This window comes from Pseudomonas sp. TH31 (assembly GCF_016650815.1).
Taxonomy (GTDB): Bacteria; Pseudomonadota; Gammaproteobacteria; order Pseudomonadales; family Pseudomonadaceae; genus Aquipseudomonas.
On sequence record NZ_JAEKEZ010000014.1, the window covers coordinates 115344 to 173014 of the forward strand.

Here is a 57671-nt window from a genome sequence, read left to right on the forward strand (position 1 = left end):
GATCACGCCTGGCAAATGGGCGATCTTGCCCATGTCGCGGATCAGCTGGTTCGGCTCAAGGAAAGCGTTGTTGGTGAAGTAGTGGCATTCGATACGAGCAATCGACAGTGCACGTTGCGGCTCGGAAAAGCGATCAACCACCAGCGGATTCGGACGCAAGGTCGCGGTCCGGCCCTCCCAGGTGGACCAGGCCTTGGCTGCGTGCATCTGGGCGATTTGATCGTTGCCGGTCAGGCGCTTGTGGAAAGCGGTGAGCAAGTCACCGCGCTCGTCCAGCGGGATCGGCGCGATGTAGTCCTGCCAGTAGTCGGGAAACAGACGGCTGGCACCGGCCTGGTAGAACCACTCGATTTCCTGCGGGCGGCAGAGAAAGATCCCGCGCAGGATCAGACCGTGCACACGCTCCGGATGGGTTTGCGCGTAGGCCAGCGCCAGGGTCGAACCCCAGGAGCCGCCGAACAGCACCCATTTTTCGATGTTCAGGTGTTTGCGGATCCGCTCGAGGTCGGCGACCAGATCCCAGGTCGTGTTGTTCTCAAGGTTGGCGTGGGGCGTGGAGCGACCGCAACCGCGCTGGTCGAAGGTGACGATGCGATACAGGTTCGGGTCGAAGTACCGACGGCTTTGGGCATCACACCCGGCACCGGGGCCGCCGTGGATGAACACCACCGGCAAACCTTCCGGTGAACCGCTTTCGTCGACATACAGCGTGTGGGTTTTATCGACGGCCAGATCGTGCCGGGCGTAGGGTTTGATCTGCGGGTACAAAGTCTGCATTGCACGCTCCGTAAGGGGTCGAGGTCATCCCTGGGGGGACTTCAATTATTCTGCCGTCCGGCATCATAAACCCGAATTACGTCAATGAGCATGCCCTTGCAGTGTCAGAGTCTGTCAGCCAGAAACCCGAGCAGTGTTTCATAGAGTCGGTCGACCTCGGTGACCTGCCCGCGGCCCCGCAAACAGCCGTGAACCAGCCCTTCCCCGTAATACAGCGTCGCGTCAACGCCTGCGGCGTTGAGTCGCTCGGCATAGCTCACACCGTCGTCACGCAATGGGTCGAATTGCGCCACGGCAATCCACGCGGGTGGCAAACCACTGAAATCCTCGCAGAGCAAGGGCATGGCATAGGCGGTCGGTTGTGGGGTGCCGCGCAAATAGAGTGCGTGATAGCAATCCAGGTCGCTGCTGCTGAGCAACGGCGCGTCGGCGCATTCGCTGCGCGACTGCAACGGGTGATCACCGCCCAGCCCCGGATAAATCAGCACCTGCGCGGTGGGCAACGGTTCGCCTGTGTCACGTAAAGACAGGCATAGCGCAGCGGCCAGGTTTGCGCCGGCACTGTCCCCGGCTACGATCATTCGCTCGGGATCGAACCAGAACGGCCCCGAGCGCAAGGCCCGCCAGACGTTAAGGCAATCTTCGAACCCCGCCGGGAACGGGTGCTCGGGCGCCAGCCGATAATCCACGGCGACCACCATCGTCCCCAGCGCCACCGCCAGTTCGGCACAGATGAAATCGTGGGAATCCAGATCCCCGACCACCCAGCCACCGCCGTGCAGATACAACATGCATGGCCAGCCGCTGGTCGGTGGCGTCACCGGGGGTCGATAGGAACGCACCGCCACCCCTGACAGCGTGAAGTCGGTGACCTCAAGCCCGGCGGGACGTGGCGGGGTAAACGCCTGGCACATTTCGCCATAGGCCTGGCGCAACCCGGTCAGGCTCCTGTCGGCGCTGCTGAAGCCGAGGGTTTTCGCGACGAAGGCTGACATCTGGTCGGTTAGGGGATAAGGAGCCATGGGCTTGCTGTCCATCAGTTCAGGGGATTGTGGCTATGCGACGTAACCCTGTGGGAGCGGGCTTGCTCGCGAAGGCGGTGGATCAGGAAACATTAATGTCGACTGACACGCCCTCTTCGCGAGCAAGCCCGCTCCCACAGGTTCAGCGCCTGCCCTCAGTTTTTCAGGCTGGCCTGAACCGTCGCCACACCATCCTTGCCGTCCACACTGCTGACACCCGCCAGCCAGCGCTGCAAATCTTGCGGATGATCACGCAGCCACTGCCTGGCCACATCCTGCGGCGTTTTACGTTCCATGATCGGCACCATCAACTGGCTTTCCTGGGACGCGGTAAAGGTCAGGTTTTGCAGCAGGCGATTCACGTTCGGGCAGCGTTCGGCATAGTCCGGGGCGGTGACGGTGGAGACGGTCGCCGCGCCTTCGTTCGGGCCGTAGACGTCTTCGCTGCCGGTCAGGTAGGCGATCTTCATGTTGATGTTCATCGGGTGCGGGGTCCAGCCGACGAACACCACGAACTCCTTGCGGTTCACCGCCCGTTGCACGGCGGCGAGCATGCCGGCCTCACCGGACTCGATCAGTTTGAAATCCTTCAAGCCGAAGTGATTGGTCTCGATCATGGTCTTGATGGTGGTGTTGGCGCCACTGCCCGGCTCAATGCCATAGATCTTGCCACCGAGCTGGTCTTTGAACTTGGCAATATCGGCGAAGGTTTTCAGGCCGGCGGCGGCCACGTAGTCAGGAACAGCGAGGGTGGCCTGGGCGTCGGAAAGGCTGGGCGCTTCCATGACCTTGACCTGATTGGCGGCGATGAACGGGGCGATGTTCTTGTCCATCGCCGGTTTCCAGTAACCCAGGAAGATATCCAGGCGCTTGTCGCGAATGCCGGCGAAGATGATTTGCTGCACGGCGCTGGTTTGCTTGCTTTCGTAGCCGAGGCCATTGAGCAGAACGTCGGCCATGCCGCTGGTGGCGATCACGTCGGTCCAGTTGACCACGCCCATGCGTACGGCTTTGCAGGAAGCCTCTTCACTGGCCAGGACGCTGGTGCTCAACAGAGCGGTGCCGCAGAGGATTGAGAGACAGCGGGTGAACAAACCTTTGGTGCTTGTCATGGATAGCGTTCTCGTGCGGCAGATTATTATGGGGTCCGGTGTCTTCATGCACCGTGTCCAGAACATTACGCAGCGTCGAGCGGGTAGAAGCGAACTGTGGCGACCGAGATTTGCACGGTGGCGACAGTGATAACCCAAAAGATCGCAGCCTGCGGCAGCTCCTACAGGATCGGGTTTTCACACGGTCAATGTAGGAGCTGCCGCAGGCTGCGATCTTTTGATCTTAAGCGCCGTAGTGCTGTTGGCCCCAAGCCAAAAACGCTTGCAGCAATTCCTTCAACACCACCTGCGTCGGCGCCGCCAGGTCCGGCCGATAGCGGAACGGCTCGAACTCTTCCATGTACGTGCACTGCCCCAGCTCCAGTTGCACCGCGTGGAAGTTCTCGGCCGGGTTGCCGTAATGCCGGGTGATGTGACCGCCCTTGAAGCGACCGTTCAGCACATGGCTGTAATCGGTGTGCCTGGCGCAGATCGCTTCCAGCTGAGTGGCCAACTGTGGATCGCAACTGGCGCCGTTGAAGGTGCCGAGGTTGAAGTCCGGCAGTTTGCCGTCGAACAGGTGCGGGACCACCGAGCGGATCGAGTGCGCATCGAACAGCAGTGCGTAGCCGAACTCGGCCTTTAGTCGCGCCAGCTCGTTCTGCAACGTACGGTGGTAAGGCGTCCAGACTTGCTCCAGATAGGTCGCCCGCTCCGCTGCAGACGGCTCCATGCCCTCGCGGAACAATGGAGTGCCGTCAAACAGCGTTGCCGGGTACAGACCGGTGGTCGCACCAGCGTACAGCGGCTTGTCGTCGGACGGCCGGTTCAAATCAATGACATACCGCGAGTACTCGGCATCCAGGGTGCTGGCACCCAGCTCGACGGCGAATTCGTAAAGCAGCGGAATGTGCCAGTCGGTGTCCTGCAGATTACGTGCGTCAGGCATCAACCCGGCCTCGACCGCCGGGGTCAGGCGCAGGCCGGCGTGGGGCATGCTGATCAGCAGCGGCACGCGGCCTTGTTTGAAGTTCAGAACCTTATCCACAACTGCTCTCCTAAATGCTTGTTTCGACACCGTGACGCACGATGCGTTTTTCCAGGTCGCCGCCCAGCCAGTACGACAGGTCGGCCGGACGATCGATTTGCCAGGCGACAAAGTCTGCGACCTTGCCAACTTCCAGCGACCCGTGAGTCTCGGCCATGCCCAGCGCCGTGGCAGCATGAATGGTTGCACCGGCCAGGGCTTCTTCCGGGGTCATGCGCAAACAGGTGCAGGCCATGTTCAGCATCAAGCGCAACGACAACGCCGGCGAAGTGCCGGGATTGAGGTCACTGGCGATAGCGATTTTCACCCCGTGCTTGCGCAGGGCGTCCATCGGCGGCAACTGGGTTTCACGCAGGAAGTAGAACGCACCCGGCAGCAGCACCGCGACAGTGCCGGACTCGGCCATGGCGATGGCGTCGTCTTCGGTCATGAACTCCAGGTGATCGGCCGACAGCGCGTGGTAACGCGCCGCCAGGCTCGAACCGTGCAGGGACGACAACTGCTCGGCATGCAGCTTCACCGGCAAACCGAGTGCCTGGGCGGTGATGAACACACGCTCGACCTGTGCCGGCGAGAACGCCAGGTATTCGCAAAACGCGTCGACCGCATCCACCAACCCTTCGGCGGCCAGGGCCGGAAGCATCTCGGCGCAGATGTGGTCGATGTAGTCGTCGGCGCGATCCTTATATTCCGGCGGCAAGGCGTGGGCCGCCAGGCAGGTGCTGCGCACGCTGACCGGCAGCTCGGCGCCGAGACGACGGATGACCCGCAGGATCTTGCGCTCGCTGGCCAGATCCAGGCCGTAGCCGGACTTCATCTCGACCGTGGTCACGCCGTCGCGCATCAGGCTTTTCAGCCGCTTGGCGGCGCTGGCGAACAGTTCGTCTTCGCTGGCCGCGCGAGTGGCGCGCACGGTGCTGGCGATGCCACCACCCGCCGCGGCGATTTCCGAGTAGTTGACGCCCTGCAGACGCTGCTCGAATTCGCCGCTGCGATTACCGCCGAACACTGTGTGGGTGTGGCAGTCGATCAGGCCCGGGTGACCCAGGCCCCTTTCAAATCGTTGACGACCGGGTATTCGCCGGCCGGCAGTTCGCTGCGCGGGCCGACCCACTCAATGTGCGCACCGGACGTCACGATGACCGCATCCTCGATGATCGAGTAGACGCCTTGCGCCATGGTTGCGACGTGACAGTGTTGCCAGAGCGTTTTCATCCTGGCCTCCGTTAGGTTATCGATGAGAAAAAGAAGATTCCTGCGCCACCAGCGCCGCCTGCCCTGCCGCTGGCTTCACCCACGTCAGGTAGGCCAACACCAACAGCACGATCCAGACCACGCCAACAATCAATGCAGCCTGGGTGTCCGGGAAATAGCCCAGCACGCCGAATATGAAGAGCATGAAGACAATCGCCGCCATCGGCGCATAGGGCCAGAACGGCACCGGAAATTTCAACTGGGCAACCTGCTCGGCACTCATGGAACGACGCATGGCCACCTGGGTGAACAAAATCATCAGCCAGACCCATACCGTGGCGAAGGTCGCGATGGACGCGATCAGCAGAAACACGTTTTCCGGTATCAGGTAATTCAGCAGCACGCCCAGCAGCAGCGCGGCACTCATCACCACCACGGTCATCCATGGCACGCCATTCCCGGACAAGCGGGCAAAGCCCTTGGGTGCGTGTCCTTGCTGGGCCAGGCCGTACATCATGCGGCCAGCGCCGAAGATGTCACTGTTAATAGCCGAAATCGCCGCCGAGATCACCACGATATTGAGAACGGTCGCCGCCGAGCTGATCCCCAGGTTGTCGAAAATCTGCACAAACGGACTGCCCTGGCTGCCAATCTGCTGCCACGGGAAAATCGACATCAGCACAAACATCGTCAACACGTAGAACAGCAGAATACGCAACGGTACGGCGTTGATCGCCCGGGCAGCACATGCTGCGGGTCTTTGGCTTCACCGGCCGTAACGCCGATGATTTCAATGCCGCCAAACGCAAACATCACCACCGCAAACGAAGCGATCAAGCCGCCCACGCCGTTCGGCATGAAGCCACCGTGGCTCCAGAGATTGCTGATGTCGGTCGCCTGGGCACCGGGCGCGGTGCTGATGCCAAACAACATGATGCCGAAGCCACCAAGGATCATTGCGACGATGGCTGCCACCTTGAGCAGCGACAACCAGAACTCCATTTCACCGAAGACTTTGACGTTGCACAGGTTCAAGCCGCCGACCACTGAAACGATGCCGAGTACCCAAATCCAGCGGGCGACTTCCGGAAACCAGAAGCCCATGTAAATACCGAATGCGGTGACGTCAGCCATGCCGACGATGACCATTTCAAACGCGTAGGTCCAACCGAGGATGAAGCCCGCCATCGGCCCCAGATAGGTGCTGGCGTACTGGCCGAAAGAGCCGGCCACCGGGTTGTGCACCGCCATCTCACCGAGGGCGCGCATCACCATGAACACTGCCGCGCCGCCGATCAGGTAAGCGAGCAGAACCGCAGGCCCGGCCATCTGAATGGCCGAGGCAGAACCATAGAACAGCCCGGTGCCGATCGCCGACCCCAGCGCCATGAAGCGAATATGTCGGGCAGAGAGCCCGCGTTTCAAACCTTTGGTTTGTGGTTGCATTTCTCGTCCTTAATTATTTTTATTCGACGCAAAAATCGAATCGCGAGCAGACTCGCTCCCACAGGGTTCACGCAATCCAATGTGGGAGCGAGCCTGCTCGCGAAGAGGCCATTACAGGCTAGGCAGCAACTTCGCCGACACCAGTTCATTCAGGCAACGGGTCGCCAACAACTCGCTCGCGGCATTGATGTCCGGTGCGAAGAACCGATCCTTCTCATAGAACGGCACTTCAGCGCGCAGGATGGCACGGGCCTTTTCCAGCTTCGTCGAAGTCTTCAGGCCGTCACGCAGGTCCAGACCCTGGCACGCCGCCAGCCATTCCACCGCCAGCACACCGCGCGTGTTTTCGGCCATTTCCCACAGACGCTTGCCAGCCGCCGGAGCCATCGACACGTGGTCTTCCTGGTTAGCCGATGTCGGCAGGCTGTCCACCGAATGCGGATGGGACAATGCCTTGTTTTCGCTGGCCAGTGCCGCTGCGGTCACTTGGGCGATCATGAAACCGGAGTTCACGCCGCCATTGGCCACCAGGAACGGCGGCAGTTGCGACATGTGCTTGTCCATCATCAGCGAGATGCGGCGTTCGCTCAGGGAACCGATTTCAGCGATGGCCAAGGCCATGTTGTCAGCGGCCATGGCCACTGGTTCGGCGTGGAAGTTACCACCAGAGATCACGTCGCCTTCAGCAGCGAAGACCAACGGGTTGTCGGAAACGGCGTTGGCTTCGACGGCCAACACTTCGGCGGCCTGACGGAACTGGGTCAGGCACGCGCCCATGACTTGCGGCTGGCAGCGCAGGGAGTACGGGTCCTGGACCTTTTCGCAGTTTTCGTGGGAGTCGGACACTTCGCTGCGCTCACCGAGCAAATCGCGGTAAGCGCTAGCGGCGTCGATCTGGCCTTTCTGACCACGAGCGGCGTGGATGCGTACGTCGAACGGCGAGCGCGAGCCCAGGACCGCTTCAACCGTCAGACCACCAATGGCCAGGGCGCCAGCGAACAGGTCTTCGCCTTCGAACAAACCGCGCAATGCATAAGCGGTAGAAACCTGAGTGCCGTTAAGCAGCGCCAGACCTTCTTTGGCAGCCAGGGTCAGCGGGGTCAGGCCGGCGACTTTCAGCGCTTCGGTGGCTTCCATCCACTCGCCTTTGTAGCGAGCCTTGCCTTCACCCAGCAGCACCAGGGACATGTGGGCCAGAGGCGCCAGGTCGCCGGATGCACCGACCGAACCCTTCAATGGAATGTGCGGGTAAACCTCGGCGTTGATCAGCGCGATCAGCGCGTCGATCACGACGCGGCGAATGCCGGAAAAACCACGGCTCAGGCTATTGACCTTGAGCACCATGACCAGTCGCACCAAGGCATCGCTGATCGGCTCACCCACACCGGCAGCGTGGGACAGTACCAGCGAGCGCTGGAGGTTTTCCAGGTCTTCGCTGGCGATGCGGGTCGAGGCCAACAGGCCAAAACCGGTGTTGATGCCGTAGGCGGTGCGGTTCTCGGCGAGGATCTGTTCCACGCAGGCAACGCTGGCGTTGATCTGGGCCGAGGCACTGTTGTCGAGGGTGATTTTGACCGGGTGCTGATAAACATCACGCAGTTGGGCAAGGCTCAGTTGGCCGGGAATCAAATTAAGCGCAGTCACATCATTCTCCTTTTGTGAGTTTCTTCTTTTGTTAAGAAGAGTACTAACCAGACGCTCCGGAGATTTCCGTTGTCCGTCGCTTCCCGACTTTTTGAGAGGGGCTGGCGCCTTGGCACGCTGGTGTTGTGGATTTCAGTTGAGGTTGGGTAAAGCCTTGTGCAGCAAAATCGGGTCTTTCAACACACTGGCAGCCGCGGCGATATCCGGCGCCAGCCAGCGGTCCTGGTCGTAAGCCGGGACACGTTCGCGCAGCAGACGCCAAGCAGCATCGGTACCCGCGCCGAAACGTTGTTCTTTCAAGAATTCAAACGCCTGGGCCGCCAGCAGGTACTCGATGGCGAGGATCTGCGTGCAGTTTTCCAGGGCGCGATGCAGCTTCAGCGCGGCGTTGGTGCCCAGGCTCAAATGGTCTTCCTGCAAGCCCGAGGTGACGTAGTTGTCGAGCACTGCCGGTTGCGCCAGTTGACGGTTTTCCGCACACAGCGAAGCGGCGACATATTGGACGATCATCATCCCGGAGTTCACCCCCGGATTAGCCACCAGGAACGCCGGCAAACCACTGACGTGCGGGTTGATCAAACGGTCCAGGCGACGCTCGGCGATGGAGCCGATTTCGGCCATGGCAATCGCCAGCAAATCTGCCGCCATAGCCACGGACTGACCGTGCGGGTTGGCTTGGGACACCACCCGGAAGTTGTCCGGCGTACCCAGCAGCATCGGATTGTCGGTGACGGAGTTGAGTTCGGTTTCGATCTGCTTTCTGGCGTGCTCAAGCTGATCGCGAGCAGCGCCGTGAACTTGCGGGATCGAACGGATGCTTAGCGCATCCTGAGTACGAATACCTTTACTGCTGGCGATCACTTCACTGCCATTGAGCAACGCCCGCAGGTTGCTGCCGACTTGCTGCATGCCCGGTGCGGCTTGAGCGCGATGATCTCGGCATCGAACGCGGCGATCTGACCGCGCTGGGCTTCGAAGCTCATGGCGCCGATCACGTCGGCCCATTGCACCAGACGCGTCGCGTCGGCCAGCGCCAGGCAGCTGAGGCCAGTCATGCATGGCGTGCCGTTGACCAGGCACAAACCGTCCTTGGCGCCGAGCTGGACCGGCTCCAGACCTTCTTCGGCCAAGGCTTGCTGTGCGGATACGATCTGCCCGCGATAGCTGACATTGCCGACACCCAACAGCGCGATGCTGATGTGGGCCATGTGGGTCAGGTAACCCACCGAACCCTGGGACGGCACTTGCGGCGTGATGCCGCGATTGAGCAGCGCCAACAGGCCTTCGACCACTTGGCGATGAATGCCGGATTTGCCGTGGCTGTAATTGACAATCGCCGCGCAGATGATCGCGCGGGTCTGTTCGTCGGCCAATGGCGCGCCGACGCCACAAGCGTGGCTGAGCAAGGTATTGCGCGACAGTTGGCTGAGTTGTTCGTCTTTGAGCGAGACGTTGCACAAGGCGCCGAGGCCGGTGTTGACGCCATAGGCGCGCTCGCCGCTGGCGACGATCCGCTGGACGATCGCCTGGGCATTGTCGATCCTTGCCCAGGTCCCGGTCGACAGCTCAAGCTGTGCGCCATGACGGGCGACGGCCACCACATCCTGCCAACGCAGGTGGTCGCCTGCGATAACGATTTTATTAGCCTGGGACATCTTTGACCTCGTGCTTACAACCTTAATATTTGATGCAGCTTCACCGGCGCTTTCGCGGGCAGGCTCGCTCCCACAGGGGTACGCATTTCAATGTGGGAGCGAGCCTGCTCGCGAAGAGGGCTGCCCAATCACCGCAAACCTTTAAACCACCGCCACCCGCCGCTGTACGAACCGATCCACATATTCATCCGCCGGCGAGTGCAGGATCTCTTTCGGCGTGCCGACCTGGATCAGGCGGCCATCCTTGAGGATCGCGATGCGGTTGCCGATGCGCACGGCCTCGTCGAGGTCGTGGGTAATGAAGACGATGGTCTTGTGCAGGGTCTTTTGCAGCTCAAGCAACTGGTCCTGCATTTCGGCGCGGATCAGCGGGTCGAGGGCGCTGAACGCTTCGTCCATCAGGATGATGTCAGTGTCTGCGGCCAAGGCGCGGGCCAGGCCCACACGTTGACGCATGCCGCCCGAGAGCTGGTGCGGGTATTTGTTTTCGTAGCCCTTGAGGCCCACGGTGTTGATCCAGTGCAGCGCGCGCTCCGAGCACATTTGCTTGCTCTCGCCACGCACTTTCAAGCCGTAGGCGACGTTGTCCACCACGGTTTTGTGCGGCAGCAGGCCGAAGCTCTGGAACACCATGCTGATCTTGTGACGACGGAATTGGCGCAGGGCTTCCATGTCGTATTGCAGGATGTCCACGCCGTCTACCAGGATCGCGCCGCTGGTCGGGTCGATCAGGCGGTTGAAGTGACGCACCAGGGTCGATTTGCCGGAACCCGACAGGCCCATGATCACGAAGATCTCGCCAGTGCCGATGCTCAACGACAGGTCGTTCACGCCAACCACGCAACCCGTTTCGGCCAGCACCTGGTCTTTGGTCTTGCCCTGGCCAATCATGCCCAGCGCTTCCTTGGAACGGTTGCCGAAAATCTTGAAGACGTTTTTGACTTCGATTTTACTGATGGCTGCGTTGCTCATTTGCTCACCTCATGCCGTGGCCGACCATACGCCTGAGTAATGCGGTCGATGACCACTGCCAGAATCACGATCGCCAGACCGGCCTCCAGGCCTCGACCGACGTTGAGGGTCTGAATCCCCACCAACACGTCTTCGCCCAAGCCACGGGCACCGATCATCGAGGCAATCACTACCATCGACAGGGCCATCATGGTGGTCTGGTTGATCCCGGCCATGATGCTCGGCAGGGCCAGCGGCAGTTGCACGCCAAACAGTTGCTGCCAACGGTTGGCACCGAAGGCGTTGATCGCTTCCATCACTTCACCGTCAACCTGGCGAATACCCAGATCGGTCAGGCGGATCAGCGGTGGCGCGGCGTAGATCACCGTGGCGAAAATCGCCGGGACCTTGCCCAGGCCGAACAGCATCAGTACCGGGATCAGGTACACGAAGCTCGGCATGGTCTGCATGATGTCCAGCAACGGCATCAGCACCGAACGCAGGCGATTGCTGCGCGCCGAGAGAATGCCCAGCGGAATGCCGATCAGCACCGAAATGATCGTCGCCACCATCATCAACGCCAGGGTCTGCATCAGTTTGTCCCAGAGGCCGACCGCCCCCACCAGGAACAGCAGGCCGACGATGACAGCCGTGGTCAGCACTTTACGGGTCGCGTGCCAGGCAATGCCCGCCACGATTGCCAGCATCAGCCACCAGGGCGCCGCACGCAGCATGCCTTCAAGATTGACGATGGCCCACAACAGGGTGTCGGAGATGTGCCGGAACACGTCCCCGTAGTTGGTGACCAGCGAATCAACCCAACTGTTGACCCAGTCGGCGATGGAAAAAGTAAAGCTTTCGGGAAACATAAGAGACTCTCAATCAAGGGGTTGCGATCAAGTGTCCGACGGCCATTGCCGGCAGTCGGAGAGTCTTGACCTACAAGGCCGCATCGATTTTCCTGGCTGCGTCGTCGCTCACCCATGCGTGCCAGACTTCAGGATGTTCCTTCAAGAAGATCTTGGCCAGTTTTGGCGATTCGATCCGCTCTTTAGTCATGCGTCCGAGGTTCTGGTTGAGGATGTCGATTGGCAGGTTGACCTTTTCCAGCACGGCCACCAGTTCCGGGGCTTCGTCGTGGAAGGTCCTGGACAGGCCAACCTTGATGGTCACGCGCTTGTCCACGCCTGGCTTCTCTTCGAGTTTGACCAGATCAACCTGGCCCATCAGTGGGGTTGGCGACCAGTAGTAGAACAGGATCGGTTCGCCACGCTTGTAGCTCGACAGCACCGCCGCATCCAGCGCCGGGCCAGTGCCTGGGCGGAAGTTGGTGTAGGTGCTTTCCAGGCCATAGCTTTTCAGCATTTCGCTGTTGTCGAGTTCACAGGTCCAGCCGGCGGGGCAGTTGTAGAAACGGCCCTTGGAGGGCTCTTCCTGGTCCTTGAACACGGCGGAGTACTTGGCCAGATCAGCAATGTTCTTCAGGTCCGGGGCCTTCGGTTCCAGCTTGCGCCTGGCATCGCCTTCGATCACGTAACGCGGCACGTACCAGCCTTCGACCGCACCCACCACCGGAGCCCCCACACCAACGACTTTGCCGGCCTTCTCAGCCTTGTTCCAGACCGCGCTGCGGCCGACCCACTCTTCGGCAAACACTTGAATGTCGTTGCTGCTCAGGGCGTTTTCCATGGTGATGGAGTTGCCCGGCAGGCTGTCGGTCTTGCAGTCGTAGCCTTTCTCCAGCACGACTTGCAGCACGTCGGTCAGCAACATCGCGCTTTCCCAGTTCAGGCCGGCGAACTTCACCGGTTTGCCCGACTCGCACCAACCGGCTGCCTGAGTGGCGCCGGCACTGGCCAGCAGGCCCATGGAAAGCAATGTGGTCAGCAGGGTCTTGTTCGATTGCATTGTTGTGACGCTCCTAATCATGAGTTGGCTGACGGCAGTCAAGAGGCACCCAGCCCTGCCCCTGCCCCTGCCCACATCCCGTCGGGTCTAAACCGCAGCAGCGCGACCAGCCCCACTCAGCTTTTGTTCGGTGACCGCGCCCTGTTCGACCGGCAGGATCAAACGGTCGGGTACTGGACTGTGCCATTTCTTGGCCGCGAAGTAATACAGCGCGGCCGGCACCACCAGACCAATGATCCACGAGATGTCGGTATCACCGAGGCTCGCCACCAGAGGGCCGGTGTAAAAGTGGGTAGAAATGAACGGCATCTGAATCAACACACCGAACACGTAGATGCTGATGCCCATGATGTTCCAGCGACCATAGCGAGCGTTCGGGTCGGACAATGCCGGGATGTCGTAGCGTTCTTTGGTGATGCAATAGAAGTCCACCAGGTTGATCGCGCTCCACGGCGTGAAAAACGCCAGCAGGAACAGAATGAACGCGGAGAAGTCCTTGAGGAACGAGTCCTTGCCGAGCAACGCCAGGGCCGTCGCCAGCGACACCATGATGAAGATGTACAGCAGGCGCACCGCACTCGGGATGTGTCGACTGCCACGGAAACCGCTGATGATCGTCGCGATCGACATGAAGCTGCCGTAGGCATTGAGCGTGGTCACCGTGACTTTGCCGAACGCCACCGCGAAGTACAGCAGGCCGGCGACAATGCCGGTGCCACCGAGGCTGACGATGAACGAGACTTCGTGGTGAGCGAATTGCGAACCGGCCAGGGCCGCGGCGAATACACCGAAGACCATCGACGCCTGCGCCCCGAGCACTGAACCCAGGCCCACGGCCCAGAAGGTTTTCACGGCCGAGGTGCTGCGCGGCAGGTAACGCGAGTAGTCCGCCACGTAAGGGCCGAACGCGATCTGCCAGGACGCCGACAGCGACACCGCCAACAGGAAACTCGCCAGGGAGAAATGCTTGTTACCGAGCAACGCCATGATGTCGTTGCCGGCCAACAGTTTGTAAAACAGGTAAACGAAGGCGATCACACCGAGCACGCTGGCGATCCGGCCGATGCCGTGAATCACCCGGTAGCCGAAGATGGTGAAGACCATGATCGAGCTGGCGAACAGCACGATGCCGACCCAGTCTTCAACGTGCAGCAATTGCGCCACGGCTTGCCCCGCCAGCAAGGATCCGCTGGCCGAGAAGCCGATGTACATCAGGCACACCAACACCAGCGGAATTACCGCCCCATACACGCCAAACTGCACACGACTGGAGATCATCTGCGGCAAGCCCAGTTGCGGACCTTGTGCAGCATGCAACGCCATGACGCCGCCGCCGAGCAGTTGCCCGATCAGCAAACCGATCAACGACCAGAACACATCGCCGCCGAGCACGACGGCCAGAGCACCGGTCACAATCGCGGTGATTTGCAGGTTGGCCCCCAGCCACAGGGTGAACTGACTTAATAGACGACCGTGTCTTTCCGCTTCCGGGATGTAGTCGATCGAACGCTTCTCGATCAACGGTTTACTGCCTGCACGATCGCTGTTAACAGCCATGATTCAACCTCTGTGGATTGTTGTCGGTGGTGGTCGGATCTCTGTAGGAGCTGTCGAGTGAAACGAGGCTGCGATCTTTTGCTTTTAGAAGATCAAGATCAAAAGATCGCAGCCTGCGGCAGCTCCTACAGGTTTTGTGTTGGGCCAAGGCCCGTTTTTTATTTGCCGGTAATCATCGGCAGGTTCAAACCCTGCTCCTTGGCACAGTCGATCGCGATCTGGTAACCCGCATCGGCGTGACGCATGACGCCGGTCGCCGGGTCGTTGTGCAGCACGCGAGCGATACGCTCGGCCGCTTCGTCCGTACCGTCGCAGACAATCACCATGCCCGAGTGCTGGGAGAAGCCCATGCCGACGCCGCCGCCGTGGTGCAGGGAAACCCAGGTCGCGCCGCTCGCCGTGTTCAGCAGCGCGTTGAGCAGTGGCCAGTCGGACACAGCGTCGGAACCGTCTTGCATCGACTCGGTTTCGCGGTTCGGGCTGGCTACCGAACCGGAGTCCAGGTGGTCGCGACCGATGACGATGGGCGCGGACAATTCACCGCTGCGCACCATTTCGTTGAACGCCAGGCCGAGCTTGGCGCGCAGGCCCAGGCCAACCCAGCAGATACGTGCCGGCAGACCCTGGAAGCTGATGCGCTCGCGGGCCATGTCCAGCCAGTTATGCAGGTGCGCGTCGTCCGGGATCAGTTCTTTGACTTTGGCGTCGGTCTTGTAGATGTCTTGCGGATCGCCCGACAGTGCAGCCCAACGGAACGGCCCGATGCCGCGGCAGAACAGCGGACGGATGTAAGCCGGTACGAAACCCGGGAAGTCGAATGCGTTTTCCACGCCTTCTTCCTGGGCCATCTGACGGATGTTGTTGCCGTAGTCAAAAGTCGGCACGCCCATTTTCTGGAAGTCCAACATCGCTTGAACGTGCACCGCCATCGATTGCTTGGCGGCTTTCACCACGGCAGCCGGCTCGGTCTTGGCGCGAGCGCGGTACTCTTCCCAGGTCCAGCCGGCCGGCAGGTAACCGTTGAGCGGGTCGTGGGCGCTGGTCTGGTCGGTGACCATGTCCGGGCGCACGCCGCGCTTGACCAGTTCCGGCAGGATTTCAGCCGCGTTGCCCAGCAGGGCGATGGAAATCGCCTTGCCTTCCTTGGTGTATTTGGCGATGCGGGCCAGCGCGTCGTCGAGGTCGGTGGCTTGTTCATCGACATAACGGCTGCTGAGGCGGAAGTCGATGCTGACCTGCTGGCATTCGATGTTCAGCGAGCAAGCGCCGGCCAGGGTCGCGGCCAGCGGCTGTGCGCCGCCCATGCCGCCGAGGCCGGCGGTCAGGACCCAGCGACCGGTGAGGTTGTCGTTGTAGTGTTGGCGACCGGCTTCGACGAAGGTTTCGTAGGTGCCTTGAACGATGCCCTGGCTGCCGATGTAGATCCAGCTGCCGGCGGTCATCTGGCCGTACATGGCCAGGCCTTTGGCGTCGAGCTCGTTGAAGTGTTCCCAGCTCGCCCAGTGTGGCACCAGGTTGGAGTTGGCGATCAGTACGCGCGGGGCGTTGCTGTGGGTCTTGAACACGCCGACCGGCTTGCCGGATTGCACCAGCAGGGTCTCGTCGTCGTTCAGGTTGGTCAGGCTTTCGACGATCTTGTCGTAGCACTCCCAGTTACGTGCCGCACGACCGATACCACCGTAAACCACCAGTTCTTTAGGGTTCTCGGCAACCGCCGGGTCGAGGTTGTTCATCAACATGCGCAGCGGCGCTTCAGTCAGCCAGCTCTTGGCGGTCAGCTTGTTACCGCGGGCAGCGCGGATTTCGACGTCACGGTACTTAGTGGGCTTATTGTCAGTCACGAAAAAAGACTCCTCAGCGATCAATTCAAACCAGCCCGGGCAGTGGGCAAGCAAGCCTGTGCGCGTCAAAGCGCCACAAGCGAATCAGTGGACGCTGCGAGGAGTCTCGGTCGACTCATACGCATACGTCTTTACTTGTACATACAAGCATATGCAATCAAGCGGCCAACTTGCCGGATGGGCCTTCAGGAAAAGTTTTGGCGGGGCTGGAAAGCCTGTAGATCAAGGGTTTTGCTGGAGATGAATTTTTTCGGAGGGCTTTTTGCGCGAGGGTGACGGCTGTTACCTGAGCGTGGTTTTGCGCCACACTGGGGCGTTCGGTAACAAAGTGGTGCGCGATGGGGAACGTTGAAAAGCAAAAAGATCGCAGCCTTCGGCAGCTCCTACAGGTTCAGTGCCCATCCGCAAATGTGCGGTGAACGCGATCAATGTAGGAGCTGCCGAAGGCTGCGATCTTTTAAGGATTTCGAATCAGCGTGCGATCAGCTCAATAACGCAGCATTGGCCGCTGACGGAGGCCTCCAGCAGACCGGCATTACCCTCAAGCTGCAGGCAATCATGGCGACCCAGTTGTGCGTCGCTGTTACCGAGCTTCACTTCAAGCGCCTCAGCCACGCTGAACACCAACACCGTGCCCGCCGAACTGAAAAACCGCTGCTCGCCGTCCAGCCACTGCAATCGCGCGCTGTAGCGCTGCGGTGCATAAATCAGGTTGAAGTCCCGAATCGGCCCGCCGAGCAAGCTGCACGAAACCAGGCTCTCACCGCTAAAGGCAAACGGGTCCAGCGGTAACAACGGCCGCGTGTCCTGGCCGTCGACGCGCAAGGTCATGCCCTCGCCTTGCAGCACGGTGATCACTCGTTCATAGCCTGCGAACGTCGAGAAGCCGCCCGATTCGCCGATATCGGCAATCGACAGGCGCCAGCCGAAACCATCGAGACCGGTGCCGGCATCGCGGGTGATTTCTTCAGTGCTGCCGCCGCCGTTTTTCCACGGCATGCGTGGGTAATCTTTTGCGCGTAGAACCTTCAACTCATTCATTTATGGAACCGACCTTCCAGACGATGACGGGAACCAGGGTGGATCAAACGGGCGGCGGTCACTGGCTGACGGCCGGACCAGGTGCGGCGACGGATCAGCAGGCACGGCTCGCCCTTTTCAATCTGCAGCAATTTGCACTCGCTGGCTTCGGCAAGAATCGCCTCGACCACGTGCTCGCCTTCAGTCAGCGGCGCGACCTGGTTCAGGTAGGCGTAAGGCGTTTGCAGGGTGAAGTCCTGCTTGAGGTACTCCGGCGCCACCAGCGCGTTGACGAAACGGTCTTCGATTTGCACCGGAATATCGTTTTCGAAATGCACGATCAGCGAGTGGAAGACCTTCTGGCCTTCGCGCATGTCCAGCGCCAAGGCGCGCTCGGAACCGGCGGCCTCTTCTTCAAGGGTGATGACCTTGCAGGTGTGGCGATGGCCGCGGGAGGCGATTTCGTCGGCGATGTTGTGCACTTCAAACAAGGCCGACTGGCTTTTCGGTTCGGCGACGAAGGTGCCAACACCTTGCATGCGCACCAGCAGACCGTCGGCGGTCATCTCGCGCAAGGCGCGGTTGATGGTCATGCGGCTGAAGCCCAGTTGATTGACCAGCTCGCTTTCCGACGGAACGCGGTAATGCGGCGGCCAGTTTCCACTGTCGATTTGCTGGGTGATCATCTGTTTGACGCGGGCGTACAAGGGCGCCGGACTGTCGCCCATGTTCGCGGCCAACGGTGACACTGCAGGCGGAGTCGGCACGGTTAATCCTTGTTCGTTGAAGAGAGGTTGCTAGCTTGCCGGAGTTTACCGAGCAGGCAAACGTCTGTATATGTATATACAAATAACACACGATGGGGTGCTGAACCATGTCCGCCTTCTTTGCCGAACGCGCGCTGCTGCCTAGTGGATGGGCCAACAATGTACGTCTTGAGGTCAGCGCCGACGGCGTTTTGACCCATATCCAGGCCGATTCCCACGCAGATGACGCCGAACGGCTAAGCGGTCCGCTGCTGCCGGGTATGCCGAATCTGCACTCTCACGCGTTTCAGCGGGCCATGGCCGGGCTGGCGGAAGTGGCGGGCAATCCGAACGACAGTTTCTGGACCTGGCGCGACTTGATGTATCGCCTCGTCGGAAAAATCAGCCCGGACCAGCTCGGCGTGATCGCCCGCCAGCTATACATCGAAATGCTCAAGGCCGGCTACACCTCGGTCGCGGAGTTTCATTACGTACATCACGACACCGATGGCCAGCCTTACGCCGACCCTGCCGAACTGGCGCTGCGCATCAGCCAGGCCGCCAGTTCCGCCGGTATCGGCCTGACCTTGCTGCCGGTGCTCTACAGCCACTCCGGCTTCGGCGGCCAGACCCCGAACGAAGGCCAGCGCCGCTTTATCAACAGCACCGAAAACTACCTCAAGCTTCAGTCGCGCTTGCAGCCGATCCTCGCACAGCAACCGGCGCAGTCGCTGGGCCTGTGTTTCCACTCGTTGCGCGCGGTCACCCCGCAGCAGATCAGCGAAGTACTGGCCGCCAGCGACAAACAGTGCCCGGTGCACATTCACATCGCCGAACAGCAGAAGGAAGTCGATGACTGCCTGAGCTGGAGCGGTCGTCGTCCGCTGCAATGGCTGTACGAAAATACCGAGGTCGACCAGCGCTGGTGCCTGGTCCACGCGACCCACGCCAACCCGGAAGAAGTCACGGTGATGGCCAGGAGTCGCGCCATTGCCGGGCTGTGCCTGACCACCGAAGCCAACCTTGGCGACGGGATTTTCCCAGCGGTGGATTTCCTCGCTCAGGGCGGACGCATGGGCATTGGTTCCGATAGCCATGTGTCATTGAGCGTGGTGGAAGAATTGCGCTGGCTGGAATATGGCCAGCGCCTGCGGGATCAGCGGCGTAATCGTTTGTATGGCGCGGATCAGCCGATGGTTGGCCGCACGCTGTACGACGCCGCGCTGGATGGCGGCGCTCAGGCGCTCGGGCAGCCGATCGGTGCGCTGGAAGTCGGCAAGCGTGCGGATTGGCTGGTGCTGGACGGCAACGATCCGTACCTGGCGACGGCCAGCGGCGACGGGATTCTGAATCGCTGGTTGTTTGCCGGCGGCGATCGCCAGGTGCGCGATGTGCTGGTCAATGGCCAGTGGGTTGTGCGTGACGGGCGTCATGCAGGCGAAGAGGAAAGCAACCGCGCCTTCACCCAAGTCCTTCGCGACTTGCTCGGTTAAAAGCAAAAGATCGCAGCCTTCGGCAGCTCCTGCATTGATCCGGTTGACCGCAATAATGCGGATCAACCCGGACCCTGTAGGAGCTGCCGCAGGCTGCGATCTTTTTCAGCCGCGCCGCTAATTCGAGGTCTTGGCCATCTGCGTATCCGACGCACGCCAGATCAGCCGCGTGGTGTCGTAGCCCTGCTGCCGCGCCTTGCTCAGCAGCTCTTCACGCACCACGCCGTTGACCGTCGGGGTCCGAGACAGCAGCCACAGGTGCTTGCGGCTCGGGTCGCCAACAATGGCGGTCTTGTAGTCGTCGCTGACGTACAGCACCCAGTATTGCCCCTTCGCCGCCCCCGGAATCAGCCGCGAAAACCAGTTATCGAACTCGACCCACAGTTTGTCGGTCTTGCCCGGCGCCTGTGGATAAGCCGTGCCCTTGGCTTCTTCCCATTGCCAGTCCGGCGTCAGGCAGCGATTGAGCACCGCCACGTTACCGTCAGGCTTGAGGGTGTAATGGGCCTCGGATTGCGCACAGTTGCGCTGGAAATACATCGGCAGCCGGGCCAACTCGTACCAGGTGCCCTGGTAACGCTTGAGGTTGACGCTGTTGACGGTCTTGGGTGCCAACGGATCTACGCCAGAAGAGGCGCAGCCGGCCAATACCAGGCCAGCGAAAAGAACTATCAATAACCGCTTCATTGTTTTTCTCCCGTGGGCGCGTAGCCCCGGTTTATTTCAGGCCTTGGCCGGAAAACATCAGCACTTTGTCACCGGCGTATTGCACGCTGATAAAGCTGTTTTTGTCGCCCCAGGTGCAACTGGACATACCCAGTGCGCCCGAGCAATCGGCGGGTTTACCGAGCAAGGTTTCAACCTCGGCCTTGGCCATGCCGGCCGACAGCTTGGAGTAGTTCTCCTGATTGACCTTGCTGCACGCGACCAACAACACGCAGAACGAGAGCAAGGCGATAGATCGCAGCGACATGGTGTAGCTCCTGGAGCGAAGGGGAATGGCATGGCTGCCAAGCTGAAGCTTAGAAGAGAAAACCCCCATCTGGTTCCCCGACCACCCGGCTATTTATCAGTCCGCCCGTCTGCCTTTTGCCAATAAATCAGCGACTTTTTCGTGCTGTAGGGCATTTCGTCGGTTTTCATAAAAAACCGCCTAATCTTTGGCGCAGACCTGTCGACATAGAAGCAGCGCAAAGCCCCAGGTGTGGCAAATTGCCGCTCCCCTTGTTGACCAGCCCCTCCGCGGTAGCTCATTTAATGACCAGAAACATGAAGTTCAGCCACAAGATCTTGTTGGCTGCTGCCCTCGTAGTGGCCGTTGCATTCGCCTGTTTCATCCTCTTCAACGACTACCGTCAGCGCCAGACACTGCGCAGCAATACCGAATCCTCGATGCAGGAACTCGGCAGCCTGACCACCAGCAACATCCAGACCTGGCTGGAAAGCCGCATCCAGTTGCTGCAATCGCTGTCCCAGCAGATTGCCGTGGATGGCAGCGCTCCGGCCAGTCTGAAACGCGCCATTGACCTGCCGGCTTACACCGGCAACTTCCAGTTGAGCTACTTCGGCAGCACCGAAGGCGTGATGACCTCGATTCCGGCCGGCAATCGCGCTGCCGATTACGACCCGCGCGCCCGTGGCTGGTACAAGGCCGCCGACAACGCCCGGCAAACCATCGTTACCGAACCCTACATCGCCGCTTCGTCCGGCAAACTGGTGATCACCGTTGCGACACCGGTACAGCATCAGAACCAGCTGATTGGTGTCGCCGGTGCGGACATCGACCTGTCCAGCGTCAGCGCGATCATCAACTCGCTGAACTTCGGCGGTCACGGCCATGCGTTTATCGTCAGCGCCGAGGGCAAGATCCTGATCCACCCGGACAGCAAGCTGGTGCTCAAGACCCTTGCTGACGCGTACCCGAACAGCGCCCCCAAAGTCAGTCCGGGCATGAAAGAAGTCGAGCTCGACGGCAAGCGCCAATTCATCTCCTTCACCCACGTCAACGGCGTGCCGTCGGCGGACTGGTACGTGGCGCTGGTGCTCGACCAGGACACCGCGTTCTCGATGCTAAGCGAGTTTCGCACCTCGGCGATCATTGCCATGGTCATCGCCGTGGTGATCATCATCGCGCTGCTGGGCTTGCTGATCAGCTTCCTGATGCAACCGCTGCTGACCATGGGCCGCGCGATGCATGACATCGCCGAAGGAGAAGGCGACCTGACCAAGCGCCTGACCATTCACGGCCAGGATGAATTCGGCGCGCTGGGCACTTCGTTCAACCGCTTCGTGGAACGCATTCACACCTCGATCCGCGAAGTGGCCTCGGCCACCGGCCAGGTCAACGAAGTGGCCTTGCGTGTGGTTGCTGCGTCGAACTCGTCGATGTTCAACTCCGACCAGCAATCCTCGCGCACCAGCAGCGTAGCCGCAGCGATCAACGAGCTCGGTGCCGCCGCCCAGGAAATCGCCCAGAACGCCGCCCTCGCCTCTCAGCATTCGAGCGACGCCCGCGCCTTGGCCGAAGAAGGTCAACAGGTAGTGGATAAAACCATCGCCGCCATGCAGCAGCTGTCGGCCAAGATCAGCGATTCGTGCGGCAACATCGAGACGCTCAATAGCAACACCGTGAACATCGGGCAGATTCTGGAAGTGATTACCAGTATCTCCCAGCAGACCAACCTGTTGGCACTGAACGCGGCCATCGAAGCCGCGCGGGCCGGTGAAGCCGGACGCGGTTTTGCCGTGGTGGCCGACGAGGTACGCAACCTCGCCCACCGCACCCAGGATTCGGCGCAGCAAGTGCAGAAGATGATCGAGGAGTTGCAAGTCGGCGCCCGGAAGCGGTGAGCACCATGACCGACAGCCAGCGCCAGAGCGAAAGCAGCGTCGGCATTGCCAACCAGGCCGGTGAACGCCTGGGCAGCGTGACTCAACGTATCGGTGAAATCGACGGGATGAACCAGTCGGTGGCGACCGCGACCGAAGAGCAGACGGCGGTGGTGGAGTCGATCAACGTCGACATTACCGAGATCAACACGTTGAACCAGGAAGGCGTGGAGAACTTGCAGGCAACGTTGCGCGCGTGCTCGGACCTTGAGCAGCAGGCGGCGCGGTTGAAGCAGTTGGTGGGTAGTTTCAGAATTTAAAAATCAAAAGATCGCAGCCTGCGGCAGCTCCTACAGGTGCTGTCGCGGTGCAACACAGATCCCTGTAGGAGCTGCCGTAGGCTGTGATCTTGGCGGCATCAGCAACAACAATGAGTTAGAACCGGGAACCCGGCCCCGAAAGAAACTCGATTTCCTCAGCCGTAGACACCCTTCCCAACACCCCATTACGATGGGGAAACCGTCCAAACTTCGCAATCACCTTCTGATGCCGCTCGGCATAATCCAGGTTATCGGCAAACACCGTCCGGTCAGCCTCAGGCTGCTGCGCGAGCAACTCGATAAACCGCGAAACCGCCTCGTTCTGCACCACCAGATTCTCGCAATGCTCAAACACCAAGTAGATGAACACCCGCTGAATCGGCCGTAACTGCCGATCAAAATCCGCGGCTATGCCTTGCGCCACCAGGGCCTGGGCCCGGCGATCACCGGCAAACGATTTGGGTGTGTCGCGAAAGATCATTCGCGGGAGTTGATCAAGCAGCAGCACCAGAGCCAGCCAACCTTCAGGGCGTTGCGCCCAGTCAGTCAAACCGCCGGCCAGTGCCTGCTCGACCCAGTCCCCGAAACGCGTCTGCGCTTCGAGGTCCTGGCTGTCGCGCTTGCCGAACCATAACTGGCCCTTGTCAGCCGCTACGTCGTCGGGGGATTCGGAAGATCCGAACCACCATTCGAGCAACGGCTGCCAGGGCGCGGTCATGGGTTTATTCCTTGTGGTAAGCCGTAGCGCGCTCGACTTCTTCTTTCGAACCAAGGAACACCGCTACGCGCTGGTGCAGGCCTTCAGGCTGAATGTCGAGGATGCGCTGGTGGCCATCGGTGGACGCGCCGCCGGCCTGTTCAACCAGGAACGACATCGGGTTGGCTTCGTACATCAGGCGCAGTTTGCCTGGCTTGGACGGCTCGCGGCTGTCGCGTGGGTACATGAACAGGCCACCACGGGTCAGGATGCGGTGCACGTCCGCGACCATCGCGGCGACCCAGCGCATGTTGTAGTTCTTTTTCAGCGGGCCTTCTTCGCCCGCCAGCAATTCGCCGACGTAGCGTTGTACCGGCGCTTCCCAGTGACGCTGGTTGGACATGTTGATCGCGAATTCCTGAGTGGAGGTCGGGATCTGGATGTCTTCGTGGGTCAGCACGAAGCTGCCCATTTCACGGTCCAGGGTAAAACCTTTCACGCCATCACCCAGGGTCAGCACCAGCATGGTCTGCGGGCCGTAGATCGCGTAACCGGCGGCTACTTGTTGGGTGCCTGGTTGCAGAAAGGCCTTTTCATTCAAAGGCTCGTTCTGGGTCAGGTATTCGTTCGGGCAACGCAGCACCGAGAAGATCGTACCGACCGGGGCGTTGATGTCGATGTTCGACGAGCCGTCCAGTGGGTCGAATACCAGCAGGTACGCGCCTTTCGGGTATTTGCCCGGATCTGGTAGGCATTGTCCATTTCTTCGGACGCCATGCCGGCCAGGTGACCGCCCCATTCGTTGGCTTCGAGCAGGATCTCGTTGGAGATTACGTCGAGCTTCTTCTGCACTTCGCCTTGGACGTTTTCAGTGTCCATGCTGCCCAGTACGCCGCCCAGGGCGCCCTTGGAGACGGCGTGGCTGATTTCCTTGCAGGCGCGCGCCACCACTTCGATCAGGAAACGCAGATCGGCAGGAGTGTTGTTGCTACGGGTCTGCTCAATCAAATAGCGACTCAGGGTAACGCGGGACATGGAAGGCTCCGAGGAATGGGGGGGCTAAAAACCCGCGCAGTTTAACGCGAGTCGAGGCGCATTTCCTCCTATCAGACGTGATACACCCAATAGAGTTCATGCGCGGGGTTTAGCGTAGTTCGAAATGGTGCGGATGTGGTTTGGGGATCGAAGGCAAATTGAACATTTTCGCCGGCAGATAAGCCGCCTTCGCGAGCAAGCCCGCTCCCACATTTGACCTGTGTTGTGAACAAAATCTCTGTCATAACGCTGATCCACTGTGGGAGCGGGCTTGCTCGCGAATGGCGCGTAGCGCCAGCCATTCTCAGAATTTGGCTGGGGGTTTACGCAACAGACTGGCCGCCATCACCGCCAGGAACAGCACACTGAGCAACAACACCGCCCACAGCCCGAACTTCTTCCAGTCCGTGTCAGCCGTAGCAACGGTCACCGCTGGCGAAACTGGCGTCACCACCGCTGCGCCATCAATCGTGGCCTTGCCCAACGTCGCCAATTTGGCCGGGCTGTAATCCGGAATCAACGTCGGCAACGGCAAATTCGCCGTCTTTACCGTCGCACTGCCCAACGCCAACGTATACGGCCCGGCGCCACGCGCCAGGAACACCACCTGCGTCGAACGCACGGCGAACTTCACGGTCGGCGCAGCAGCGCCCAAGCCACCACCGCGCTCATCCACGGTCAGCTTTAACTGCTGCACGGTTTGCCCCGACAACTGCAATTGGTTCTGCACCACATCCTGGCCATTCTGGGTCAGGCGATAGAGCAACCCGCTGCTTAATGGCTGCCAAGGCAAACTGCTCTCGCGTCGCCCGGACAAGGTCACCGGCGCCAGGCTATTGGGCTGGCTCAAGTCGACCTGGACCCGCTCGACATTCAGCCCCATCGGCAACTGCCAGGTGTATTCACCGGCCTTCACGCTGGTGCCGGCCAACGGTTGCGACCAGACCAACGGCAGCGGCAGGCTGTGGGTGCTGGCGCTTTCCAGTTGGGCCGAAGTCAGCACCGGCGCCGACTGCGGGGTGTTCCACAGCAAGCGCAGATAGCGCGCCGACTGCCCCGGCAAGCCGACTTCATGTTGCTCGACCCGTTCGTCGGCAAACGACAACCGCGCCACCTGCCCTTCACCCCACGCCTGCCAATGCTGCAAGTCATCGCTGGCTTCGATACTGAAACGCTGGAAACCCTCGCGCTCGCTGGTCCAGTCGAGGATCAACTGCTGCAACGGCGCCTTGATCGCGCTCGCGTCGAGCAACCAGCCGCGCAGTACTTCTTCGCCCGCCTCCAGTTGGCTGGACGGCTGCACTTGCACCAGCGTGCCGTTGGCGCTCGATTGTACCCGCACGCTGGGTGCACGTTCGGTGGCGTCTGCCGAGGCGTACAGCGGGAACCACTTCACGTCGGTCAGCGTACGGTTTTCGGCGGATTGTGCGGTTTCCCGGGCCACGGCATAGGCCTGCGCCTCGCCGGCCGCGTTGAACACACGTATGTCGCTGAGATCAGTCTGCCGCGCGTTCAGTTGCACGTTCAGCGGCAGTTCGAGGCGATACCACGGGCCTTCGCCGCTCACGGACAGCGGCACTTGCGTGCTGAAGTCCGCCGGTTTTTCTTGCGCGCTGGCGCACAGCGTCACGCCCAGCGCAACAGCGCCCAACCAACCCAGGTTCAGCTTCTGACTCAAGACGACACTCCTTCGGTTTCCGGGGCCGGTTTTTCAGCATCCGGCGCAGCCTCGACGCGCTTGGGCGGCAACGGGGCGAAATAACCCACCACCAGCAGCAACACGCCAACGCCGATAAACGAGACGATCCGGGCAAGTCCGCCACGGTTACTCAATTCAATGAAGAACAGCTTGGCCACCACCAGGCCAATCAGCGCGGCGCCGATCAGCCAGACTTCACGGCGATGCCGCAGGTGGCCACCAATCATCAGCCCCAGCGCCATCAGGGTCCAGACGATCGACAGACCGGCCTGCACTTGCATCGATGCCAGCAGCAAATCCAGCTCAAACGGCACGCCACCCCAATGGTGGGCCGTACGCGTGACCACTGCGCAGAAAAAGACAAACAACGAAACACCGGCGATCAATTGCGTAGCGTGCTCGGCGTAAAACTTCGGCAGCGCAAATTGCGTCACCGCGCGGCGTGTCCAGACGTAAACGCCGAACAACGCAAACAGCAGGCCCAATTCCAGCGGGTTGATCAGCGGCACGTAAGGCAGCGGGTCGGCGGTGCCGTCGCTGACACCGTTCGCCAACCAGAACCAGCCCAGCATCAGCAAGGCCAACGGCGCCGCCGCGTAGACACGGTATTCGCGCGGATACGCCGACACCGGCCATGGCCAGTTGCGCGGCGCAGCCGCCAGCACCAGATACACACTCGGCAGAATCGCCCATCCCAGCCAGCGCCAGGCGTTGTACTGCTCGGACAACAGCAGCAAGCCGTAACGCAGTTCCAGGGCCAGCACACCGATCAATAACCAGCAGCCGAGCACATGAGCAGTACTGAGGGCGCGTGCCGGCAACATCGGCGCCAGACGTCGCAGGGAGACGAGATGCACAACGAACACCGCCGCCCACACCAACCAGCCGAAGTTGGCCGCCGGGTGAAAGCGCGCATGCCACGCAGCAGCCAATACCAGACCGGACGCCGGAATCAGCAAGGTGCAGAGCAAGCCCAGCGCCGGCCATTTCAGGCGCAGCGCCAACACCGACCACAGCGCCACACTCAGTGCCGCGACGGCCAGCAACAAGGTCGCTTGCAGATCCACAGGCGCAAAGCGCAGCACTTCACTGATCCATGCCAGCGCCCACCAGCCCGCGCCCCACACCAGCAGCAATTCGGACAGACGATGCAGGCTCAGCACATCGAAAGCCGAGTCATGCTTGCCAAGCTGCAAGCGCCAGGCACCGACGAGCGCGGCCAGGCCCAGTACCAGCGGCGTCCAGAACCCGCTGTGGGCCAACGGTCGCAAGCCTTCACTGGCCAACGGTCCGAGCAGATCCGGCACGGCGAACAGGAACTGCGCACCACCGATCACCTGCAACAGCAGACCGAAGACAAAACTCACGGGCTGCTTCAGGTACAGGCTCAGCCAGATGATGAACAAACCGCTGGCGGCCCACACCGCACTCGCGGTTTGCCATGGCAGCACGAACAACACCGCAAGGTTGATCAGCACCAGACCGGCCAGCAAGATCACCGATAAACCGCGCAGCAAGCGCACATCGTTGCGCACCATCTCATCGCGGGCCGCCAGCAACATGCCGGCGATCAACGCCAGGCCAATCAGCGAGGCACTGAGCAAACCGCTCCAGCCAGCACTGAACACCGCGGCGGAGCCATCGTTCGCCCCGTGCAGCCGCAACAGGAACAACGCGCCGCCGAGCAATTGCACGGCAAACGCGGTGAACAGGAACGTGCGCGATTGCAGGCGCAGACCAATGAACAACGTCGCCAACCCGGCCAGCGCCCAACTGATCGCCGTGCCGTGGGTGAGGAAGAACAGCGGTGCCAGCAAATAAAGGAACGTCAGGCCGAGGCAAGCCAACACCGGCAAGCCCTGGCGCTCCCACTCAGAGGCCTGCTCCGGCAAGGCTTTGCGCAATTGATAGAAGCTGAACAGCAACGCCACGCCGAGCATCAATGCGCCCAATGGCGAACCGTCCAGCAGGCTGCTTTCGCCGGCCTGCAACTTACTGAGAAACGCCAGTGCCGAGCCGAGTTGCAGCAGCAAGGCGAAGGCGCGGGCCAGCGGTCGTTGCTGGCGCAGGCCGAGCCAGAAGATCCCCGCGCCTTCCACCGCCCAAGCGGCAGCCGTCCAACGCGCGTCGAGGCCCAAGGGGATCGCCAGACTGGCGAAGATCACGCCAAGGGCCAGGCAGGTTTCCGCCAGCAACACTGCGCGACCGCCCATCAGCAATCGGGCCAGGCCCATATAGAGCATGCCCAGCCCCAGCGCACTGAACGCGGCAGCGAACTCCAGGTGCTGGACCAGCGCGAATTGCAAACCGAAGCCCACCAGCGGCGGCCCGAACAGCATCGTGCCATCGACGTAATCGCCCTTGCGCGCCGACCAGTGCAGCAGCGCCTGGCGACTCTCATCTTCAGGCGAGTCGCTCATCTGCAGCAATTTGCGCCGGGTAAACAACAGGCCGATGCCCAGGTACATCAGGAAGAACAGAATCAGGAACGGCTCGGTGCTCCACAGTAACTCCGGCGTGTAAGAACGCACGCCCCAGGCGAAACCGATGCCGAAAGTACCGACAAAACCGATCAGGTTGAGCACGCGCCAGGCCTTGAACCAGGCAATACCAAGAATGCCGGCGTTGAGCAGGGCGAAGTAGCTGAACAGCGCGACGTGGTTGCCGGCGCCGGTCGAGGTCAGGATTGGCGCGGCGAAGCCGCCCAGTGCGGCGACGCAGGCCAGCGCCAGGGAATCCTGGGTGATCGCCAGAATCGCCGAGAACACCGTCACCGCCACCAGCAGGCCCAGGGCCGCCGTCGGGTCGAGTATCGGGTGCAAGCGCATTGCGGCGAACACCGTCAGGTACAACACCGCGATCCCGGTGCCTTGCAACATCAGCGCGTATTGGTTGTTGCGATGACGCAGCCACCAGCCCAATGCGAGCAAGCCCAGGGCACTGGCGGCGACACCGGCGTAACGCATCTCGATCGGCACCACCATGCCTTCGGTGGCGTAACGCAGCAGGAACGCCAGGCCGAGGAACAACAGCACCACGCCAACCCGCAGCACCGTGTTGCCACCGAACAGCCAGTTGCGCGCACCGTTGATGGCGCGGTCGAAAACGTTAGGCTCGCGCGGGGCTGCCGGTTGTCGCGGTTCGCGGGCGACCGGTTCCGGGGTCCAGACATCGGCGGGCAGCGGACGGCTGGTTTCGGAGGCCGTGGCGGTGATCGGCTCGAGCCCGGGCGGAAGCTCCCAGAGTAGCTCCGGGGTTTCGACGGGAGGATCGACGGGGATGTCGTCGAGAATGAATTCAGGGGCTGCGACAGGTTCGCTGACAATCGGCTCGCTGGTTTCCGGTGCCTTGAAGCCAGCCCCCTCCAGCAATATCAGCCGTTGCAGCAATGTATTGAGCGCCACCTGCGTCTGTTCGAGCAAACGGTGCTGCTCGGCAGCTTGCCTGCCCAAACGGCCAATGCGAAAGGCCTGGCCAATGCCCAACCCGAACAAAGCGCCCAACAGCGCATCGCTGAACGACTCGTCGAGTATCCAACCCAGCGCCAAGCCAATCAGCATTAAAATCCATTGCATGGTCGATATCCCTAAGCCCAGTGGCCAATCCGAGAAGATTAGCGCAGCCCGTTGCAAAAAGATCGCAGCCTTCGGCAGCGCCTACAAAAGCGCGGTGTGACGCGGTCCTGTAGGCGCTGCCGAAGGCTGCGATCTTTTCCCGGGCGCTAGTATATCGAGCCGATCTAAAAGTTACTCAAGTGCCTTCCAGATCTCCGTCGCGTACTCACGAATCGTCCGGTCCGAGGAGAACCAGCCCATGCGCGCCGTGTTCAACACCGCCGAACGCCACCAGGCTTGAGAATCGTGCCAGTGAGCTTCGACGCGCATCTGGGCGTCCCAGTAGGAGTCGAAATCGGCGCAGACCAGGAAGCGGTCATAGTCGATCAGCGAATCGATCAAACCGGCGTAACGGGACGGATCATCCGGCGAGAACACCCCGCCGCGAATCGCTTGCAGCACGTCGTTAAGCCGATGGGACGCAGCAATATCCGGCGTCGCACTGAACTCATGGTTTTGCTTGCGTGCTTCCACCTGCTGAGCGCTGAGGCCGAAAATAAACATGTGCTCGGCGCCGATCCGTTCGCACATCTCGACGTTGGCGCCATCGAGGGTGCCGATGGTCAACGCACCGTTGAGGCCGAACTTCATGTTGCTGGTGCCCGACGCCTCGAAGCCGGCCGTGGAGATCTGTTCCGATAAATCCGCCGCCGGAATGATGCTCTCCGCCAGGCTGACGTTGTAGTTGGGCAGGAACACCACCTTGAGCAAACCGCGCACGGTCGGGTCGTTGTTCACCACCCGGGCGATGTCATTGGTCAGTTTGATGATCAGCTTGGCCTGGTGATAACTGGCCGCCGCCTTGCCGGCGAAGATCTTCACACGCGGCACCCAGTCGACTTCCGGCTCGGCACGAATCGCCTGATACAGCGCGACGGTGTGCAGCAGGTTGAGCAACTGGCGTTTGTATTCGTGGATCCGCTTGACCTGCACGTCGAACATCGCCGCCGGGTTGACCGCGATGCCCAGCCGTTCGTGAATCAGGTACGCCAGGGCTTTCTTGCTGTGCAGCCGCTGATCAGCGAAAGCCTTGCGAAACGCCGCCTTCTCGGCGAACGTTTCAAGTTCGATCAGCCGCTGCTCGGCGTTATCCAAAAGATCGGGACCGAGGGCGTCGACCATCATGGCCGTCAGCTCGGGGTTGGCCTGGAAGAGCCAGCGGCGGAAGGTGATGCCGTTGGTCTTGTTGTTGATCCGGTCCGGGTAGAGCTTGTGCAGTTCGGAGAACACGGTCTTGCGCATCAGTTGCGTGTGCAACCCGGACACGCCGTTGACGCTGTGGGAACCGAGGAATGCGAGGTTGCCCATGCGCACGCGGCGGCCGTTGTCTTCCTCGATCAGCGACACTGCGCGCAGCACGTCGAAGTCGTGGATGCCTTTGGCCCGCAGCGAGTCGATGTGCTGGGCGTTGATCAGGTAAATGATCTGCATGTGCCGCGGCAGCATGCGTTCCATCAAGCCGACCGGCCAGGTTTCCAGCGCTTCCGGCAGCAAGGTGTGGTTGGTGTACGACAGTGTGTCGACCGTCACCTGCCACGCGGCATCCCACGCAACATCGTAGACGTCGACCAGTTGCCGCATCAGTTCGGCCACGGCAATTGATGGGTGGGTGTCGTTGAGCTGGATTGCCGCGTGGTCGCCCAGGGTCAGCACCGAGGTGTGCATGTTGCGGTGACGGCGCAGCAAGTCCTGGAGGGACGCAGCGACGAAAAAGTATTCCTGCCGCAGACGCAGTTCCTGACCGGCTTCGGTGCTGTCTGCCGGGTAAAGCACTCGGGAGATACTTTCGGCCCGGGCCACTTCGGCCACGGCGCCCAAGTGGTCGCCGGCGTTGAAGCGCTCCAGGTGCAGGTCTTCCATGGCGCGGGCACGCCACAGGCGCAGGGTGTTGACGCTCGCACCGCGCCAGCCGACCACCGGGGTGTCGTAGGCGATGGCCCGCACGGTTTCTACCGGGGTCCAGACCTGGCGAGACTTGCCGGCCTCATCAGTGACAGTTTCGACGCTGCCGCCGAAGCCGATCGGGTAGACGACTTCCGGCCGCTCGAACTCCCACGGGTTGCCAAAATCCAGCCAGTGTTCGGTTTGTTCCTGCTGCCAGCCATCGACGATGGCCTGGCGGAACAACCCGTGTTCGTAACGAATGCCATAGCCATGGCCGGCGATGCCGAGGGTCGACATGCTTTCCATGAAGCACGCCGCCAGGCGACCGAGGCCGCCGTTACCCAGCGCCGCATCGGGCTCCAGCAGGCGGATGCGCTCCAGGTCGACGCCGAGCTCGGTCAGCGCCTCACGGGCAACGTCGAGCAGGCCGAGGTTGCTGAGGCTGTCGTAGAGCAAACGGCCAATAAGAAATTCAAGGGAAAGGTAGTAAACCCGCTTCTGACCTTTGCGGTAGATCTGCCGCGTGTGATCCATCCAGTGCTCGACCATGTGATCGCGCGCTGCCAAGGCAATGGCTTCGAACCAGTCGTGGTCGAAGGCGTGATCCGGGTCTTTGCCCACCGCGTAGGTGAGTTTGGTCAAGACGGCGTCGCGGAATGCGGCCACCTCTGCTTCGCGAACAAGTGGTTCTTGAGTCATCGATAGGACCTCGAGCGAGCTTGGAATTGTCTGAGCCTAGACGGTCTGACAGGTGGTATGGGCTCTGGTTCGGCAGTTTTTCCTGTTAGTGCGAGATAGCTCGGCATTACGCTGGCGGGTGGCTGAATCAATGCAGGGGCCGTGCCGAAACACACGGGTTATTTGGCGATATCGCAAAAAATCTGGCGAAAGGTTGTTCAAAAATCCACCAGTCCCGGTATGATCGCGCGCCCTGATGCACGCTGGTAACAACCGATGATGAAGTCCAACCTGATCGCCGCCGCGGAGATCGACCGCCTCGATACCTGGGCCAAGTACTCTGCCCCGATGTGTGGCTCCTGCGTGTCCAGCTGCTGCACCTTGCCGGTCGAGGTCAAGATCAAGGATCTGATCCGTATCGGCATCGTCGACGAGTTCGAGCGCGGCGAACCGGCGAAGAACATCGCCAAGCGTTTGCAGAAGGAAGGGATCGTCGAGCGTTACAACCAGAAGTCCGAGATCTTCACCCTCCAGCGCATGAGCAACAACGATTGCCTGTACCTGGATCGTAAGAGCCGTCTGTGCACTATTTATGAAAAGCGCCCGGATACTTGCCGCAACCACCCGAAAATCGGACCGCGGCCGGGGTATTGCGCTTACAAGCCTAAAGAAGTGGCGCGCGAGACCAGCAGCAGCCGTCGCACGCTCGAGAAGTTTTAACGCCAAAAGATCGCAGCCTTCGGCGGCGCCCACAGGCGCGTAGGAGCTGCCGAAGGCTGCGATCTTTTGATTTTGGCCCCAGACAAACAAAAACGCCCCCGACCTTGCGGTCGGGGGCGTTTTTTTTGTCAGCTAACTAAATGACTTAGTTACCGGACTTCTTGGCAGCGCGGGTACGCTCGCTTTCGCCCAGGATCTTCTTGCGAAGACGGATGGACTTAGGAGTGACTTCGCACAATTCGTCTTCTTGAACGAATTCCAGAGCTTGTTCCAGGGTGAAACGGATAGGCGGAACCAGAGCGATGGTTTCGTCTTTACCCGAGGCACGCATGTTGTCGAGCTTCTTGCCTTTGGTTGGGTTGACGCCCAGGTCGTTGTCGCGGCTGTTGATGCCGACGATTTGACCTTCGTACACGTCTTCGCCGTGACCCAGGAACAGTTTGCCGCGAGCTTGCAGGGTTTCCAGCGAGTAAGTCAGAGCCTTACCGGTAGCCACCGAAACCAGCACGCCGTTCTGACGGCCGGACATGTCGCCGGACTTCATCACGTCGTAACGGTCGAAGATCGAGGTCAGGATGCCTGCACCGGAGGTCAGGGTCAGGAACTCGTTACGGAAACCGATCAAGCCACGAGCCGGGATGTTGTACTCAAGGCGCACACGGCCCTTGCCATCCGGAACCATGTTGGTCAGGTCGCCTTTACGGATACCGATCTGCTCCATGATCGAACCTTGCGATTCTTCTGGCAGGTCGATGGTCACGTTTTCGTACGGTTCGTGCTTGACGCCGTCAACCATGCGGATGATCACTTCCGGACGACCAACACCCATTTCGAAGCCTTCGCGACGCATGGTTTCGATCAGTACCGAGAGGTGCAGCTCACCACGGCCAGACACTTTGAACTTGTCGGCGGTGTCGCCTTCTTCAACGCGCAGGGCAACGTTGTAGAGCAGTTCCTTGTCCAGACGTTCTTTGATGTTACGGCTGGTGACGAACTTGCCTTCACGGCCGCAGAACGGCGAGTCGTTAACCTGGAAGGTCATCGAAACGGTTGGTTCGTCGACGGTCAGCGGCTTCATCGCTTCAACATTCAGTGGGTCGCACAGAGTGTCGGAGATGAACAGCGAATCGAAGCCGCTGATGCAGACGATGTCACCGGCAGCTGCTTCGTCAACGTCGATACGGTGCAGACCGTGGTGACCCATCAGCTTCAGGATACGGCCGTTACGGCGCTTGCCGTCGGCATCGATCGCCACAACCTGGGTGTTCGGCTTGACGCGACCACGAGCGATACGGCCAACGCCGATAATGCCCAGGAAGCTGTTGTAGTCCAGTGCCGAGATTTGCATCTGGAACGGACCGTCACGGTCAACTTTCGGTGCTGGTACGTTGTCGACAATCGACTGGTACAGCGGGGTCATGTCTTCAGCCATGTCGGTGTGTTCCAGACCGGCAATGCCGTTCAGGGCCGAGGCGTAGACGACTTTGAAGTCCAGCTGTTCTTCGGTAGCACCGAGGTTGTCGAACAGGTCGAAGATCTGGTCCAGAACCCAGTCCGGACGTGCGCCTGGACGGTCAACCTTGTTGATCACCACGATTGGACGCAGGCCGGCTTCGAAAGCCTTCTTGGTCACGAAACGGGTTTGCGGCATAGGGCCGTCTTGAGCGTCAACCAGCAGCAGAACGGAGTCAACCATCGACATTACACGTTCAACTTCGCCGCCGAAGTCGGCGTGGCCCGGGGTATCCACGATGTTGATGTGGTAGCCGTTCCAGTTGATGGCGGTGTTTTTCGCCAGAATGGTAATACCGCGCTCTTTCTCCTGGTCGTTGGAGTCCATCACGCGCTCGTCGTTGAGCTCGTTGCGCTCCAGGGTGCCGGATTGACGCAAGAGTTTGTCTACCAGGGTGGTTTTACCATGGTCAACGTGAGCAATGATGGCGATGTTGCGTAGATTTTCGATCACTTGTGTATCTCGATCAGAGGATTCGGTGTGCTGACAAGTCTTGGCAGCGATTAACAGTAGAGTCCGGCAAAGCCGTTACAGCTTGACGGCGGCGTCGGGGGGCCGGTGACGCAGGCCACAGGCAAACAGCCCGGGCACTTAGCTCGGTCGATAAACGCGCACATTGGCATGCCCCTCACTGAGCAAATGGTGGGCATGCAGGCGACTCATCACGCCTTTGTCGCAATACAGCAGGTACTGGCGAGTAGGGTCCAGTTCCTTGAAACGAGCGTTCAATGCATAAAACGGCATCGTCTGTACCTCAATGCCAGCCAGTTCCAGCGGCTCGTCTTCAGCGGCATCCGGGTGACGGATGTCGATGATGATCTGGCCCGCCAGAGCTTCGCTGACTTCTTCGATCTGCAAGTCCTGGCCCAATTCGTCGATCACGCGATCGATCGGTACCAGTTTGGCGTTCTCGAGCGCACGCTCAAGGACTGCCATGTCGAACTGTTGCTCTTCGTACTCCACGCGGTTGCGCTTGGCGTGGGTCTTGGGGTTCACCGAGATGACCCCGCAGTATTCCGGCATGTGCTTGGCGAAGTCGGCAGTGCCGATTTCGCTGGCCAGGTCGATGATGTCCTGCTTGTGACTGGCGATCAGCGGGCGCAAGACCAGCTTCTCGGTCACGCAGTCGATCAACGACAGGTTCGGCAGCGTCTGGCTCGAAACCTGGGAGATCGCTTCACCGGTCACCAGCGCATCGATGTCCAGCCGGTCGGCAATCTTCGATGCAGCGCGCAACATCATACGCTTCAAAACTACGCCCATATGACTGTTATCGACTTTCCCGAGAATTTCTCCCAGTACTTCCTCGAACGGCACACTGACAAATAACACGCGCTGGGAGCTGCCGTACTTCTTCCAGATGAAGTGCGCGACTTCCATAACGCCCAGTTCATGGGCTCGTCCGCCCAGATTAAAGAAGCAGAAATGGCTCATCAGGCCACGGCGCATGATCTGGTAGGCGGCGACTGTCGAGTCAAAGCCGCCGGACATCAGCACGAGCGTCTGTTCCAGCGCTCCCAGCGGATAACCGCCGATGCTGTTGTGCTGACTGTGGATCACGTACAACCGTTGGTCGCGAATTTCGATACGAACTTCGATTTCCGGCTCTTTCAGGGAAATCCCGGCGGCGCCGCACTGACGACGCAGCTGGCTGCCGACGTATTTTTCCACGTCCATGGACGAGAACGTGTGGTGACCGCCGCGCTTGCAGCGCACCGAAAAGATCTTCCCGGCCAGTGCATCACCGTAGTGCTGCTTGCACTTGGCAACGATGTCGTCGAAGTCACCCAGCGGGTATTCATCGACCTGCAGGAAATGCGCGATGCCCGGCATGCAGCTCAGGCGTTCGGTCATCTCCTTCAGGGCCCGGGGCTCAGTGACGCGGGTTTCCAGCTCGAGGTTGTCCCACACGCCGTTCACCACCACCGCCGGGTCCAGATCGCGGAGCACGGCACGGATGTTTTTGGCCAACTGGCGGATGAAACGCATCCGTACCGGGCGGCTCTTGATGGTGATCTCGGGAAAGACTTTTACGATTAGTTTCATGAAAACAGCGCGCGCTGGGCCAGCCGAAAAAGGGGGGCGCGGATTATAGCGGAAATTGCTCAAGGTTTAACCAGTTAATATGCAGAAGGTTTCGCACGCACCAAAACGGGTCATTTGTTGAAATGAACGCTACATTACAGGGCGGTAATTTCAGCTTTGCGGCGCAATAAGCCTCTATAAGCGTGATATTGGGGCAAAAAACCCATGGTGGGGCACTGGCATGCAATTTGCTCCCTTGTGAGGCAGGTTGCCTTGGCAGAGTATTCGCGCCGGCATCACCCACATTCTAAGGGCATCCACTACTAAGCCCGAAGCCACCCGGAGGACACTATGTCGAAGTCGGTTCAACTCATCAAAGATCATGACGTCAAGTGGATTGATCTGCGCTTCACGGACACCAAAGGCACTCAGCACCACGTGACCATGCCGGCTCGCGATGCGCTGGATGACGCTTTCTTCGAAGAAGGCAAAATGTTCGACGGTTCCTCCATTGCTGGCTGGAAAGGCATCGAAGCCTCCGACATGATCCTGATGCCGGACGACAGCACTGCCGTTCTCGACCCGTTCACCGAAGAGCCAACCCTGATCCTGGTTTGCGACGTGATCGAGCCTTCGACCATGCAAGGCTACGACCGTGACCCACGGGCAATCGCCAAGCGTGCCGAGGAATACCTGAAGTCGACCGGTATCGGCGACACCGTATTCGTTGGCCCGGAGCCAGAGTTCTTCATCTTCGACCAGGTCAAGTTCAAGTCGGACATCTCCGGCTCGATGTTCAAAATCTACTCCGAACAAGGTTCGTGGATGTCCGACCAGGACGTGGAAGGCGGCAACCGCGGCCACCGTCCAGGCGTCAAGGGTGGCTACTTCCCGGTACCGCCATTCGACCACGACCACGAAATCCGTACCTCCATGTGCAACGCCATGGAAGAGATGGGCCTGACCATCGAAGTTCACCACCACGAAGTGGCGACTGCCGGCCAGAACGAAATCGGCGTGAAGTTCAACACCCTGGTTGCCAAGGCTGACGAAGTTCAGACCCTGAAGTACTGCGTACACAACGTTGCTGATGCATACGGCCGCACCGCGACCTTCATGCCTAAGCCACTGTACGGCGACAACGGTTCGGGCATGCACGTTCACCTGTCCATCGCCAAAGATGGCAAGAACACCTTCGCTGGCGAAGGCTATGCCGGCCTGTCCGACACTGCCCTGTACTTCATCGGCGGTATCATCAAGCACGGTAAGGCCCTGAACGGCTTCACCAACCCGTCGACCAACTCCTACAAGCGTCTGGTCCCAGGTTTCGAAGCTCCGGTAATGCTGGCCTACTCGGCTCGCAACCGCTCCGCTTCGATCCGTATTCCTTACGTGTCCAGCCCTCGCGCTCGCCGTATCGAAGCTCGCTTCCCGGATCCAGCAGCCAACCCGTACCTGGGCTTCGCTGCACTGTTGATGGCTGGCCTGGACGGCATCCAGAACAAGATCCACCCGGGCGACGCCGCTGACAAAAACCTGTACGACCTGCCGCCTGAAGAGGCGAAAGAGATCCCACAAGTTTGCGGCAGCCTGAAAGAAGCCCTGGAAGAGCTGGACAAAGGTCGCGCGTTCCTGACCAAAGGCGGCGTATTCTCCGACGACTTCATCGACGCTTACATCGCTCTGAAAAGCGAAGAAGAAATCAAGGTTCGCACCTTCGTACACCCGCTGGAATATGAGCTGTACTACAGCTGCTGATCCGGTAGCGCCTGCGCAAGCGGCGTGACAAAAAGAGGCCTCCTTCGGGAGGCCTTTTTTATGGGCAACGTCAAAAGATCGCAGCCTTCGGCAGCGCCCACAGGCGCGTAGGAGCTGCCGAAGGCTGCGATCTTTTGATCTTGCTTTTCTATGCCCAAACGTTAACAACTTGGGACAACCGCTTCCCCTGACCTATGCTGCAACCCAACGCCTTCAATTGCGGTCAATTTTATGGGTCGTGGTTTTCTACTGATGTTGCTGTTGATCGCCCTGCCCGCCGCAGCGCAGATCTATAAGTACACCGACGCCTCCGGCAACACCGCCTACAGCAATCAGCCGCCCGATGGCATCAAGGCGCAGCCGGTTGAGTTGCCGCCGCTCAACAGCGTCGAACCCCAGGCGCCTTCTGCTCCACCCGCCGAAGCCAACCGCCGCGACCAGTCCCGCAACGCCTACGAGGTGCTTGAACTCACCGGCCTGCCCACCGAAGAAGCCCTGCGCGCCAACAATGGCACCTTCACCGTCAGCGTGCGGATCAAGCCTCGGCTGCAAGGTCCTCAGTTATTCCGGCTGTTGCTGGACAACCAGCCTTACGGTCAACCGAGCAACGTGCCGATCCTGCAACTGGTGAATATTGATCGCGGCGAACACAGCCTCGCCGTACAGGTGATCAGTGGCGAAAGCCTCGTGCAGCAAAGTCCAAGCGTGACCTTCACCGTGCAACGGGTGCATAAACCTTGAGGTGCTGGCTGCTGGTCGCATGCCTGTTCGCCCTGCCGGCGATGGCCGACGTTTATACCTACATCGACGCCCAGGGCAATCGAGTCTTTACCGACCAACCGCGTCCCGGCAACGCCAAGCGGGTGCCGCTGGCCACCAGCAATCGCATGTCCGCCAACCCGACTGGTGCCGCACCGCTGGTGGCCGCCGGCAAACCCGAAGAAAAACCGCTGTTCCGCTACGACATGCTCCGCGTACTTGTCCCGGAGCCGGACGCGACGATCCGCAGCAACGCCGGTGAGTTGATCGTCAGCGTTACCAGCGAACCCGGCCTGCAACGTGGCCACCGCTACCGTTTGTTACTCGACGGCCTGCCCACCGCAGAACCAGGCCTCAGCCCGGTATTCGCCTTGAGCAACATCGACCGCGGCAGTCATAACCTGTCGGCGGAAATCCTCGACGAACAAGGCCGCACCGTCGAGCGCACGGCCAATCAGCCCTTCCATATGCTGCGCACCTCGCTGGCGCAGAAGCGCCAAGTCAAGCCTTGCACCCTCACCGACTACGGCCAACGGCCGGAATGCCCGCTCAAAGACAAACCCCCAGAAGAAAAAAATCCCTTCCTGAAGTTCTTCTAACCTCGTTCAGCTTTGCGCACTATATTGGTGCAATAGGTTGCACCGTTCCCACATCCAAACCCATTTTGGTTCGAAAGTACCCGCGAAAGCTGGCAGAACGCCACGCGAACGAGCGTTAAACGCCCGTTCCAGGCCTTAAACGCTTCTTTTCGGAGCTTTGGTTTGGTTTTTGCATTTTCCTCGCATCAGCGCTCATTTCTTGCGCGCGCCCCGCTCCAAAAGAGGTCCGGATGACCATTAGCGACGCACTGCATCGGCTACTACTCGACAACCTGACCACCGCCACCATCCTGCTCGACGCCGAACTGCGCCTCGAGTACATGAACCCGGCGGCGGAGATGCTCCTGGCCATCAGCGGCCAGCGTAGCCATGGGCAGTTCATCAGTGAGTTGTTCACCGAATCCACCGAAGCGCTGAACTCCCTGCGCCAGGCCGTCGAGCAGGCGCACCCGTTCACCAAGCGCGAAGCGATGCTCACGGCCCTCACCGGCCAGACCCTGACCGTCGACTACGCGGTGACACCGATCCTGAGCAACGGCGACACGATGCTGCTGCTGGAAGTCCACCCGCGTGACCGCTTGCTGCGGATCACCAAGGAAGAGGCGCAACTGTCCAAGCAGGAAACCAGCAAGATGCTGGTGCGCGGCCTCGCTCACGAGATCAAGAACCCGCTGGGCGGGATTCGCGGCGCCGCGCAATTGCTCGCCCGCCAACTGCCGGAAGAAAGCCTGCGCGATTACACCAACGTCATCATCGAAGAAGCCGATCGCCTGCGAAACCTGGTGGACCGGATGCTCGGCTCGAACAAACTGCCGTCGCTGGCCATGTGCAATGTCCACGAAGTGCTGGAGCGCGTCAGTCAGTTGGTGGAAGCCGAAAGCCAGGGCTGCATCACCTTGGTGCGCGACTACGACCCAAGCATTCCCGACGTGTTGATCGACCGCGAACAAATGATTCAGGCGGTATTGAACATCGTGCGCAACGCGATGCAGGCCATCAGTAGCCAGAACGAGCTGCGACTGGGCCGCATCAGCCTGCGCACCCGCACCATGCGCCAGTTCACCATCGGCCACGTGCGCCATCGCCTGGTGACCAAGATCGAGATCATCGACAACGGCCCGGGCATTCCTGCGGAACTTCAGGAAACCATCTTCTTCCCCATGGTCAGCGGTCGTCCGGACGGTACCGGGCTGGGCCTGGCCATTACCCAGAACATCATCAGCCAGCACCAGGGCCTGATCGAGTGTGACAGCCACCCAGGCCACACCACTTTCTCGATCTTTCTGCCACTGGAACAAGGAGCCACATCGACATGAGCCGTAGTGAAACCGTGTGGATCGTCGATGACGACCGTTCTATCCGTTGGGTCCTGGAAAAAGCCTTGCAGCAAGAAGGCATGACCACGCAAAGCTTCGACAGCGCCGATGGCGTGATGAGCCGCCTGGCGCGCCAGCAGCCGGACGTGATCATCTCCGACATCCGCATGCCGGGTGCCAGCGGCCTGGACCTTCTGGCGCGGATTCGCGAACAACACCCACGGCTGCCGGTCATCATCATGACTGCCCACTCCGACCTGGACAGTGCTGTCGCCTCTTATCAGGGGGGCGCGTTCGAATACCTGCCCAAGCCGTTCGATGTCGACGAAGCGGTTTCCCTGGTCAAGCGCGCCAACCAGCACGCACAGGAACAGCAAGGCCTGGAAGTCCCGGTTGCCCTGACCCGCACCCCGGAAATCATCGGTGAAGCGCCAGCGATGCAGGAAGTGTTTCGCGCCATCGGGCGCTTGAGCCACTCCAACATCACCGTGTTGATCAACGGCGAATCCGGTACCGGTAAAGAACTGGTGGCCCACGCCCTGCACCGTCACAGCCCACGGGCAGCGTCGCCGTTCATTGCGTTGAACATGGCGGCGATCCCGAAAGACCTGATGGAATCCGAACTGTTCGGCCATGAGAAAGGCGCGTTCACCGGCGCGGCCAACCTGCGTCGCGGGCGTTTCGAACAGGCTGACGGCGGCACGTTGTTCCTCGATGAAATCGGCGACATGCCGGCGGATACCCAGACCCGATTGCTGCGGGTGCTGGCGGACGGCGAGTTCTACCGCGTCGGCGGTCATACGCCGGTGAAGGTCGATGTGCGGATCATCGCCGCGACCCACCAGAATCTGGAAACCCTGGTGCACGCCGGGAAATTCCGTGAGGACTTGTTCCACCGTCTCAACGTGATCCGCATTCATATCCCACGGCTGTCGGATCGTCGCGAAGACATCCCGACCCTGGCCAAGCACTTCCTCAGCCGCGCCGCGCAAGAACTGGCGGTGGAACCGAAGCTGCTGAAAAGCGAAACCGAGGAATACCTGAAGAACCTGCCGTGGGGCGGCAACGTGCGTCAGCTGGAGAACACCTGCCGCTGGATCACCGTGATGGCTTCGGGTCGCGAAGTGCACATCAGCGACCTGCCGCCGGAGCTGCTGAACCTGCCGCAGGATTCGGCGCCGGTGACCAACTGGGAGCAGGCGCTGCGCCAGTGGGCCGACCAGGCTTTGGCGCGTGGTCAGTCGAGCCTGCTCGACAGTGCTGTGCCGGCCTTCGAGCGGATCATGATCGAAACCGCCCTCAAACACACCGCCGGCCGCCGCCGTGATGCTGCGGTTTTGCTGGGTTGGGGACGTAATACCCTGACGCGCAAGATCAAGGAGTTGGGGATGAAGGTGGATGGTGGGGAAGATGATGAGGGGGATGAGGGCTAACGCTCTCAGATGATCGTTCCCAGGCTCTGCGTGGGAATGCGTCAATGGACGCTCTGCGTCCGCTTTGGGACGCAGAGCGTCCCGGGCTGCATGCCCACGCAGAGCGTGGGAGCGATCAAAAGATCGCAGCCTTCGGCAGCTCCTACGGGTGTACGCAAAACTCTGTAGGAGCTGCCGAAGGCTGCGATCTTTTTCGGTTGGAAACAATGAACGTGCACCGCCGCAATGCACCGTGAACCGCAATCGCGCACGGCAATCGCTCCCGCGTTCGCAATCGAACCCTTACCGAACCTCTATCGAACAATCAGAAAAGCCCCGGATTACAGGGCTTTCAGCGCTTCACATCAACTTTCTGTATCAACTTGTTAAAACCTGGCACGCCCCCTGCAATAGTCCATTCAGTGACTCAGTTCACTACCCGGTTTCGGGGACCTTGGTACAGGCAGGCCGGGGATTCCCCTCTTTACACCGGGCTCACACCGCACAAGCGACGAGCCCACACCCGTTTTGGGGCCCTTGATACAGGCAGGTCAGGGGTTCCTTCTTTACACCGGGACTGACGCCGCAAAGCGTGAGTCCCCGCCGTTTTGGGAACCTTGGTACAGGCAGGCCGGGGATTCCTTCTTTACACCGGGACTGACGCCGCAAAGCGTGAGTCCCCGCCGTTTGGGGAACCTTGGTACAGGCAGGCCGGGGATTCCTTCTTTACACCGGGACTGACGCCGCAAAGCGTGAGTCCCCGCCGTTTTGGGAACCTTGGTACAGGCAGGCCGGGGATTCCTTCTTTACACCGGGACTGACGCCGCAAAGCGTGAGTCCCCGCCGTTTTGGGAAGCTTGGTACAGGCAGGCCGGGATTCCTTCTTTACACCGGGACTGACGCCGCAAAGCGTGAGTCCCCGCCGTTTTGGGAACCTTGGTACAGGCAGGCCGGGGATTCCTTCTTTACACCGGGACTGACGCCGCAAAGCGTGAGTCCCCGCCGTTTTGGGAACCTTGGTACAGGCAGGCCGGGGATTCCCTCTTTTATTGCTCCCGGAGATGGATCTCCAGCCGCCAGCGGTCATCAACCTCGCTACCGGACCACTCGCCCAGCAATGGCCGGGCCGCCACCACCGTCAGCAACAACCCTCCATCACTCAAACGCACGCGCCAGTTCACGTCTTTACCGTTGAGCTTGAGCTGGCCTTTGCGCACCTTGCCTTCAGCCTCGAACAGCAATGCAAGACTGCCGTCGACGATCTCGCCGTGGGACTTGGGTTCGTTGTTGAACCACACCACCAGCCCGTCGCTCGTCACGTCGACCTGCTGCAATTCGCTGGGATCGGGCGTGGTCAGGCGACCAATCATCAGCCCGACCATCACCCCGACAATCGCCAGCGAACCGATGACCCGCGGGAATAGTTTCGAACGGTTGTCCACGGGCGGCGTAGAATGCCGCTCATCTTTACCTTCGGAGCCGTGCATGTTTCACGTCATCCTTTTCCAACCAGAAATTCCGCCGAATACCGGCAACGTTATCAGGCTGTGCGCCAACAGTGGCTGCCACCTGCATTTGATCGAACCGCTGGGCTTCGAGATGGACGACAAGCGCCTGCGCCGGGCCGGCCTCGATTACCACGAGTACGCCACCCTGCAACGCCACGCCGACCTCGCCAGTTGCCTGGAAAGCCTCGGCCATCCACGGCTATTCGCCTTCACCACCAAGGGCTCGCGGCCGTTTCACGATGCCAGCTTCGCCGAGGGCGATGCGTTCCTGTTCGGCCCGGAAAGCCGTGGCTTGCCGGCGGAGGTGCTTGATGCCCTGCCCGGCGAACAACGCCTGCGCCTGCCGATGCGCGAAGGCTGCCGCAGCCTGAACCTGTCGAACACCGTGGCCGTCGCGGTGTACGAAGGCTGGCGCCAGCTCGGTTTCAAGTAACCCTGCCACTGATCGTTCCCACGCAGAGCGTGGGAACGATCAATAACACCGCAATCCAATGTAGGAGCTGCCGAAGGCTGCGATCTTTTGATCTTAAAAAATCAAAGTCAAAAGATCGCAGCCTTCGGCAGCTCCTACAGGTTTCGTTTGCTCCATGAAAAAAGCGCCTTCATAGGCGCTTTTTTCATGGAGCAAACGAAGCTTTTATTGAACGGTCGGAGTCTCGCCAGCCGCCTGCATGCGTTGCAGTTCTTGTGCGTACAGTGCGTCGAAGTTCACCGGGGCCAGCATCAGGGCCGGGAACGAACCGCGGGTCACCAGGCTGTCCAGGGTTTCGCGAGCGTACGGGAACAGGATGTTCGGGCAGAACGCGCCGAGGGTGTGGCTCATCGAAGCGTCGTCCAGGTTCTTGATCAGGAAGATCCCGGCCTGTTGCACTTCAGCGATGAACGCCACTTCTCCGTTTTCACCGTTTTTCACGGTCACGGACAAGGTCAGCACGACTTCGTGGAAGTCGCCTTCCAGAGCCTTTTGACGAGTATTCAGATCCAGACCGACGCTCGGTTCCCACTGCTGGCGGAAGATTGCCGGGCTTTTCGGGGCTTCGAAGGACAAGTCACGTACGTAGATGCGCTGCAAGGAGAATTGCGGTGCGGTTTCTTCTTCGCTAGCTGCAGTGTTCTGTTGGTCAGTCATCTCAGATCCTTTCTGATCTTTGGTCTTTTAGGGTTTGCTGTTCTTGGGTGCTTAAGTCAGGCCTTGAGCATGGCGTCGAGCTTGCCGGCGCGCTCAAGGGCAAACAAATCATCACAACCGCCAATGTGACGCTCGCCGATCCAGATCTGCGGCACGGACGTACGCCCGGCCTTCTGAGCCATGGCGGCACGCACCTGCGGCTTGCCATCGACCTTGATCTCTTCGAAGGCCACGCCTTTGTTCTCGAGCAGGTACTTGGCTCGCGAGCAGTAAGGGCAGTAATCGCTGGAATAGACGACGACGTTGCTCATATCACTTCACCAACGGCAGGTTGTCGCCTTTCCAGCTGGAAATCCCGCCGGAGAGCTTGGCGGCGGTGAAGCCCGCTTTCAAGAGTTCGCGAGCGTGAGTGCCGGCAGTCTGGCCTTGGGCATCAACCAGAATGATGGTCTTGGCCTTGTGCTTGTCCAGTTCGCCGATGCGAGCGGTGAGTTTGTCGTGAGGAATGTTCAACGCGCCAACAATGTGGCCGGCGGCGAAATCCTTGGTCGAACGAATGTCGATCACCACGCCTGCGTCCTTGTTGACCAGCCCGGTCAGCTCGCCGGTGCTCAGGCTGCGGCCGCCGCCTTTCATCTCATGGGCGATCAGCAGAGCCAGCAGAACAACGAAAATACCGGCCAGCAAATAGTGGGTGGTGGCAAATGCAATCAGGTGATCAAGCATTTAAGGTGGTTCCAGGGCGTTAAAAGTGGGCCAGTATACACAGCCCCTATGGTGGGCCAAACCCCGTCCGGCGGTGACGTGGATTGAACTTGGCTTTAAACTGCCACTCCCTTTTCCATCGCCCTCTTTTTAACTCAGCCACGAGTGGAATCCATGACTACCACGCCTAAACCTTTGGTCCTGATCATTCTCGACGGCTTCGGTCACAGTGAGAGCCACGAAGCCAACGCCGTGTACTCGGCCAGCAAGCCTGTCCTGGACCGCCTGACCGCGACCTTACCGAACGGTTTGATCTCGGGCAGCGGCATGGACGTCGGCTTGCCGGACGGCCAGATGGGCAACTCCGAGGTCGGCCACATGAACCTCGGTGCCGGCCGCGTGGTGTATCAGGACTTCACCCGCGTGACCAAATCGATCCGCGACGGCGAGTTCTTCGAGAACCCGACCATCTGCGCGGCAGTGGATAAAGCTGTGGCTGCCGGTAAAGCCGTGCACTTCATGGGCCTGCTGTCCGATGGCGGCGTGCACAGCCACCAGGATCACCTGGTTGCCATGGCTGAACTGGCTTTCAAGCGCGGCGCCGAAAAAATCTACCTGCACGCCTTCCTCGACGGTCGCGACACACCGCCAAAAAGCGCCCAGTCGTCCATCGAATTGCTCGACGCAGCGTTCCAGGCCTTGGGTAAAGGCCGGATCGCCAGCATCATCGGGCGTTATTTCGCCATGGACCGCGACAACCGTTGGGACCGGGTAGCCCAGGCCTACAACCTGATTGTCGACGGCAATGGCGAATTCAACGCCGCCACCGCCCAGGAAGGCCTGCAAGCGGCTTACGAACGCGGCGAGAGCGACGAATTCGTCAAAGCCACTTCCATCGGCGAGCCGGTAAAAGTCGAAGACGGCGACGCCGTAGTGTTCATGAACTTCCGCGCCGACCGTGCCCGTGAACTGACCCGCGTGTTCGTCGAAGACGGTTTCAAGGAGTTCGAACGGGCTCGCCAGCCGAAACTGGCCGGTTTCGTCATGCTGACCCAATACGCCGCCAGTATTCCCGCGCCTTCGGCCTTCGCTGCCGGCAGCCTGGAAAACGTGCTGGGCGATTACCTGGCGAAAAACGGCAAGACCCAACTGCGCATCGCCGAAACCGAGAAGTACGCCCACGTGACCTTCTTCTTCTCCGGCGGCCGTGAAGAACCGTTCCCGGGTGAAGAACGCATCCTGATCCCGTCGCCAAAAGTCGCCACCTATGACTTGCAGCCAGAGATGAGCGCCCCGGAAGTCACCGATCGCATCGTCGACGCCATCGAAAACCAGCGCTTTGATGTGATTGTGGTCAACTACGCCAATGGCGACATGGTCGGCCACAGCGGCGTGTTTGATGCCGCAGTCAAAGCCGTTGAATGCCTGGACCTGTGCGTCGGCCGTATCGTCGACGCCCTGGAAAAGGTCGGCGGCGAAGCACTGATCACTGCCGACCACGGCAACGTCGAGAAAATGTCCGACGAAGAAACCCACCAGGCCCACACCGCCCACACCACCGAGCCGGTGCCGTTCATCTATGTCGGCAAGCGCGACTTCAAGGTTCGCCATGGCGGCGTGCTGGCGGACGTGGCCCCGACCATGCTGATGTTGATGGGCCTGGAAAAACCGAAAGAGATGACGGGCACCTCGATTCTGGTGTAATCGTCGTCCAAACACCGAAATACCCTGTGGGAGCGGGCTTGCTCGCGAAGGCGGTATGTCAGTCGACATCAATGTTGAATGACCCGCCGCCTTCGCGAGCAAGCCCGCTCCCACATTGGTTTCAGGTGTTTTTGAGGCCAGTTATCACACAGTCCCAAATGGGCGTTTTTTTGCGGCGCTTGCCGGGCATACTAGGCCGTCCCTTTCCCTGGTATCACCCGCCTCTATGCTTCGCGTCCTGATAGCCCTCGCACTGACTTGCCTGCTCCAACCGGCCTTTGCTGACGAGCGCGCACAAACCCAACAACAGTTGGACGCCACGCGTCAGGATATTGCCGAGCTGAAAAAGCTGCTGGGCAAGCTCCAGGAAGAAAAATCCGGTGTGCAAAAAGACCTCAAGGGCACCGAGACCGAGATGGGCAAGCTAGAGAAGCAGGTCGACGCGCTGCAAAAAGAGCTGAAGAAAAGCGAATCCGAGCTGCAGCGACTCGATGGTGAGAAAAAAAAACTCCAGAGCGCGCGCATTGAACAGCAACGACTGATCGCCATTCAGGCACGCGCGGCCTACCAGAACGGTCGTCAGGAATACCTCAAGCTGTTGCTCAACCAGCAAAACCCGGAAAAATTCGCTCGCACCCTCACTTATTACGACTACCTGAGCCAGGCCCGCCTGGAGCAGCTGAAGAACTTCAACGAAACCCTGCGCCAACTGGCCAACGTCGAAAAAGACATTTCCATGCAGCAGGCGCAGTTGCTGGTACAGAAGAGCAGCCTCGACAGCCAGCGTGACGAACTCGACAAAGTCCGCCAGGAACGCCAGAAAGTCCTGGCCAAGCTCAATGACGACGTAAAGGCTCGCGACCAGAAGCTCGCCACCCGCGAGCAGGATCAGGCAGACCTGTCTAAAGTCCTTAAAACCATCGAAGAAACGCTGGCCCGCCAGGCCCGTGAGGCAGAAGAAGCGCGACAAAAAGCGCTGATCGCCCAGCAGGAAGCCGAAAAAAAGCGTTTACGTGAGGCTCAGGCTCAGGCAGATGCCACCACCGATGCCCCACGTAAACCTGCTAAATCGACACCCGGCGCGCTGGTTTCAAGCGCTGGCGAGACCTTTGGCGGCGCATTTGCTTCAGCCCGCGGCAAACTTCCATGGCCGGTTGATGGTCGACTGTTGGCACGCTTCGGCGAAAGCCGCGGCGATGATGCCCGGACCAAGTGGGACGGCGTGATGATCAGCGCCTCCGCTGGCAGCCAGGTGCATGCCGTGCACGGTGGTCGCGTGGTGTTCGCCGACTGGTTGCGCGGTGCCGGGCTGCTGGTGATTCTCGACCACGGCAACGGTTTTTTGAGTCTTTACGGTCACAACCAGACGCTGCTCAAGTCTGCGGGTGACGTGGTTAAAGCCGGTGAGTCCATCTCCACTGTCGGTAACAGTGGCGGGCAGGACACACCAGCGCTGTATTTTGCAATTCGTCAGCAGGGTCACCCGAGTGATCCGGCGCAATGGTGCCACGCGCAAGGATAGGCGTTGAGTCACCTACATTAGGAGTTCGTTCGACATGCTGCATTTGTCCCGCCTTACCTCGCTGGCCCTGACGATCGCCCTGGTGATCGGCGCGCCTCTGGCATTTGCTGCTCAGCCTGCCCCGGCGGCGGCGCCAGCGCCTGCCCCTGCGGGCACTGCTGCGACCACCAAGGCGCCATTGCCGCTGGAAGAGTTGCGCACCTTTGCCGAGGTCATGGACCGGATCAAAGCCGCCTATGTCGAACCGGTAGACGACAAGACCCTGCTGGAAAATGCAATCAAGGGCATGCTCAGCAACCTCGATCCGCACTCCGCCTACCTGGGCCCGGAAGACTTCGCTGAACTGCAGGAAAGCACCAGCGGCGAATTCGGCGGCCTGGGCATCGAAGTCGGTGCCGAAGACGGTTTCATCAAAGTGGTTTCTCCAATCGATGACACCCCGGCCTCCAAGGCGGGCATCCAGGCTGGCGACTTCATCGTCAAGATCAACGGCGCCCCGACCCGCGGCCAGAGCATGACCGAAGCCGTGGACAAGATGCGCGGCAAGCTCGGGCAGAAGATCACCCTGACCCTGGTTCGCGATGGCGGCACGCCGTTTGATGTGACCCTGGTCCGCGCCACCATTCAAGTGAAGAGCGTCAAGGCTCAGTTGCTGGAATCGGGCTACGCCTACATCCGCATCACCCAGTTCCAGGTCAAGACCGGCGAAGAGGTTTCCAAGGCCCTGGCCAAGTTGCGCAAGGACAACGGCAAGAAGCTCAACGGCATCGTCCTCGACCTGCGTAACAACCCGGGCGGCGTGCTGCAAGCGGCGGTGGAAGTGGTCGACCACTTCATCACCAAAGGCCTGATCGTCTACACCAAGGGCCGTATCGCCAACTCCGAACTGCGCTTCTCTGCTACCGGCAAAGACGAAAGCGAAGCCGTGCCGATGGTCGTGCTGATCAACGGCGGCAGCGCCTCGGCGTCGGAAATCGTCGCCGGTGCCTTGCAGGATCACAAACGCGCCGTGCTGATGGGCACCACCAGTTTCGGCAAAGGCTCGGTACAAACCGTACTGCCGCTGAACAACGACCGCGCATTGAAGATCACCACCGCGCTGTACTTCACGCCGAACGGCCGCTCGATCCAGGCCCAGGGCATCGTGCCGGACATCGAAGTGCGCAAGGCCAAGATCACCAACGAGCAGGACGGCGATTACTTCAAGGAAGCCGATCTGCAAGGCCATCTGGGCAATGGTAACGGCGGCGCCGACAAACCGACCAGTTCCGGCAGCAAAGCCAAAGCCATGCCGCAGAATGACGACTACCAACTGGCCCAGGCCCTGAGCCTGCTCAAAGGGCTGAGCATTACCTCCGGCCGCTGATATGCGCCTGCGGTTTATCCTCACGCTGTTGTGCTGTCTGGCGGGTGCTGCTCACGCAGATCCCGCCAAGTCACCGCCTCACAAGGCTTACCTGACGCTGATCATCGATGACCTGGGGCAGAACCTGCCCCGGGATCGTCGTGTGCTCGCCCTGCCCGGCCCGGTGACCACGGCGATCATGCCCGACACACCGCACGCCGCCGAATTTGCCCGCGAAGCCCATCGTGCCGGCAAGATTGTCATCCTGCACATGCCCATGGACCCGGCCACCGGCCCATTCGCCTGGCATCCCGACCTGCCCATCGAAGAATTGGAAAAACGCCTCGACGCGGCGTTCAAGGCTGTGCCGTACACCGCCGGCATCAACAATCACATGGGCAGCCGCATGACCGCTCAACCGGCCGCCATGGCGTGGTTGATGGCGGACTTGCAGCGTCGGCACAAGTTCTTCGTCGACAGCCGTACCAGCGCGCAGACGGTGGCGGCGGCCGAGGCGCAGAAGATTGGATTGGCCAGCGTTTCGCGGGATGTGTTTCTCGATGATGAACGGACCGAAGCGGCGATCTTCACTCAGTTGCAGACGGCGATAAACCTGGCGCACAAGCAGGGTTCGGCGGTGATGATCGGGCATCCGTATCCGCAGACGCTGGCAGTGCTGGAGCGGGAGTTGCCCAAGCTCAAAGCTCAGGGGATTGACTGGATAGACATCAAAATGATGATCAGCGTGCGCAGCAATCGGGCGACGGCTGCGCATGGAAAGGATGGCGTGTACCGGTAATCCGCTACACCACAAAACCACTGTGGGAGCGGGCTTGCTCGCGAAGAGGGAGTGTCAGTCGACATGAATGTTGGCTGACACACCGCATTCGCGAGCAAGCCCGCTCCCACATTTTTGAATGAGTGGTGTCAGAGATACTTCGCCATGATCTCGTCCACCACGCCGTCCTTGCGCAGCTGATCCAGCGCCGCTTGCAGCTTGGCAACGGTTTCGTCCGGCACGTCCTTGTTCAACGCCAGGTACAACTCGGCGCTGTTGAACCGCAACACCGTCTTGAGCCCCGTCACGCCGTCCTGTCGAGCCAGATACCGCCCGGCCGGATCACCAGTGGCCCACAGATCAATCTGGCCATTGACCAGCTTCTTCGCATTGTCCTGATCCCGCAGCACCACAATCGGCTTCAGCCCTTGCTTGGCCAGTGTCTCGGCAATCGCATCACCCTTGTAGGCACCAATCTTGTACTTGCGCGCCTGGTCCAGGTTCTCGAGGGTGATTTTGCTGTCTGCCTTGGCCAGCATGATCCAGTCATCCGGACCGATGGGGCCGACCCATTTGAAGAGCTTCTCGCGGTCCGGCAGCCGCGCCATCACGAACACGCCGTAACCGGGTTTCTCGAGGGCGATCTTGTAGATTCGCTCCCAGGGGAAACGCAGGGTCAGGCTGTAGGTGACATTGGCGCGCTTGAACATCTCGCGGACGATGTCCACGGCGATGCCATTGATATTCTCGTCTTGAGCGAAGTTTTTGCCGTTCATCGCCATGTTGTACGGCGGGAAGTTTTCCGTCAGCAGCACCAGGTCGGTGGCGGGGCTTTCTTCGGCGTGGGCTGCATTGATGAGCAATACAGAGACGCTGGCAAGGACAAGAAAAAGACGTTTGAGCATGTCGGGCTACCGGAATCCATGGCGTGCCCAAGAGTGCCCTGAGCCCGCCATGCTGTCCACTGGCCTGTATCGGTTTGTTTAGCGCATCACGATGCCGCGATGAGCCATATAGGCCTTGGCTTCCTGCACGGTGTATTCGCCGAAGTGGAAAATACTCGCCGCCAGCACCGCACTGGCGTGACCTTCAAGGATGCCGTCGGCCAGATGTTGCAGGTTGCCGACGCCGCCGGAAGCGATCACCGGAATGCCCAGCGCATCGCTGATCGCACGGGTCACACCCAGGTCGAAGCCGTTTTTCATGCCGTCCTGGTCCATGCTGGTCAGCAGGATTTCACCAGCCCCCAGCCCTTCCATCTTCTTCGCCCACTCAACGGCGTCGAGGCCGGTCGGTTTGCGGCCGCCGTGAGTGAAGATTTCCCAGCGCGGGGTTTCGCCCGGCAGTGAAACCTTCTTCGCGTCGATGGCGACGACGATGCATTGCGAACCGAAATGCTGCGCCGCTTCGCCGACAAATTCCGGGTTGAACACGGCGGCGGTGTTGATCGAAACCTTGTCCGCGCCGGCATTCAGCAGGTTGCGAATGTCCTGCACGGTGCGCACGCCACCGCCCACGGTCAGCGGGATAAACACCTGGCTGGCCATGCGCTCGACGGTATGCAGCGTGGTGTCGCGGCCATCGACGCTGGCGGTGATGTCGAGAAAGGTAATCTCGTCGGCACCCTGCTCGTCGTAGCGACGGGCGATTTCCACCGGGTCACCGGCGTCGCGGATGTTCTCGAACTTCACACCTTTAACGACCCGGCCGTTGTCCACGTCCAGGCAAGGGATGATGCGTTTGGCCAGCGCCATGGTCAGTCCTCAGCCTTTGTACGAATCGCAGAAAGCTTGCGCTTCAGCGACGTCGAGGGTGCCTTCGTAGATCGCCCGGCCGGTGATCGCGCCGATGATGCCTGGCGCCTTGGCGTCGAGCAGCGACTTGATGTCACCGAGGTTGTGAATACCGCCGGATGCGATCACCGGAATACGCGTGGCAGCGGCCAGCGCAGCGGTGTACGAAACGTTGCAGCCCTGCATCATGCCGTCTTTGGCGATGTCGGTATAAACGATCGCGGACACACCATCGGCTTCGAACTGCTTGGCCAGGTCGATGACCTGAATGGTGCTGATCTCAGCCCAGCCGTCGGTGGCAACAAAACCGTCCTTGGCATCCAGGCCAACGATCACTTTGCCCGGAAACGCGCGGCAAGCTTCGGCCACGAAGGCCGGGTCTTTCACGGCTTTGGTGCCGATGATCACGTAGCTTACGCCCGCTTTCACGTAGTGCTCGATGGTTTCCAGGGAACGGATGCCGCCGCCGATCTGGATCGGCAGGTTCGGGTAGCGCCTGGCGATCGCGGTGACCACTTCGCCGTTGACCGGCTGGCCTTCGAAGGCGCCGTTCAGGTCGACCAGATGCAGGCGGCGGCAACCGCCCTCCACCCACTTGGCAGCCATGCTCACCGGGTCATCGGAGAACACCGTGGAATCTTCCATGCGGCCCTGGCGCAGACGAACACAGGCACCGTCCTTGAGATCGATAGCGGGAATAATCAGCATCTGGCAAACCTTCAAATTCGATTGTTCAGCATCGCTCGGAAATCAGTTTTTCTCGAGCGCCCACAAGTCGCTTTCGATGCTTTCGAACCTTTCTTTAAGGTGCGTCTGCACATCGAAAATCGCCCTGTTGTAATAGTGCGGCGCAATTTCGCGGGTAAACAGCTCAAGGATTTCCGCCGCTTCGAACGAACCCAGGTCCAGTTCGAAGCGATCTTCCATGAACCGCTTGATCTTGTGATTCGCCTCGTTCTCCTGCTCGGGAGTGAGGGTCAGGATCGGCGGCTTGGATTTCTTGGCGGCCATTTACCAGCGACCATCCCACGCGGCGAAGTTCTGCAGCAATTGCAGGCCATGGGTATGGCTCTTCTCCGGGTGGAACTGCACGGCAAAGCGCGAGCCATCGGCCAGCGCCGCAGCGAAATCGACACCATAGTGACCGCCACCCACCACTTGCCGCGCATTGCCGGCAGCGATGTAGTAGCTGTGCACGAAGTAGAAACGCGCCAGGTCCGGGATGTTGTGCCACAGCGGGTGATCCACCGTCTGCTTCACTTCATTCCAGCCCATATGCGGGACTTTCAGGTGTTCGCCGTCTTCATGCAGGTCTTTGCCGAAGAACTTCACCGCGCCCGGGAACAGGCCGATGCAGTCGACGCCGTCGTTCTCTTCGCTGCTGTCGAGCAAGGCTTGCATGCCGACGCAGATGCCGAGGAACGGACGGTCCTGGCTGACTTCACGCACCAGCGAGTCGAAGCCCAGGCGACGGATCTCCGCCATGCAGTCGCGAATCGCGCCGACGCCGGGGAATACCACCCGGTCGGCTTCGCGAATCACATCGGCATCGCTGGTGATCAAGACCTTGCCGGCACCGACGTGCTCGAGGGCCTTGGCCACCGAGTGCAGGTTGCCCATGCCGTAATCGATAACCGCGACCGTCTGCATTACAGAACGCCTTTGGTCGATGGCATCTGACCGGCCATGCGGTCATCGAGCTCTACGGCCATGCGCAGGGCGCGGCCGAAAGCCTTGAACACGGTTTCGATCTGGTGGTGAGTGTTGGTGCCACGCAGGTTGTCGATGTGCAGGCTGACCAAGGCGTGGTTGACGAAGCCCTGGAAGAATTCCTGGAACAGGTCAACGTCGAAGCCGCCAACGGTGGCGCGGGTATAGGGAACATGCATCTGCAGGCCTGGGCGGCCGGAGAAGTCGATCACCACACGCGACAGCGCCTCATCGAGCGGCACGTAGGCGTGGCCGTAGCGACGGATGCCTTTCTTGTCGCCGATGGCTTTGGCAAAGGCCTGACCCAGGGTGATACCGACGTCTTCCACGGTGTGGTGGTCGTCGATATGCAGGTCGCCCTTACTGACAATATCCAGGTCGATCAGCCCGTGACGGGCGATCTGGTCCAGCATGTGCTCAAGAAAAGGTACGCCGATATCAAATCGGGCCTTTCCGGTGCCATCCAGGTTGATCGAGGCTTTGATCTGGGTTTCCAGAGTGTCGCGCTCGACTGACGCCTTACGTTCGGCCATCACCAGCTCCGCAAAATCATTGGGCGAAAAAGGCAGCCATTATAGGGGCGCGGGACCGAAACAGAAACACGAGACGTGATATCGCTGACGGACAGACCCCCGTGCTGTCGGGGATAGACATGTCCGTACAACCAAAAGATCGCAGCCTTCGGCAGCTCCTACACCGACCGAGTACACACAACCTCATGTGAACACCGACCGTAGGAGCTGCCGAAGGCTGCGATCTTTTCAGGCACAAGCCAGTGTGCCTGACACACCACATGCCAGGCACAAAGCGTCTTTTAGTGGAACAGAACCGCCGTTTTCTGCAAGGTCACCCAAACACCCCAAGCCAACGGAATCCCCACCACCAACCACGCCGCAATCGCCAACGGCTTGCTGCCCGGCGCGGCTTTCCACTCCAGCACGGTGCTGCTGTCAGCACCCTTGTCGTGGCCCAGCGCTTGCTCGGCCGCCAGTTCAGCGTCGGTCATGAAGTACTTGTCCGCCACAGGACGCACCAGCAGGTTGCACAGGAAACCCAACACCAGCAGGCCTGCGAGGATGTACAGCGTGATGTCGTAAGCGGCGGCACGTTCAACGCCGATACTCAGCTGATATTCACGCAGGTAGTTCACCAACACCGGACCCAGCACGCCCGCCGCCGCCCATGCCGTCAGCAGACGACCGTGGATTGCGCCGACCATTTGCGTACCGAACAGATCCGCGAGATAGGCCGGTACGGTCGCAAAACCACCGCCGTACATCGACAGGATGATGCAGAACGCCGCCACGAACAGTGCAACGTTACCCAGGTGACCAAGGTTCGGGATCAGCGCGTACAGGGCAAAGCCCAGGGCGAAGAACACGAAATAGGTGTTTTTACGGCCCAGGTAGTCGGAGAACGACGCCCAGAAGAATCGGCCACCGATGTTGAACAGGCTCAGCAAACCGGTGAAACCGGCCGCAATGGCCGCGATGGAAGCCAGTTGCCCGGCGTCCAGTTGGCCGAATGGCAGGTCAACACCAATCAATTTTCCGCCAAACACTTCCTGCAACAGCGGCGAAGCCATGCCGAGAATGCCGATACCGGCGGACACGTTCAGGCACAGCACCAGCCACACCAGACGGAATTGCGGGGTTTTCCACGCTACGTTCACGTGGACGTGACGATGAGTGATCATCGCGTTCGCGACTTTTTTCGCCGGAGCCGTCCAGCCTTCAGGCTTCCAGCCGGTTGGCGGAACGCGGTAGGACAGTGCGCCACCGATCATGAACACGAAGTAGATCGCGGCCATCACCAGGAAGCTCTGCCATACGCCGACGCCGCCTGGCGAAGCGAAATGCCCCATCAATGCCGCCGCCAGTGGAGCACCCACCATCGCGCCGCCACCGAAGCCCATGATTGCCATGCCCGTCGCCATGCCGCGCTTGTCCGGGAACCACTTGATCAGGGTCGAGACCGGCGAGATGTAACCCAGGCCCAGGCCGATACCGCCAATGACCCCGGAGCCGATCCACATCAGCCAGATCTGGTGGGTATAAACCCCCAGCGCCGAAATCAGCAGGCCGCCGCACCAGCACAGGGCCGATACAACACCGGCCTTGCGTGGCCCGGCATGTTCCAGCCAGCCACCCCAGATCGCTGCCGAGCAGCCGAGGAAGATGAAGAACAGGGTGTAGATCCAGCCGAGCATCGAGATCGGCCAGTCGCATTGAGACGAGAAGACTTGCGAGATGAAGCTCATGTCCGGCGCACAAGCCACCGCAGAGGTCACGCCCAGCGCCTTGGACAGTGGCAACCAGAACACCGAGAAGCCGTAGGCCATGCCGATGCAAAGGTGGATGGCCAACGCGGCCGGTGGTACCAGCCAGCGGTTGAAACCGGGCTTGGCGATGATGCGCTCCTTGGACAGGAACGCGGGCTGATCGGCTTTGAGGCCATCCGCCGTTATGCTCGTGCTCATTGTGTATCCCCCAATTATTAGTATGGTTCGCCAGCCATTCTTCACCCACAGCCTTTATGCACGCAGGCATGACCGTTTTTGGGTGAAACCCGTTTTGGCGCGACGTTCAGTCGCACAAGGACGGACGAACCGGCAGAGGTTACCATTTGCCCGTGACAGAAAAACCAAACTGACATCACCTTTTGGATGACATCTGTTCTCTTTCCCCTGTAGGAGCTGCCGAAGGCTGCGATCTTTTGATCTTGGTAACCGGATGAAAAGATCAAAAGATCGCAGCCTTCGGCAGCTCCTACAGGGGCGATATCCGCACAAACTCACAGGAACCGCTATGCCGATCATTGTCGAGCCGCTGACCGAAGCCACTTACCAGGATCAGCAAGACCTGCAAAAGATCTACCGCGATGCGCCAGACTGGCTGTTTGCACCGTTTGCCGGTGACGTGCAGTTGATCGAAGGCTGCCTGCGGGACGGCTCACTGATTGCCGGGCGCTTCAACGATCGGCTGCTGGGCGCCGGACGCCTGCAACGTCAACCGGACGTCTGGCACTTGTCACAAATTTGCGTGCGAAAAATCACCCGTCGCCGTGGCGTGGCGGAGCGGTTGGTGAACCAAGCGCAGAAAATGGCGTCGCAATCGGGCGCGACATTACATTTGCTGGCGCCTGCCGGGCACCTGGAAGCCCGGGCACTGGCGGCCAAACTGAACGTGCCACTGGATGTACTGCCGACATGAACTGACCGGTCGTC

The 57671-nt window shown here is 60.4% G+C and carries 44 protein-coding genes and 5 pseudogenes (1 of these 49 only partly in view); 14 read left to right on the forward strand and 35 right to left on the reverse strand.

The annotated features are described in order from the left end of the window. From pip to hutC, 15 genes and pseudogenes are all read right to left on the reverse strand, one after another. Window positions 1-777 carry the 5' portion of a prolyl aminopeptidase gene (gene pip, locus JFV26_RS10880; RefSeq protein ID WP_054054666.1) on the reverse strand. 195 nt of this gene lie to the left of the window's left edge, so 777 of the gene's 972 nt are visible here — the first part of the coding sequence; the start codon lies at window positions 775-777; its stop codon lies beyond the left edge, outside the window. Window positions 778-881: 104 nt separating this feature from the next. Further along, complete coding sequence (locus JFV26_RS10885) at window positions 882-1799, reverse strand: alpha/beta hydrolase (protein WP_201192160.1); 918 nt, start codon at window positions 1797-1799, stop codon at window positions 882-884. Window positions 1800-1954: 155 nt separating this feature from the next. Further along, window positions 1955-2911, reverse strand: coding sequence for a choline ABC transporter substrate-binding protein (locus JFV26_RS10890; RefSeq protein WP_201192162.1), 957 nt, complete (start codon window positions 2909-2911; stop codon window positions 1955-1957). A 223-nt stretch (window positions 2912-3134) separates the two neighbouring features. Further along, on the reverse strand, window positions 3135-3938 hold the full coding sequence (hutG, locus tag JFV26_RS10895) for an N-formylglutamate deformylase (RefSeq protein ID WP_201192164.1): 804 nt from the start codon (window positions 3936-3938) through the stop codon (window positions 3135-3137). Between the two features lie 10 nt (window positions 3939-3948). Further along, window positions 3949-5153: pseudogene (gene hutI, locus JFV26_RS10900) on the reverse strand (imidazolonepropionase). A gap of 16 nt (window positions 5154-5169) precedes the next feature. Continuing rightward, a pseudogene (locus JFV26_RS10905) lies at window positions 5170-6578 on the reverse strand (amino acid permease). 111 nt (window positions 6579-6689) lie between these two features. Beyond that, a complete protein-coding gene (gene hutH, locus JFV26_RS10910; protein ID WP_201192167.1) occupies window positions 6690-8222 on the reverse strand; it encodes a histidine ammonia-lyase in 1533 nt (510 codons plus the stop codon). 132 nt (window positions 8223-8354) lie between these two features. After that, window positions 8355-9787, reverse strand: a pseudogene (locus tag JFV26_RS10915) (HAL/PAL/TAL family ammonia-lyase). A 231-nt stretch (window positions 9788-10018) separates the two neighbouring features. Further along, entirely contained in the window at window positions 10019-10849 is an 831-nt protein-coding gene (locus JFV26_RS10920) for a quaternary amine ABC transporter ATP-binding protein (protein WP_201192168.1), read from the reverse strand. After that, on the reverse strand, window positions 10846-11697 hold the full coding sequence (locus tag JFV26_RS10925; protein WP_201192170.1) for an ABC transporter permease: 852 nt from the start codon (window positions 11695-11697) through the stop codon (window positions 10846-10848). The genes JFV26_RS10920 and JFV26_RS10925 overlap by 4 nt, the downstream gene beginning before the upstream one ends. A gap of 70 nt (window positions 11698-11767) precedes the next feature. Continuing rightward, window positions 11768-12736, reverse strand: coding sequence for an ABC transporter substrate-binding protein (locus tag JFV26_RS10930; protein ID WP_201192172.1), 969 nt, complete (start codon window positions 12734-12736; stop codon window positions 11768-11770). 87 nt (window positions 12737-12823) lie between these two features. Continuing rightward, window positions 12824-14293: a purine-cytosine permease family protein gene (locus JFV26_RS10935; RefSeq protein ID WP_201192174.1), complete on the reverse strand. Its 1470-nt coding sequence runs from the start codon at window positions 14291-14293 to the stop codon at window positions 12824-12826. Window positions 14294-14451: 158 nt separating this feature from the next. Then, window positions 14452-16134, reverse strand: a complete 1683-nt coding sequence (gene hutU / locus JFV26_RS10940) for a urocanate hydratase (RefSeq protein WP_201192176.1) — start codon at window positions 16132-16134, stop codon at window positions 14452-14454. A 471-nt stretch (window positions 16135-16605) separates the two neighbouring features. Further along, complete coding sequence (locus tag JFV26_RS10945; protein ID WP_201192178.1) at window positions 16606-17175, reverse strand: HutD/Ves family protein; 570 nt, start codon at window positions 17173-17175, stop codon at window positions 16606-16608. Further along, entirely contained in the window at window positions 17172-17882 is a 711-nt protein-coding gene (hutC, locus tag JFV26_RS10950) for a histidine utilization repressor (RefSeq protein ID WP_201192620.1), read from the reverse strand. Before hutC ends, JFV26_RS10945 begins: the two co-directional genes overlap by 4 nt. Before the next feature lie 146 nt (window positions 17883-18028). Here hutC and JFV26_RS10955 point away from each other — a divergent pair, with 146 nt between their 5' ends. After that, entirely contained in the window at window positions 18029-19393 is a 1365-nt protein-coding gene (locus JFV26_RS10955) for a formimidoylglutamate deiminase (protein ID WP_201192180.1), read from the forward strand. Between the two features lie 117 nt (window positions 19394-19510). Here the strand turns inward: JFV26_RS10955 and JFV26_RS10960 are convergent, their stop codons facing one another. Both JFV26_RS10960 and JFV26_RS10965 read right to left on the reverse strand, forming a co-directional pair. Continuing rightward, entirely contained in the window at window positions 19511-20080 is a 570-nt protein-coding gene (locus JFV26_RS10960; RefSeq protein WP_201192182.1) for a lipocalin family protein, read from the reverse strand. A 31-nt stretch (window positions 20081-20111) separates the two neighbouring features. Continuing rightward, a complete protein-coding gene (locus tag JFV26_RS10965; protein ID WP_054054697.1) occupies window positions 20112-20366 on the reverse strand; it encodes a hypothetical protein in 255 nt (84 codons plus the stop codon). A gap of 284 nt (window positions 20367-20650) precedes the next feature. Here JFV26_RS10965 and JFV26_RS10970 point away from each other — a divergent pair. After that, window positions 20651-22542, forward strand: a pseudogene (locus tag JFV26_RS10970) (methyl-accepting chemotaxis protein). Window positions 22543-22657: 115 nt separating this feature from the next. Here JFV26_RS10970 and JFV26_RS10975 read toward each other — a convergent pair. The 5 genes and pseudogenes from JFV26_RS10975 to JFV26_RS10995 all read right to left on the reverse strand — a co-directional run bounded on the left by JFV26_RS10975 (window position 22658) and on the right by JFV26_RS10995 (window position 32170). After that, on the reverse strand, window positions 22658-23260 hold the full coding sequence (locus JFV26_RS10975) for a DUF924 family protein (RefSeq protein WP_201192184.1): 603 nt from the start codon (window positions 23258-23260) through the stop codon (window positions 22658-22660). 4 nt (window positions 23261-23264) lie between these two features. Beyond that, window positions 23265-24274 (reverse strand): annotated as a pseudogene (locus tag JFV26_RS10980) (class 1 fructose-bisphosphatase). A 304-nt stretch (window positions 24275-24578) separates the two neighbouring features. Further along, on the reverse strand, window positions 24579-25952 hold the full coding sequence (locus tag JFV26_RS10985) for a DUF3999 domain-containing protein (protein ID WP_201192186.1): 1374 nt from the start codon (window positions 25950-25952) through the stop codon (window positions 24579-24581). After that, entirely contained in the window at window positions 25949-29548 is a 3600-nt protein-coding gene (locus JFV26_RS10990; RefSeq protein WP_201192188.1) for a DUF2339 domain-containing protein, read from the reverse strand. Before JFV26_RS10990 ends, JFV26_RS10985 begins: the two co-directional genes overlap by 4 nt. Window positions 29549-29719: 171 nt before the next feature. Beyond that, window positions 29720-32170 carry a glycogen/starch/alpha-glucan phosphorylase gene (locus JFV26_RS10995; protein ID WP_201192190.1) on the reverse strand — a complete coding sequence of 817 codons (2451 nt, stop codon included), beginning with the start codon at window positions 32168-32170 and terminating at the stop codon, window positions 29720-29722. Between the two features lie 258 nt (window positions 32171-32428). Between JFV26_RS10995 and JFV26_RS11000 the strand changes: the two genes are divergently transcribed. Then, entirely contained in the window at window positions 32429-32869 is a 441-nt protein-coding gene (locus JFV26_RS11000) for a YkgJ family cysteine cluster protein (RefSeq protein WP_149416955.1), read from the forward strand. Window positions 32870-33014: 145 nt separating this feature from the next. On the opposite strand, the gene typA is transcribed toward JFV26_RS11000, so the two are convergent. Together typA and thiI are read right to left on the reverse strand one after the other, a co-directional pair. Further along, a complete protein-coding gene (typA, locus tag JFV26_RS11005; RefSeq protein WP_201192191.1) occupies window positions 33015-34835 on the reverse strand; it encodes a translational GTPase TypA in 1821 nt (606 codons plus the stop codon). A gap of 138 nt (window positions 34836-34973) precedes the next feature. Further along, a complete protein-coding gene (gene thiI, locus JFV26_RS11010; protein WP_201192193.1) occupies window positions 34974-36428 on the reverse strand; it encodes a tRNA uracil 4-sulfurtransferase ThiI in 1455 nt (484 codons plus the stop codon). A 330-nt stretch (window positions 36429-36758) separates the two neighbouring features. Here thiI and glnA point away from each other — a divergent pair, with 330 nt between their 5' ends. From glnA to ntrC, 5 genes are all read left to right on the forward strand, one after another. Beyond that, window positions 36759-38165, forward strand: a complete 1407-nt coding sequence (gene glnA, locus JFV26_RS11015; RefSeq protein WP_123402596.1) for a glutamate--ammonia ligase — start codon at window positions 36759-36761, stop codon at window positions 38163-38165. A gap of 231 nt (window positions 38166-38396) precedes the next feature. Continuing rightward, a complete protein-coding gene (locus JFV26_RS11020) occupies window positions 38397-38906 on the forward strand; it encodes a DUF4124 domain-containing protein (RefSeq protein ID WP_201192195.1) in 510 nt (169 codons plus the stop codon). After that, complete coding sequence (locus JFV26_RS11025) at window positions 38903-39523, forward strand: DUF4124 domain-containing protein (protein ID WP_201192197.1); 621 nt, start codon at window positions 38903-38905, stop codon at window positions 39521-39523. The genes JFV26_RS11020 and JFV26_RS11025 overlap by 4 nt, the downstream gene beginning before the upstream one ends. A 230-nt stretch (window positions 39524-39753) precedes the next feature. After that, window positions 39754-40839: a nitrogen regulation protein NR(II) gene (gene glnL / locus JFV26_RS11030; protein WP_201192199.1), complete on the forward strand. Its 1086-nt coding sequence runs from the start codon at window positions 39754-39756 to the stop codon at window positions 40837-40839. Next, complete coding sequence (gene ntrC / locus JFV26_RS11035; protein ID WP_201192201.1) at window positions 40836-42272, forward strand: nitrogen regulation protein NR(I); 1437 nt, start codon at window positions 40836-40838, stop codon at window positions 42270-42272. Before glnL ends, ntrC begins: the two co-directional genes overlap by 4 nt. Window positions 42273-43297: 1025 nt before the next feature. Here the strand turns inward: ntrC and JFV26_RS11040 are convergent. Further along, window positions 43298-43738, reverse strand: a complete 441-nt coding sequence (locus tag JFV26_RS11040; protein ID WP_201192203.1) for a hypothetical protein — start codon at window positions 43736-43738, stop codon at window positions 43298-43300. On the opposite strand from JFV26_RS11040, the gene JFV26_RS11045 reads away from it, so the two are divergent. Beyond that, window positions 43737-44192: a tRNA (cytidine(34)-2'-O)-methyltransferase gene (locus JFV26_RS11045; protein WP_007949025.1), complete on the forward strand. Its 456-nt coding sequence runs from the start codon at window positions 43737-43739 to the stop codon at window positions 44190-44192. The genes JFV26_RS11040 and JFV26_RS11045 overlap by 2 nt on opposite strands. Before the next feature lie 204 nt (window positions 44193-44396). Here the strand turns inward: JFV26_RS11045 and secB are convergent, their stop codons facing one another. Genes secB through JFV26_RS11060 form a run of 3 tightly spaced genes read right to left on the reverse strand, consistent with a single transcriptional unit; the run spans window position 44397 to window position 45614 of the window. Then, complete coding sequence (secB, locus tag JFV26_RS11050) at window positions 44397-44888, reverse strand: protein-export chaperone SecB (protein WP_027922165.1); 492 nt, start codon at window positions 44886-44888, stop codon at window positions 44397-44399. A gap of 56 nt (window positions 44889-44944) precedes the next feature. Continuing rightward, a complete protein-coding gene (grxC, locus tag JFV26_RS11055) occupies window positions 44945-45199 on the reverse strand; it encodes a glutaredoxin 3 (protein WP_010464569.1) in 255 nt (84 codons plus the stop codon). A gap of 1 nt (window position 45200) precedes the next feature. Continuing rightward, window positions 45201-45614: a rhodanese-like domain-containing protein gene (locus tag JFV26_RS11060; protein ID WP_201192205.1), complete on the reverse strand. Its 414-nt coding sequence runs from the start codon at window positions 45612-45614 to the stop codon at window positions 45201-45203. A 153-nt stretch (window positions 45615-45767) separates the two neighbouring features. On the opposite strand from JFV26_RS11060, the gene gpmI reads away from it, so the two are divergent. From gpmI to JFV26_RS11080, 4 genes are all read left to right on the forward strand, one after another. After that, on the forward strand, window positions 45768-47297 hold the full coding sequence (gene gpmI, locus JFV26_RS11065; RefSeq protein ID WP_201192207.1) for a 2,3-bisphosphoglycerate-independent phosphoglycerate mutase: 1530 nt from the start codon (window positions 45768-45770) through the stop codon (window positions 47295-47297). 226 nt (window positions 47298-47523) lie between these two features. Continuing rightward, window positions 47524-48819, forward strand: coding sequence for a murein hydrolase activator EnvC family protein (locus tag JFV26_RS11070; RefSeq protein WP_201192209.1), 1296 nt, complete (start codon window positions 47524-47526; stop codon window positions 48817-48819). 34 nt (window positions 48820-48853) lie between these two features. Next, complete coding sequence (locus JFV26_RS11075) at window positions 48854-50185, forward strand: S41 family peptidase (RefSeq protein WP_201192211.1); 1332 nt, start codon at window positions 48854-48856, stop codon at window positions 50183-50185. A 1-nt stretch (window position 50186) separates the two neighbouring features. Further along, complete coding sequence (locus JFV26_RS11080) at window positions 50187-50963, forward strand: divergent polysaccharide deacetylase family protein (RefSeq protein ID WP_201192213.1); 777 nt, start codon at window positions 50187-50189, stop codon at window positions 50961-50963. A gap of 128 nt (window positions 50964-51091) precedes the next feature. On the opposite strand, the gene JFV26_RS11085 is transcribed toward JFV26_RS11080, so the two are convergent. From JFV26_RS11085 to JFV26_RS11115, 7 genes are all read right to left on the reverse strand, one after another. Next, on the reverse strand, window positions 51092-51847 hold the full coding sequence (locus JFV26_RS11085) for a substrate-binding periplasmic protein (protein WP_201192215.1): 756 nt from the start codon (window positions 51845-51847) through the stop codon (window positions 51092-51094). Between the two features lie 78 nt (window positions 51848-51925). Next, window positions 51926-52696 (reverse strand): imidazole glycerol phosphate synthase subunit HisF, encoded by a 771-nt coding sequence (hisF, locus tag JFV26_RS11090; RefSeq protein WP_007949037.1) that lies wholly within the window; start codon window positions 52694-52696, stop codon window positions 51926-51928. 9 nt (window positions 52697-52705) lie between these two features. Beyond that, window positions 52706-53443 carry a 1-(5-phosphoribosyl)-5-[(5-phosphoribosylamino)methylideneamino]imidazole-4-carboxamide isomerase gene (gene hisA, locus JFV26_RS11095; protein ID WP_201192216.1) on the reverse strand — a complete coding sequence of 246 codons (738 nt, stop codon included), beginning with the start codon at window positions 53441-53443 and terminating at the stop codon, window positions 52706-52708. Window positions 53444-53485: 42 nt separating this feature from the next. Continuing rightward, window positions 53486-53746, reverse strand: a complete 261-nt coding sequence (locus JFV26_RS11100; protein WP_042557196.1) for a DUF2164 domain-containing protein — start codon at window positions 53744-53746, stop codon at window positions 53486-53488. Continuing rightward, a complete protein-coding gene (gene hisH / locus JFV26_RS11105; protein WP_123511214.1) occupies window positions 53747-54385 on the reverse strand; it encodes an imidazole glycerol phosphate synthase subunit HisH in 639 nt (212 codons plus the stop codon). Further along, window positions 54385-54978, reverse strand: coding sequence for an imidazoleglycerol-phosphate dehydratase HisB (hisB, locus tag JFV26_RS11110; protein WP_003218037.1), 594 nt, complete (start codon window positions 54976-54978; stop codon window positions 54385-54387). The genes hisH and hisB overlap by 1 nt, the downstream gene beginning before the upstream one ends. A 281-nt stretch (window positions 54979-55259) precedes the next feature. Further along, window positions 55260-56924, reverse strand: coding sequence for an OFA family MFS transporter (locus JFV26_RS11115; protein ID WP_201192218.1), 1665 nt, complete (start codon window positions 56922-56924; stop codon window positions 55260-55262). 328 nt (window positions 56925-57252) lie between these two features. On the opposite strand from JFV26_RS11115, the gene JFV26_RS11120 reads away from it, so the two are divergent. After that, a complete protein-coding gene (locus JFV26_RS11120; protein ID WP_201192220.1) occupies window positions 57253-57657 on the forward strand; it encodes an acetyl-CoA sensor PanZ family protein in 405 nt (134 codons plus the stop codon). The last annotated feature ends 14 nt before the right edge of the window (window positions 57658-57671 follow it).

Coding starts and splice junctions, on each gene's coding strand:
- JFV26_RS10885 (WP_201192160.1), bottom strand. CDS start 1,799: ATGGCTCCTTATCCCCTAACCGACCAGATGTCAGCCTTCGTCGCGAAA.
- JFV26_RS10890 (WP_201192162.1), bottom strand. CDS start 2,911: ATGACAAGCACCAAAGGTTTGTTCACCCGCTGTCTCTCAATCCTCTGC.
- JFV26_RS10920 (WP_201192168.1), bottom strand. CDS start 10,849: ATGAGCAACGCAGCCATCAGTAAAATCGAAGTCAAAAACGTCTTCAAG.
- JFV26_RS10925 (WP_201192170.1), bottom strand. CDS start 11,697: ATGTTTCCCGAAAGCTTTACTTTTTCCATCGCCGACTGGGTCAACAGT.
- JFV26_RS10930 (WP_201192172.1), bottom strand. CDS start 12,736: ATGCAATCGAACAAGACCCTGCTGACCACATTGCTTTCCATGGGCCTG.
- JFV26_RS10935 (WP_201192174.1), bottom strand. CDS start 14,293: ATGGCTGTTAACAGCGATCGTGCAGGCAGTAAACCGTTGATCGAGAAG.
- JFV26_RS10945 (WP_201192178.1), bottom strand. CDS start 17,175: ATGAATGAGTTGAAGGTTCTACGCGCAAAAGATTACCCACGCATGCCG.
- hutC (WP_201192620.1), bottom strand. CDS start 17,882: ATGGGCGACAGTCCGGCGCCCTTGTACGCCCGCGTCAAACAGATGATC.
- JFV26_RS10955 (WP_201192180.1), top strand. CDS start 18,029: ATGTCCGCCTTCTTTGCCGAACGCGCGCTGCTGCCTAGTGGATGGGCC.
- JFV26_RS10960 (WP_201192182.1), bottom strand. CDS start 20,080: ATGAAGCGGTTATTGATAGTTCTTTTCGCTGGCCTGGTATTGGCCGGC.
- JFV26_RS10965 (WP_054054697.1), bottom strand. CDS start 20,366: ATGTCGCTGCGATCTATCGCCTTGCTCTCGTTCTGCGTGTTGTTGGTC.
- JFV26_RS10975 (WP_201192184.1), bottom strand. CDS start 23,260: ATGACCGCGCCCTGGCAGCCGTTGCTCGAATGGTGGTTCGGATCTTCC.
- JFV26_RS10990 (WP_201192188.1), bottom strand. CDS start 29,548: ATGCAATGGATTTTAATGCTGATTGGCTTGGCGCTGGGTTGGATACTC.
- JFV26_RS10995 (WP_201192190.1), bottom strand. CDS start 32,170: ATGACTCAAGAACCACTTGTTCGCGAAGCAGAGGTGGCCGCATTCCGC.
- JFV26_RS11000 (WP_149416955.1), top strand. CDS start 32,429: ATGAAGTCCAACCTGATCGCCGCCGCGGAGATCGACCGCCTCGATACC.
- thiI (WP_201192193.1), bottom strand. CDS start 36,428: ATGAAACTAATCGTAAAAGTCTTTCCCGAGATCACCATCAAGAGCCGC.
- glnA (WP_123402596.1), top strand. CDS start 36,759: ATGTCGAAGTCGGTTCAACTCATCAAAGATCATGACGTCAAGTGGATT.
- JFV26_RS11020 (WP_201192195.1), top strand. CDS start 38,397: ATGGGTCGTGGTTTTCTACTGATGTTGCTGTTGATCGCCCTGCCCGCC.
- glnL (WP_201192199.1), top strand. CDS start 39,754: ATGACCATTAGCGACGCACTGCATCGGCTACTACTCGACAACCTGACC.
- ntrC (WP_201192201.1), top strand. CDS start 40,836: ATGAGCCGTAGTGAAACCGTGTGGATCGTCGATGACGACCGTTCTATC.
- JFV26_RS11045 (WP_007949025.1), top strand. CDS start 43,737: ATGTTTCACGTCATCCTTTTCCAACCAGAAATTCCGCCGAATACCGGC.
- JFV26_RS11040 (WP_201192203.1), bottom strand. CDS start 43,738: ATGCACGGCTCCGAAGGTAAAGATGAGCGGCATTCTACGCCGCCCGTG.
- secB (WP_027922165.1), bottom strand. CDS start 44,888: ATGACTGACCAACAGAACACTGCAGCTAGCGAAGAAGAAACCGCACCG.
- grxC (WP_010464569.1), bottom strand. CDS start 45,199: ATGAGCAACGTCGTCGTCTATTCCAGCGATTACTGCCCTTACTGCTCG.
- JFV26_RS11060 (WP_201192205.1), bottom strand. CDS start 45,614: ATGCTTGATCACCTGATTGCATTTGCCACCACCCACTATTTGCTGGCC.
- gpmI (WP_201192207.1), top strand. CDS start 45,768: ATGACTACCACGCCTAAACCTTTGGTCCTGATCATTCTCGACGGCTTC.
- JFV26_RS11070 (WP_201192209.1), top strand. CDS start 47,524: ATGCTTCGCGTCCTGATAGCCCTCGCACTGACTTGCCTGCTCCAACCG.
- JFV26_RS11075 (WP_201192211.1), top strand. CDS start 48,854: ATGCTGCATTTGTCCCGCCTTACCTCGCTGGCCCTGACGATCGCCCTG.
- JFV26_RS11080 (WP_201192213.1), top strand. CDS start 50,187: ATGCGCCTGCGGTTTATCCTCACGCTGTTGTGCTGTCTGGCGGGTGCT.
- JFV26_RS11085 (WP_201192215.1), bottom strand. CDS start 51,847: ATGCTCAAACGTCTTTTTCTTGTCCTTGCCAGCGTCTCTGTATTGCTC.
- hisF (WP_007949037.1), bottom strand. CDS start 52,696: ATGGCGCTGGCCAAACGCATCATCCCTTGCCTGGACGTGGACAACGGC.
- hisA (WP_201192216.1), bottom strand. CDS start 53,443: ATGCTGATTATTCCCGCTATCGATCTCAAGGACGGTGCCTGTGTTCGT.
- JFV26_RS11100 (WP_042557196.1), bottom strand. CDS start 53,746: ATGGCCGCCAAGAAATCCAAGCCGCCGATCCTGACCCTCACTCCCGAG.
- hisH (WP_123511214.1), bottom strand. CDS start 54,385: ATGCAGACGGTCGCGGTTATCGATTACGGCATGGGCAACCTGCACTCG.
- hisB (WP_003218037.1), bottom strand. CDS start 54,978: ATGGCCGAACGTAAGGCGTCAGTCGAGCGCGACACTCTGGAAACCCAG.
- JFV26_RS11115 (WP_201192218.1), bottom strand. CDS start 56,924: ATGAGCACGAGCATAACGGCGGATGGCCTCAAAGCCGATCAGCCCGCG.
- JFV26_RS11120 (WP_201192220.1), top strand. CDS start 57,253: ATGCCGATCATTGTCGAGCCGCTGACCGAAGCCACTTACCAGGATCAG.